The 56,184-nt window shown below is 67.0% G+C and carries 55 protein-coding genes and 4 tRNA genes (2 of these 59 running past the window's edge); 18 read left to right on the forward strand and 41 right to left on the reverse strand.

The window, feature by feature from the left end:
- Positions 1-1,151: the 5' portion of a bacteriohopanetetrol glucosamine biosynthesis glycosyltransferase HpnI gene (hpnI, locus tag U5798_RS28000; protein ID WP_124456539.1), read on the reverse strand. Its footprint begins 25 nt before the window's first position; only the first 1,151 of its 1,176 coding nucleotides appear in the window; its start codon is at positions 1,149-1,151; its stop codon lies off the left edge, out of view.
- A 641-nt stretch (positions 1,152-1,792) separates the two neighbouring features.
- Between hpnI and U5798_RS28005 the strand changes: the two genes are divergently transcribed.
- The gene (locus tag U5798_RS28005) at positions 1,793-2,791 is read left to right on the forward strand and encodes an LLM class flavin-dependent oxidoreductase (RefSeq protein WP_322083848.1); all 999 of its coding nucleotides are present in this window, start codon (positions 1,793-1,795) and stop codon (positions 2,789-2,791) included.
- Between the two features lie 36 nt (positions 2,792-2,827).
- On the opposite strand, the gene U5798_RS28010 is transcribed toward U5798_RS28005, so the two are convergent.
- A complete protein-coding gene (locus tag U5798_RS28010) occupies positions 2,828-3,889 on the reverse strand; it encodes an alpha/beta fold hydrolase (RefSeq protein ID WP_124456541.1) in 1,062 nt (353 codons plus the stop codon).
- Between the two features lie 174 nt (positions 3,890-4,063).
- Here U5798_RS28010 and pdxY point away from each other — a divergent pair, with 174 nt between their 5' ends.
- The 3 genes from pdxY to U5798_RS28025 all read left to right on the forward strand — a co-directional run bounded on the left by pdxY (position 4,064) and on the right by U5798_RS28025 (position 8,897).
- On the forward strand, positions 4,064-4,924 hold the full coding sequence (gene pdxY, locus U5798_RS28015; RefSeq protein ID WP_124456542.1) for a pyridoxal kinase PdxY: 861 nt from the start codon (positions 4,064-4,066) through the stop codon (positions 4,922-4,924).
- A 309-nt stretch (positions 4,925-5,233) separates the two neighbouring features.
- Positions 5,234-7,378 (forward strand): phosphocholine-specific phospholipase C, encoded by a 2,145-nt coding sequence (locus U5798_RS28020; protein ID WP_322083849.1) that lies wholly within the window; start codon positions 5,234-5,236, stop codon positions 7,376-7,378.
- A gap of 370 nt (positions 7,379-7,748) precedes the next feature.
- On the forward strand, positions 7,749-8,897 hold the full coding sequence (locus U5798_RS28025; protein WP_322083850.1) for a branched-chain amino acid ABC transporter substrate-binding protein: 1,149 nt from the start codon (positions 7,749-7,751) through the stop codon (positions 8,895-8,897).
- Between the two features lie 137 nt (positions 8,898-9,034).
- On the opposite strand, the gene U5798_RS28030 is transcribed toward U5798_RS28025, so the two are convergent.
- Positions 9,035-9,784, reverse strand: a complete 750-nt coding sequence (locus tag U5798_RS28030; RefSeq protein WP_124455989.1) for a FadR/GntR family transcriptional regulator — start codon at positions 9,782-9,784, stop codon at positions 9,035-9,037.
- A 359-nt stretch (positions 9,785-10,143) separates the two neighbouring features.
- On the opposite strand from U5798_RS28030, the gene gudD reads away from it, so the two are divergent.
- Complete coding sequence (gene gudD, locus U5798_RS28035) at positions 10,144-11,496, forward strand: glucarate dehydratase (RefSeq protein WP_124455990.1); 1,353 nt, start codon at positions 10,144-10,146, stop codon at positions 11,494-11,496.
- 84 nt (positions 11,497-11,580) lie between these two features.
- Here gudD and U5798_RS28040 read toward each other — a convergent pair whose 3' ends face one another.
- Both U5798_RS28040 and U5798_RS28045 read right to left on the reverse strand, forming a co-directional pair.
- Positions 11,581-12,390: a hypothetical protein gene (locus tag U5798_RS28040; RefSeq protein WP_124455991.1), complete on the reverse strand. Its 810-nt coding sequence runs from the start codon at positions 12,388-12,390 to the stop codon at positions 11,581-11,583.
- A 238-nt stretch (positions 12,391-12,628) separates the two neighbouring features.
- On the reverse strand, positions 12,629-13,693 hold the full coding sequence (locus U5798_RS28045) for a glycosyltransferase family 4 protein (protein WP_124455992.1): 1,065 nt from the start codon (positions 13,691-13,693) through the stop codon (positions 12,629-12,631).
- Between the two features lie 565 nt (positions 13,694-14,258).
- On the opposite strand from U5798_RS28045, the gene U5798_RS28050 reads away from it, so the two are divergent.
- Positions 14,259-16,091, forward strand: a complete 1,833-nt coding sequence (locus U5798_RS28050) for an ABC transporter ATP-binding protein (protein ID WP_124455994.1) — start codon at positions 14,259-14,261, stop codon at positions 16,089-16,091.
- A 79-nt stretch (positions 16,092-16,170) separates the two neighbouring features.
- Here the strand turns inward: U5798_RS28050 and otsA are convergent, their stop codons facing one another.
- Together otsA and otsB are read right to left on the reverse strand one after the other, a co-directional pair.
- Positions 16,171-17,559: an alpha,alpha-trehalose-phosphate synthase (UDP-forming) gene (gene otsA, locus U5798_RS28055; protein WP_124455995.1), complete on the reverse strand. Its 1,389-nt coding sequence runs from the start codon at positions 17,557-17,559 to the stop codon at positions 16,171-16,173.
- Positions 17,556-18,308: a trehalose-phosphatase gene (otsB, locus tag U5798_RS28060; protein ID WP_124455996.1), complete on the reverse strand. Its 753-nt coding sequence runs from the start codon at positions 18,306-18,308 to the stop codon at positions 17,556-17,558. Before otsB ends, otsA begins: the two co-directional genes overlap by 4 nt.
- Before the next feature lie 280 nt (positions 18,309-18,588).
- On the opposite strand from otsB, the gene U5798_RS28065 reads away from it, so the two are divergent.
- From U5798_RS28065 to U5798_RS28075, 3 genes are read left to right on the forward strand one after another with little or no spacing between them, the layout of a single operon-like run.
- Positions 18,589-19,224, forward strand: coding sequence for an SCO family protein (locus U5798_RS28065; protein ID WP_322083851.1), 636 nt, complete (start codon positions 18,589-18,591; stop codon positions 19,222-19,224).
- 8 nt (positions 19,225-19,232) lie between these two features.
- On the forward strand, positions 19,233-19,679 hold the full coding sequence (locus U5798_RS28070; RefSeq protein ID WP_124455998.1) for a copper chaperone PCu(A)C: 447 nt from the start codon (positions 19,233-19,235) through the stop codon (positions 19,677-19,679).
- A gap of 10 nt (positions 19,680-19,689) precedes the next feature.
- Positions 19,690-20,559: a cytochrome c oxidase assembly protein gene (locus tag U5798_RS28075; protein WP_124455999.1), complete on the forward strand. Its 870-nt coding sequence runs from the start codon at positions 19,690-19,692 to the stop codon at positions 20,557-20,559.
- A gap of 27 nt (positions 20,560-20,586) precedes the next feature.
- On the opposite strand, the gene U5798_RS28080 is transcribed toward U5798_RS28075, so the two are convergent.
- Both U5798_RS28080 and U5798_RS28085 read right to left on the reverse strand, forming a co-directional pair.
- Complete coding sequence (locus U5798_RS28080) at positions 20,587-21,072, reverse strand: GNAT family N-acetyltransferase (protein ID WP_322083852.1); 486 nt, start codon at positions 21,070-21,072, stop codon at positions 20,587-20,589.
- A 144-nt stretch (positions 21,073-21,216) separates the two neighbouring features.
- Entirely contained in the window at positions 21,217-22,083 is an 867-nt protein-coding gene (locus U5798_RS28085; RefSeq protein ID WP_124456001.1) for a pirin family protein, read from the reverse strand.
- Positions 22,084-22,193: 110 nt separating this feature from the next.
- Between U5798_RS28085 and U5798_RS28090 the strand changes: the two genes are divergently transcribed.
- Positions 22,194-23,111 carry a LysR family transcriptional regulator gene (locus U5798_RS28090; RefSeq protein ID WP_124456002.1) on the forward strand — a complete coding sequence of 306 codons (918 nt, stop codon included), beginning with the start codon at positions 22,194-22,196 and terminating at the stop codon, positions 23,109-23,111.
- Positions 23,112-23,190: 79 nt separating this feature from the next.
- Positions 23,191-23,694 carry a GAF domain-containing protein gene (locus U5798_RS28095; RefSeq protein ID WP_322083853.1) on the forward strand — a complete coding sequence of 168 codons (504 nt, stop codon included), beginning with the start codon at positions 23,191-23,193 and terminating at the stop codon, positions 23,692-23,694.
- A gap of 94 nt (positions 23,695-23,788) precedes the next feature.
- On the opposite strand, the gene map is transcribed toward U5798_RS28095, so the two are convergent.
- The gene (gene map / locus U5798_RS28100) at positions 23,789-24,595 is read right to left on the reverse strand and encodes a type I methionyl aminopeptidase (RefSeq protein ID WP_322083854.1); all 807 of its coding nucleotides are present in this window, start codon (positions 24,593-24,595) and stop codon (positions 23,789-23,791) included.
- Positions 24,595-24,831, reverse strand: coding sequence for a ParD-like family protein (locus U5798_RS28105; protein ID WP_027783949.1), 237 nt, complete (start codon positions 24,829-24,831; stop codon positions 24,595-24,597). Before U5798_RS28105 ends, map begins: the two co-directional genes overlap by 1 nt.
- Positions 24,832-24,981: 150 nt before the next feature.
- Here U5798_RS28105 and U5798_RS28110 point away from each other — a divergent pair, with 150 nt between their 5' ends.
- Positions 24,982-25,605, forward strand: coding sequence for a helix-turn-helix domain-containing protein (locus tag U5798_RS28110; RefSeq protein ID WP_322083855.1), 624 nt, complete (start codon positions 24,982-24,984; stop codon positions 25,603-25,605).
- 46 nt (positions 25,606-25,651) lie between these two features.
- The gene (locus U5798_RS28115) at positions 25,652-26,200 is read left to right on the forward strand and encodes a GNAT family N-acetyltransferase (RefSeq protein WP_124456006.1); all 549 of its coding nucleotides are present in this window, start codon (positions 25,652-25,654) and stop codon (positions 26,198-26,200) included.
- A gap of 87 nt (positions 26,201-26,287) precedes the next feature.
- Here the strand turns inward: U5798_RS28115 and U5798_RS28120 are convergent.
- From U5798_RS28120 to uvrC, 6 genes are all read right to left on the reverse strand, one after another.
- A tRNA-Cys gene (locus tag U5798_RS28120) sits at positions 26,288-26,361 on the reverse strand.
- Between the two features lie 99 nt (positions 26,362-26,460).
- Positions 26,461-26,536: transfer RNA gene (locus U5798_RS28125), tRNA-Gly, on the reverse strand.
- 51 nt (positions 26,537-26,587) lie between these two features.
- A tRNA-Gly gene (locus U5798_RS28130) sits at positions 26,588-26,663 on the reverse strand.
- 52 nt (positions 26,664-26,715) lie between these two features.
- Positions 26,716-26,791 (reverse strand) — tRNA-Gly (locus U5798_RS28135).
- Positions 26,792-26,938: 147 nt separating this feature from the next.
- Positions 26,939-27,526 carry a CDP-diacylglycerol--glycerol-3-phosphate 3-phosphatidyltransferase gene (gene pgsA / locus U5798_RS28140; protein WP_034186518.1) on the reverse strand — a complete coding sequence of 196 codons (588 nt, stop codon included), beginning with the start codon at positions 27,524-27,526 and terminating at the stop codon, positions 26,939-26,941.
- Positions 27,527-27,634: 108 nt separating this feature from the next.
- Positions 27,635-29,677, reverse strand: coding sequence for an excinuclease ABC subunit UvrC (gene uvrC, locus U5798_RS28145; protein WP_322083856.1), 2,043 nt, complete (start codon positions 29,675-29,677; stop codon positions 27,635-27,637).
- Between the two features lie 76 nt (positions 29,678-29,753).
- Here uvrC and earP point away from each other — a divergent pair, with 76 nt between their 5' ends.
- The 3 genes from earP (at position 29,754) to U5798_RS28160 (ending at position 33,288) form a co-directional block, all read left to right on the forward strand.
- On the forward strand, positions 29,754-30,947 hold the full coding sequence (gene earP, locus U5798_RS28150) for an elongation factor P maturation arginine rhamnosyltransferase EarP (protein WP_322083857.1): 1,194 nt from the start codon (positions 29,754-29,756) through the stop codon (positions 30,945-30,947).
- A 128-nt stretch (positions 30,948-31,075) separates the two neighbouring features.
- A complete protein-coding gene (gene efp / locus U5798_RS28155) occupies positions 31,076-31,633 on the forward strand; it encodes an elongation factor P (RefSeq protein WP_124456009.1) in 558 nt (185 codons plus the stop codon).
- Between the two features lie 269 nt (positions 31,634-31,902).
- Positions 31,903-33,288 (forward strand): sigma-54-dependent transcriptional regulator, encoded by a 1,386-nt coding sequence (locus U5798_RS28160; protein WP_124456010.1) that lies wholly within the window; start codon positions 31,903-31,905, stop codon positions 33,286-33,288.
- A gap of 171 nt (positions 33,289-33,459) precedes the next feature.
- Here U5798_RS28160 and nagZ read toward each other — a convergent pair whose 3' ends face one another.
- The 22 genes from nagZ to U5798_RS28270 all read right to left on the reverse strand — a co-directional run bounded on the left by nagZ (position 33,460) and on the right by U5798_RS28270 (position 53,181).
- Positions 33,460-34,488: a beta-N-acetylhexosaminidase gene (gene nagZ / locus U5798_RS28165; protein WP_322083858.1), complete on the reverse strand. Its 1,029-nt coding sequence runs from the start codon at positions 34,486-34,488 to the stop codon at positions 33,460-33,462.
- A 16-nt stretch (positions 34,489-34,504) separates the two neighbouring features.
- Complete coding sequence (gene acpS, locus U5798_RS28170; RefSeq protein ID WP_021159685.1) at positions 34,505-34,933, reverse strand: holo-ACP synthase; 429 nt, start codon at positions 34,931-34,933, stop codon at positions 34,505-34,507.
- 10 nt (positions 34,934-34,943) lie between these two features.
- On the reverse strand, positions 34,944-35,720 hold the full coding sequence (pdxJ, locus tag U5798_RS28175; RefSeq protein ID WP_322083859.1) for a pyridoxine 5'-phosphate synthase: 777 nt from the start codon (positions 35,718-35,720) through the stop codon (positions 34,944-34,946).
- Positions 35,717-36,553, reverse strand: coding sequence for a DNA repair protein RecO (gene recO, locus U5798_RS28180; RefSeq protein ID WP_124456013.1), 837 nt, complete (start codon positions 36,551-36,553; stop codon positions 35,717-35,719). The genes pdxJ and recO overlap by 4 nt, the downstream gene beginning before the upstream one ends.
- The gene (era, locus tag U5798_RS28185) at positions 36,540-37,439 is read right to left on the reverse strand and encodes a GTPase Era (protein WP_124456014.1); all 900 of its coding nucleotides are present in this window, start codon (positions 37,437-37,439) and stop codon (positions 36,540-36,542) included. Before era ends, recO begins: the two co-directional genes overlap by 14 nt.
- Positions 37,440-37,499: 60 nt before the next feature.
- Positions 37,500-38,723: a ribonuclease III gene (gene rnc, locus U5798_RS28190; RefSeq protein WP_322083866.1), complete on the reverse strand. Its 1,224-nt coding sequence runs from the start codon at positions 38,721-38,723 to the stop codon at positions 37,500-37,502.
- 154 nt (positions 38,724-38,877) lie between these two features.
- Positions 38,878-39,771 carry a signal peptidase I gene (lepB, locus tag U5798_RS28195; protein WP_124456015.1) on the reverse strand — a complete coding sequence of 298 codons (894 nt, stop codon included), beginning with the start codon at positions 39,769-39,771 and terminating at the stop codon, positions 38,878-38,880.
- A 16-nt stretch (positions 39,772-39,787) separates the two neighbouring features.
- The gene (lepA, locus tag U5798_RS28200) at positions 39,788-41,581 is read right to left on the reverse strand and encodes a translation elongation factor 4 (protein WP_124456016.1); all 1,794 of its coding nucleotides are present in this window, start codon (positions 41,579-41,581) and stop codon (positions 39,788-39,790) included.
- A gap of 185 nt (positions 41,582-41,766) precedes the next feature.
- Positions 41,767-42,003: a glutaredoxin family protein gene (locus U5798_RS28205; RefSeq protein WP_124456017.1), complete on the reverse strand. Its 237-nt coding sequence runs from the start codon at positions 42,001-42,003 to the stop codon at positions 41,767-41,769.
- 7 nt (positions 42,004-42,010) lie between these two features.
- Entirely contained in the window at positions 42,011-43,513 is a 1,503-nt protein-coding gene (locus tag U5798_RS28210) for a DegQ family serine endoprotease (RefSeq protein ID WP_322083860.1), read from the reverse strand.
- 16 nt (positions 43,514-43,529) lie between these two features.
- On the reverse strand, positions 43,530-44,582 hold the full coding sequence (locus U5798_RS28215) for a MucB/RseB C-terminal domain-containing protein (RefSeq protein ID WP_124456019.1): 1,053 nt from the start codon (positions 44,580-44,582) through the stop codon (positions 43,530-43,532).
- Positions 44,583-44,587: 5 nt separating this feature from the next.
- The gene (locus U5798_RS28220) at positions 44,588-45,205 is read right to left on the reverse strand and encodes a sigma-E factor negative regulatory protein (RefSeq protein WP_124456020.1); all 618 of its coding nucleotides are present in this window, start codon (positions 45,203-45,205) and stop codon (positions 44,588-44,590) included.
- Between the two features lie 86 nt (positions 45,206-45,291).
- Positions 45,292-45,891: an RNA polymerase sigma factor RpoE gene (gene rpoE / locus U5798_RS28225; protein WP_006490873.1), complete on the reverse strand. Its 600-nt coding sequence runs from the start codon at positions 45,889-45,891 to the stop codon at positions 45,292-45,294.
- A gap of 91 nt (positions 45,892-45,982) precedes the next feature.
- Positions 45,983-46,447, reverse strand: coding sequence for a hypothetical protein (locus U5798_RS28230; protein ID WP_124456021.1), 465 nt, complete (start codon positions 46,445-46,447; stop codon positions 45,983-45,985).
- 11 nt (positions 46,448-46,458) lie between these two features.
- Positions 46,459-47,691, reverse strand: coding sequence for a beta-ketoacyl-ACP synthase II (gene fabF / locus U5798_RS28235; protein ID WP_124456022.1), 1,233 nt, complete (start codon positions 47,689-47,691; stop codon positions 46,459-46,461).
- Positions 47,692-47,855: 164 nt separating this feature from the next.
- The gene (acpP, locus tag U5798_RS28240) at positions 47,856-48,095 is read right to left on the reverse strand and encodes an acyl carrier protein (protein ID WP_004197638.1); all 240 of its coding nucleotides are present in this window, start codon (positions 48,093-48,095) and stop codon (positions 47,856-47,858) included.
- A 144-nt stretch (positions 48,096-48,239) separates the two neighbouring features.
- Complete coding sequence (gene fabG / locus U5798_RS28245) at positions 48,240-48,989, reverse strand: 3-oxoacyl-ACP reductase FabG (protein ID WP_124456023.1); 750 nt, start codon at positions 48,987-48,989, stop codon at positions 48,240-48,242.
- A gap of 36 nt (positions 48,990-49,025) precedes the next feature.
- Positions 49,026-49,958 (reverse strand): ACP S-malonyltransferase, encoded by a 933-nt coding sequence (gene fabD, locus U5798_RS28250; RefSeq protein ID WP_124456024.1) that lies wholly within the window; start codon positions 49,956-49,958, stop codon positions 49,026-49,028.
- Positions 49,959-50,041: 83 nt separating this feature from the next.
- On the reverse strand, positions 50,042-51,031 hold the full coding sequence (locus U5798_RS28255) for a beta-ketoacyl-ACP synthase III (RefSeq protein WP_124456025.1): 990 nt from the start codon (positions 51,029-51,031) through the stop codon (positions 50,042-50,044).
- Positions 51,032-52,138 carry a phosphate acyltransferase PlsX gene (plsX, locus tag U5798_RS28260; RefSeq protein ID WP_124456026.1) on the reverse strand — a complete coding sequence of 369 codons (1,107 nt, stop codon included), beginning with the start codon at positions 52,136-52,138 and terminating at the stop codon, positions 51,032-51,034.
- Between the two features lie 129 nt (positions 52,139-52,267).
- Positions 52,268-52,447, reverse strand: a complete 180-nt coding sequence (rpmF, locus tag U5798_RS28265; protein WP_006051932.1) for a 50S ribosomal protein L32 — start codon at positions 52,445-52,447, stop codon at positions 52,268-52,270.
- A gap of 98 nt (positions 52,448-52,545) precedes the next feature.
- Positions 52,546-53,181, reverse strand: a complete 636-nt coding sequence (locus U5798_RS28270) for a YceD family protein (protein ID WP_069620558.1) — start codon at positions 53,179-53,181, stop codon at positions 52,546-52,548.
- A gap of 230 nt (positions 53,182-53,411) precedes the next feature.
- Between U5798_RS28270 and U5798_RS28275 the strand changes: the two genes are divergently transcribed.
- Complete coding sequence (locus tag U5798_RS28275; RefSeq protein ID WP_124456027.1) at positions 53,412-54,044, forward strand: Maf-like protein; 633 nt, start codon at positions 53,412-53,414, stop codon at positions 54,042-54,044.
- Positions 54,041-54,763, forward strand: a complete 723-nt coding sequence (locus U5798_RS28280; protein WP_043181959.1) for an SAM-dependent methyltransferase — start codon at positions 54,041-54,043, stop codon at positions 54,761-54,763. The genes U5798_RS28275 and U5798_RS28280 overlap by 4 nt, the downstream gene beginning before the upstream one ends.
- A gap of 72 nt (positions 54,764-54,835) precedes the next feature.
- Here the strand turns inward: U5798_RS28280 and U5798_RS28285 are convergent, their stop codons facing one another.
- Together U5798_RS28285 and U5798_RS28290 are read right to left on the reverse strand one after the other, a co-directional pair.
- Positions 54,836-55,828 carry a S49 family peptidase gene (locus U5798_RS28285; RefSeq protein ID WP_124456028.1) on the reverse strand — a complete coding sequence of 331 codons (993 nt, stop codon included), beginning with the start codon at positions 55,826-55,828 and terminating at the stop codon, positions 54,836-54,838.
- Positions 55,829-55,840: 12 nt separating this feature from the next.
- Positions 55,841-56,184: the 3' portion of a Rieske (2Fe-2S) protein gene (locus U5798_RS28290; protein ID WP_124456029.1), read on the reverse strand. Its footprint extends 58 nt past the window's final position; only the last 344 of its 402 coding nucleotides appear in the window; the start codon falls outside the window, past its right edge; its stop codon occupies positions 55,841-55,843.

Below are 56,184 nucleotides of genomic sequence, written 5' to 3' on the forward strand. Positions count from 1 at the left end.
GCAGCCGTCGCGCGTTCGCCGCCGACGACCGTCATCCTCGCGCCGCGCCACACGACGTGCGTGCCGAACGCGGCCGCGAGCCACTCGAGCGCGAGCAGCGTGTCGCGCACCGCGACGAGCGGCAGGTCGCGCCAGAACGCGCGCCAGCCATCTTCGCCGCGCGCATGCAGCACGAGCCGCCCGAATGCGCCGACCACGGCCGCCCCGCCCGCCAGCGTGCCGGCGAAGGTGCCGTCGAGACGCAGTGCGAGCGCCGCGCCGATCGCGAGCCACGGCACCGTAAACGTAATGAACAGGAACGCGAAGCCGGCCGGGTTCAGCGAACGGATCGTGCGCAGCCAGCGCGTCTCGCGGTGCCACAGCGGCCCGAACGACGGCTCGATCACGTCGGTCGCGACCTCGACCTCCGACAGCACGGTGCGCCGCCCGAGGCGTCGCGGCAATTCGGCCAGCCAGAAATCGTCGGCCAGCTCGTCCTTCAGCGCGAAAAAGCCGCCGATCCGGTCGAGCGTGTCGCGCGTCAGCGCGAGCGTCGCGCCGAAGCCGAAGCGGCTCGAGCGGCCGAGGTGCGTGATCCGCACCGACGGTGCGAACCACGCGTCGACGAACTGTGCGCCGATCCGCGTCCAGAACCCGCCGACGCTGCGCGCATGATACAGGCACGTGACGACACCGACCGACACGTCGGCGAGCGGCGCCGTCACGCGCTCCAGATAGTCGGGCTGCACCGCGATGTCGCTGTCCGCGATCACGATGCGGCCGTATTTCGCGCGTGCGGCGAGATTGATCAGGTTGCTGACCTTCAGGTTCTTGCCGTGCACGCGCGCGTCGATCACCAGCGTGATGTCGCACTCGGGATAGTCGGCGCGCAGCCGCTCGACGACGGCGATCGCCGGATCGGCCGGCGACGCGACGCCGAACAGCACTTCGTAGCGCGGATGGCGCTGCTCGCAGAACGTCGCGAGGTTTTCGTACAGGTGCGGCTCCGCGCCGCACAGCGGCTTGAGCACGCTGACCGGCTCGAAACCATCGCGCGCAGCGGTGCGCGGCGTACGCGGCCGCGGGGCAAACGCGGCGACGAGCGCATAGCCGGCCGCGGCCAGCGTGAATGCGATCAGCAACCAGTCGAGCAGCGTGGCGGTTGGCGTCATGCGCAACGCCTCCCGGCGACCTGAACGCCGTGGAGAACGCTCGAGCGTGATTGAGCGTGATGCGGTATTCCGACTACGACGAACGCGGGCACGACCCGACTCCTTGTTCCAGCAGCGTCTGTAATGGGGGAAGCACGACCCTTCGTTCGGGTACGGCCAAGCCCGGCTTCGCGTGGCTTCTCTCCGCACAATGCCCGGAGGACGGGATGCGGGAAGACTCGAATGGCTACCATCGGCACAACATGGGCAGGCGCCGGATTTTAGCAGTCCGCGGCACCCCGCGCTCGGCACTACGCGAAACGGACTGGTGCAATTCCGGCAAAGCTGAGTCGTCGACGAACCTTATCGGCACAGCCACGTTCACATTAGCGTAAGCAGTTTGCAGGCGTATTGCAGTCTTGAAAATCAAACGTTTCGTGCAAATTTGTATGTCGATGCGGATTCACGTCCAATCGCCGTAAAGATTGGTAATTAATCAGCGATTGGATTGATTTTTGCAACAATCGAGGTATTCGACCCTGCGCCCCTGTAAGGCGCATGGGTATCGGCGCGTCGCCAGCACGTTCCGGAACCCTTTGGCAAAATCCTTGGCATTTGTTGCGTACGCGCATCACCGCGCTCCCCCATTCGAAGGCCACCCGATGACACCGTTTTCCGTACTCGATCTCGCCCCCATTCCGGCCGGCGCCGACGCCTCGCAGGCGTTCCGCAACACCGTCGATCTCGCCCGGCACGCGGAACGCTGGGGCTACCGGCGCTACTGGCTGGCCGAGCATCACAACATGCCGGGCATCGCGAGCGCGGCCACCGCCGTCGTGATCGGTCATGTCGCGGGCGCGACGCAGACGATCCGCGTCGGCTCGGGCGGCATCATGCTGCCGAACCACGCGCCGCTCGTGATCGCCGAGCAGTTCGGCACGCTGGCCTCGCTGTATCCGGGGCGCATCGACCTCGGCCTCGGCCGCGCGCCCGGCACCGACCAGACCACATCGCGCGCGCTGCGCCGCGACCTGATCGGCAGCGCCGACTCGTTTCCGGACGACGTCGCCGAACTGCAGCGCTATTTCGCGGAGCCGGTGCCCGGCCAGCGCGTGCGCGCGGTGCCCGGCGCGGGGCTCGACGTTCCGGTGTGGCTGCTGGGCTCGAGTTTGTTCAGTGCCCAGCTCGCCGCGATGCTCGGGCTGCCGTTCGCATTCGCGTCGCACTTCGCACCGGACTACCTGATGCGCGCGCTCGAGATCTATCGCGCGCAGTACCGGCCGTCGGCCGCGTGGCCGAAGCCGCACGCGATGGTCGGCGTCAACGTGTTCGCGGCGGATACCGACGACGAGGCACGGCGCCTGTTCACGTCGCTGCAGCAGCAGTTCATCAACCTGCGGCGCGGCACGCCGGGCAAGCTGCCACCGCCCGTCGACGTGCTCGAGGCGAACGAGCTCGAACTCGCGACCGTCGCGCATTCGCTGTCGTTCGCGGCCGTCGGCTCGCGCGACACGGTGCGCGACAAGCTGCGCGACCGCATCGCGCAGACGGGCGCCGACGAGTTGATCGTCACCGCGCAGATCTACGATCACGCCGCGCGGCTGCGCTCGTTCGAACTGACCGCGCAGATTCGCGACGAGCTCGCGAACGAGACGCGCTGACGGCACGGCCGCGCGCCGCCGGCGGCCTGCCCCGCGTTACTGCGGGTGCACGGCGTCCAGCCCGTCGAGCAGCGCCTTGTGGAACGCGTCCGGGTCCTGGATCTGCGGCGCGTGCCCGAGCGCCGGGAATTCGACGAGCTGCGCACCGGGGATCGCCGCCTGCGTGCGCTTCGCGAGTTCCGGATAGCGGCCGAGCTTCGCGTGCACGTCGGGCGGTGCGACGTCCTTGCCGATCGCGGTCGTGTCCTTGTCGCCGATCATCAGCAGCGTCGGCACGCGGATCGCGCCGAGTTCGTAGACCACCGGCTGCGTGAGGATCATGTCGTAGATCAGCGCGGAATTCCACGCGACCGCGTCACGGCCGGCGCCGCGATACATGCCGGCCAGCATCTGCACCCAGCGCTCGTACGACGGCGACCACTTGCCCGCGTAGTACGTGGCCTGCTCATAGCGGCGGATGCCGTCGGCCGTCGTCTTCTGCTCGCGCGCATACCAGTAGTCGACCGACAGCGGCGGCACGCCGAGCGCCTTCCAGTCCTCGAGGCCGATCGGGTTCACGAGCACGAGCTGGTCGGTCGCCTTCGGATACATCAGCGCATAGCGGATCGCGAGCATCCCGCCGGTCGAATGGCCGACGATCGTCGCCGACTTCACACCAATCGATTCGAGCAGCGCATGCGTGTTGCGCGCGAGTTGCTGGAACGTGTATTGATAGCGCTCGGGCTTCGACGACTTGCAGAAACCGATCTGGTCCGGTGCGATCACGCGGTAGCCGGCCCGGCTCAACACACCGATCGTGTCATCCCAGGTGGCCGCGCAAAAGTTCTTCCCGTGCAGCAGCACGACGGTGCGGCCGTTCGGATGCGCAGGCTGCACGTCGAGAAACGCCATCTCGAGCGTCTCGCGCTGCGACACGAACGTGTACAGGTGCACGGGCGCCGGATAGGTGAACCCTTCCAGGCGCGGGCCGTACGCGGGCCCGTCGTTGCCGGCGGGCGGCGCGCCTACGGCCGCGGCAGGCAGCGCGCACACGGCGGCGGCAGCCACGCCGAGCACGACAGCGCGTGCAACACACAACATCTTGCAAATCGAAAGCATGGCGATCAGGGTGATTGGGGACGCACGCGGGCAAGCGTGGCCGCCTCGCGCCCCGCGATTCTACGCGGTCGGGCTGACGACGGCGCGCAACACTCCGGGGCCGCGCGACTTCCGCGCGTGCGACGAACTCGGGTATCGTGTGACGTGACCCTGAAACGCGTGCAGGCGCTTCCCATGAAAAACGTCCTCAGCATTCAGTCGCACGTCATCTACGGCCATGCCGGCAACAGTGCGGCCGTATTCCCGATGCAGCGCCTCGGCGTCAACGTCTGGCCGCTCAACACCGTCCAATTGTCGAATCACATGCAGTACGGCCATTGGGCCGGCAGCGCGATCGATGCCGCGAAGATGGAACAGCTCGTCGACGGCATTGCCGCGATCGGTGCGCTCAAGCGCTGCGACGCCGTGCTGTCCGGCTTCCTCGGGTCGCCGCCGCAGGCGCGCGCGGCCGTCGAGATCGTCCGCTCGGTGAAGGCAATGAATCCGGACGCGTGGTACTTCTGCGATCCCGCGATGGGCCAGACGGGCGGCATCCGGCCCGAGCCCGGCGTCGAGGAATTCATCGTGCAGGAGGTGCCGGCGCTCGCGGACGGCATGTCGCCGAACCACACCGAGCTGCAGAAGCTCGTCGGGCGGCGCATCGAAACCGTCGCCGAAGCCGTCGACGCGTGCCGCGCGCTGATCCGTCGCGGCCCGCAGATCATCCTCGTCAAGCACCTGCACGACCGCAACAGTCCGGCCGACCGTTTCAACATGCTCGCCGTCACCGAAACCGAAGCGTGGATCGGCCAGCGCCCGCTGTACGCGTTTCCTCGGCATCCGGTCGGCGTCGGCGACCTCACCAGCGCGATCTTCGTCGCACGCCGGCTGCGCGGCGACTCCGTGCGCGCCGCGTTCGAGCACACGCTCGCGGCCGTGCATGCGGTCGTGAAGGCCACCTACGATGCGCGCCGCTACGAACTCGAACTCATCGCCGCGCAGGACGAGATCGCCCGCCCGAGCGAGTGGTTCGGCGCGTGGGTGACCGACGCCTGAGGCACTGGTACCGCTGTCCTGCTTTCCTGCTTTCCTGCTTTCCTGCTTTCCCTGCTTTCCCTGCTTTCCCTGCTTTCCCTGCTTTCCCTGCTTTCCCTGCTTTCCCTGTTGCTCCATGACCGCAGGCGCCCTGCGTCCCGCCGCCGCTTCGCCGCACATGCAAACGTTTCCGGACTTCACATGAATGACACCGATTCCTCGCTATGCTCGCGGCGGCACGAACCGGCGCAGCCGCATCCTGCGACCCGGAGCGCGCCCTTCCCGTAGGTCCCGCCAATCGGCTCCCCCCTTTACCGCACGATAACGACCATGACCCGATCGAACCGTCGTGACTTCCTGCGCGTCGCCGCCGGCACTGCCGGCGCCGCCGCGCTGAACCTGTTTCCGCCCGTGATCCGCGATGCGCTCGCGATTCCCGCGAACCGCCGCACCGGCACGATCCGTGACATCGAACACATCGTGATCCTGATGCAGGAGAACCGTTCGTTCGACCACTACTTCGGCACGATGCGCGGTGTCCGCGGCTTCGGTGACCCGCGCCCGCTGCGCCTCGCAAACGGCAAGTCGGTGTTCCACCAGCCGGTCGGCCCGGCCGAACTGCTGCCGTTCCATCCCGGCGCCGACAAGCTCGGCCTGCAGTTCCTGCAGGACCTGCCGCATGGCTGGCAGGACATGCACGCCGCGTGGAACAAGGGCCGTTACGACCAGTGGGTGCCGAACAAGGGCACCACGACGATGGCGTACCTGAAGCGCGACGACATCCCGTTCCATTACCAGCTCGCCGATGCGTTCACGATCTGCGACGCGTATCACTGCGCGATCCCGAGCTCGACCGACCCGAACCGCTACTACATGTGGACAGGCTATGTCGGCAACGACGGCACGGGCGGCGGCCCGGTGCTCGGCAACGAGGAAAAGGGCTACGGCTGGACGACCTACCCCGAAGTACTCGAACAGGCCGGCGTGTCGTGGAAGATCTACCAGGACGTCGGCACGGGGCTCGACGCGAACGGCTCGTGGGGCTGGACGCAGAACCCGTACATCGGCAACTACGGCGACAACGCGCTGCTCTACTTCAACCAGTACCGCACCGCGCTGCCCGGCACGCCGCTGTACGACAAGGCGCGCACCGGCACCAACATCAGCACCGGCGGCACGCTGTTCGACGTGCTGCAGCAGGACGTGAAGAACGGCACGCTGCCGCAGGTGTCGTGGATCTGCGCGCCGGAAGCGTATTCCGAGCACCCGAACTGGCCCGCGAACTACGGCGCGTGGTACATCGAGCAGGTGCTGAAGGCGCTCGTGTCGAATCCGGAGGTATGGAGCAAGACCGCGCTGTTCATCACGTACGACGAAAACGACGGCTTCTTCGATCACGTGCAGCCGCCGTTCGCGCCGCAGTCGCGCGACAACGGGCTGTCGACGGTCGCGACGACCAACGAGGTGTTCGCCGGCGACGCATCCCACATGGCCGGCCCGTACGGGCTCGGGCCGCGCGTGCCGATGCTCGTCGTGTCGCCGTGGACCAAGGGCGGGTGGGTCTGCTCGCAGACCTTCGATCACACGTCGCTGCTGCAATTCATCGAGGCGCGGTTCGGCGCGCAATATCCGGTCGCGGCCGCCAACGTGTCGCCGTGGCGTCGCGCGGTGTGCGGCGACCTGACCGCCGCGTTCGACTTCGCGACGTCCGATGCCGCGTGGCCGACGCTGCCCGACACGAGCAGCTACGCGCCGCCCGACCGCAACCGGCATCCCGACTACATCCCGGTGCCGCCGGCCCTGCAGAAGCTGCCGAAACAGGAAGCCGGGCTGCGTCCGGCGCGCGCGCTGCCGTACGAGCTGTTCGTCCACGGCCGCGTCGAATCCGTGAACGGCCAGTTCCGGCTGACCTTCGCGAACACGGGCCGCGCGGGCGCCGCGTTCCAGGTCCAGTCGCGCAACCGCCTCGACGGTCCGTGGACGTACACGGTCGAAGCCGGCAAGCGGATCGCCGATACATGGAGCGCGGCGGCATCGCTCGGCCTGTACGACCTCGACGTGTACGGCCCGAACGGCTTCTACTGCCATTTCCGCGGCCCGTTCGCGACCGGCGTCGGCAGCGCGAACGTGAACCCCGAGGTGATCTACGGCTATGACGTCGCGAACGGCAACATCACGCTGCGCCTGATGAACCGCGGCCACAAGGCCGTGCGGCTCAAGGTCACGAACGCGTACGGCCACGGCCGCTCGCGCACGTTCGACCTCGCGCCGGGCGCGCACGTCGACGACTACTGGGACCTGCGCGGCAGCCACGGCTGGTACGACCTGACCGTCAGCGACGGCCGGCTGCTCGGCTTCCTGCGCCGCTTCGCGGGCCACGTCGAAACGGGCCGCCCGAGCACCAGCGACCCGCTGATCCGCACGCACGCGTCGCACGACGACGCCGAAGCCGCATCGGACGCCCTGTCCGACTGACGCCGACCCACGCGCGGCGCGGCCCCTCGCGGGCCGCGCCGCGTTTTTGTCCCGCACCGCCTCCCATCTCTGCTCCCGTTCCGTTCGCGACGGGAAACTCCCGATACCGGCCGGACCCGCCCGCGCGGAAGCTATGCGCAAATCCGCATCGAATGCGCGACAAATTTCCAAGACCCGCGCATATCGGCGACCTATATATCGAAGCAATCGGGGCTCTTCGCGGAGCCTGACGGGAGATGTTTCCGAGGATCACGCTGCCGACCTCCCCGCCCGATTCCGAGAAGCGGTCGAACCGCCCGCCCGTCGCACGCGCCCGGCCCGCCCGGACGCGCGCGGTACCCACTCGCCGGTGTCGAACAAGAGGAACAACATGAAATTCCGTCATTCCCTGCTGTCGGTGTCCATTGCATCCGCGCTTGCCCTCCTCTCGCAACAGGCCGCCCAGGCTGCCGACGCAACCGACGTGAAGGTCGGCTTCGCCGCGCCGCTCACGGGCGTGAACGCCGGCTACGGCAAGGATCTGCAGAACGGCGTGCAGCTCGCGCTCGACGATGCGGCCGCGCAGAAGGTGCAGATCGCCGGCAAGCCGGCCCACTTCAATCTCGTCGTGCAGGACGACCAGGCCGACCCGCGCATCGGCGTGCAGGCCGCGCAGGCGCTGGTCGACCAGAACGTGTCGGTCGTGGTCGGTCACTTCAACTCGGGGACGACGATCCCGGCGTCGGTGGTCTACGACAAGGCCGGCATTCCGGTGATCGACCCGGCCGCGACCAACCCGACGCTCACGTCGCGCGGGCTCGCGAACATGTTCATGGTGATCGCGACCGACGGCCAGAATGCCGGCAACGCCGGCAAGTACGCGGTCGAGATGACGAAGGCGAAGCGCATCGCGATCATCGACGACCGCACCGCGTTCGGCCAGGGCGAGGCCGACGAATTCGAGAAGGCCGTGAAGGCCGCGGGCGGCACGATCATCGGCCGCGAGTTCACCAACAACCAGGCGGTCGACTTCCGCGCGCAGATCACGAGCCTGAAGGGCAAGAACCCCGACCTGATCTTCTTCGGCGGCCTCGATTCGCTCGCCGCGAACTTCATCAAGCAGATGCGCCAGCTCGGGCTGAACGCGCAGTTCGTCGGCGGCGGCGGCGTGAAGGACAACGAGTTCATCAAGATCGCGGGCCCGGCCGCCGAAGGCGCGATGGCATGGGAATACGGCCAGCCGCTCGACGAGCTGCCGCAGGGGAAGGATTTCGAGGCGCGCTTCAAGAAGCGCTTCGGCGTCGACGTGCTGTCGTATGCGCAGTTCGGCTATGACGCGGCGTGGGCCGCGATCAAGGCGATGCAGGCGGCCGGCTCGACCGATCCGAAGGTCTATCGCCCGGCGCTGAAGAAGATCGACTTCGAAGGCGTGACCGGCCGCATCTCGTTCGCGAACGACGGTTCGCTGAAGAGCGGGATGTCGACGCTGTACCAGGTGAAGAGCGGCGCGTGGAAGACGATCGTGACGAAGGGAGGCTGATCGGCGGGTTCGGCGGCCGGCGGCGGATGCGCCGCCTGGCCGCGCAGATCGATGCGGCGATATCGATCTCGTATGACGACTGATGTTAAAGCGATTCGGCACGGACCCGCGGCAACGCGGGCCGCGCCGCACGGCGGTCAGCTGGCCTCGGCCTCGGCCGCTTCGTGCGCACGACGCAGCCGCTCGCGGCTGTTCGTGAGGTGCGTGCGCATCGCGGCGCGCGCCGCTTCAGGGTCGTGGCGTGCGATCGCCTCGTAGATATCCTCGTGCTCGTGGTTCAGCCGGCCCACGTAGCGCTCGAGATCGTCGCCGGCAAAGCGCGCCGAATTCACGCGCGTGCGCGGGATGATCGACGTGCCGAGCTGCGTCATGATGTCGACGAAATAGCGGTTGCCGGTCGACTGCGCGATCTGCAGGTGGAACTGGAAGTCGAGCTGCGCGGTGTCACGGCCACCGCCCGCCCCCGTCGCGATCGCGTCGAGCGCGCGCCGCAGCGCGGCGAGGTCGGTATCGTTCGCGCGCTGCGCGGCCAGGCTCGCGCACTCGCTCTCGAGGCTGATGCGCAGTTCCAGCACCGCGAGCACATCGCGCAGCGTCGTGATCGTCGCGGGATCGATGCCGAGCGCCTGGCGGCGCGACGGCTCCAGCACGAAGCTGCCGATGCCGTGGCGCGTCTCGACGAGGCCGCTCGCCTGCATCCGCGAGATCGCCTCGCGCACGACCGTACGGCTGACGCCCTGCGCCGCCATGACTTCGGTTTCGGTCGGCAGCTTGTCGCCGGGACGCAGCGTGCCGTTTTCGATCTGCGCGGTCAGCGCGTCGACGACATCTTGTGCGAGGCTGCGTGCGCGACGGCGCGGCGCTGCGGGAAGCGTAGGCACGGACATGAGGCCGGTTCCTTTTTGAATGATCGTAATGTGAGCCGAGGGTTTACGCGGGGTTTGAGCGAAAGCCGATGATTCATTATACTGCGTCACAAGTCATCCGACGACTGATGATCGATGCACGGATCTCCTGTCGACTCGAGCCGGCATACCAGCGCCGCCCGGTCCCATGCCTGACGATCAGCCAGCGTTCGCGTTCTGCGCGCTGCTGGTCTCGTTGTCGCGCCCACCCCGTTCCGGGTTGCTGTCGACCTGCGGGCCTTGCGCGCCGCGCACGTCGGTTGTCGAATGATCGCACCTCCCGCCGCGCGCGGCAAAGCTTTTGCCGCACGGCATTGCCCACTCTTCTGCCATCGCCGCCCATGAACGCCGTCACTGCCTCGCCTTCCCACGACACGCCGCGCATCGTCGACCTGCAAGCGATTCCGGTCGCCGGCCACGACAGCATGCTGCTCAACCTGAGCGGTGCGCACGGTCCGTTCTTCACCCGCAACCTCGTGATCCTGAAGGACAGCGCGGGCCGGACAGGCGTCGGCGAGGTGCCGGGCGGCGAAAGCATCCGCCGCACGCTCGACGACGCGCGCGCACTCGTCGTCGGCCAGCCGGTCGGCAACTACCATGCGGTGCTCAACGACGTGCGGCGCACCTTCGCCGACCGCGACGCGAGCGGCCGCGGGCTGCAGACCTTCGACCTGCGCACGACGATCCACGCGGTCACCGCGCTCGAGGCCGCGCTGCTCGACCTGCTTGGCCAGCACCTCGGCGTGCCGGTCGCCGCGCTGCTCGGCGAAGGCCAGCAACGCGACCGCGTCGAAATGCTCGGCTACCTGTTCTACATTGGCGACCGCACGAAAACCGCGCTCGCGTATCGCGACGGCAGCGGCGCGACCGACGACTGGACCCGCGTGCGCGACGAGGCCGCGCTGACGCCCGAGGCCGTCGTGCGGCTCGCCGAGGCGGCGCATGCGCGCTACGGCTTCAACGACTTCAAGCTGAAGGGTGGCGTGTTCGAAGGCGCAAGCGAGATCGAGGCCGTGACGGCGCTCGCCGAACGCTTCCCCGACGCACGCGTGACGCTCGACCCGAACGGCGCATGGTCGCTCGACGAAGCCGTGCGGCTGTGCCGCGATCAGCATCACGTGCTCGCGTATGCGGAAGATCCGTGCGGCGCGGAGAACGGTTACTCGGGCCGCGAGGTGATGGCCGAATTCCGCCGCGCGACGGGGCTGCCGACGGCGACCAACATGATCGCGACCGACTGGCGGCAGATGGGCCACGCGGTGCAATTGCAGGCCGTCGACATCCCGCTCGCCGACCCGCATTTCTGGACGATGCAGGGTTCGGTGCGCGTCGCGCAGATGTGCCGCGATTGGGGTCTCACGTGGGGTTCGCATTCGAACAACCACTTCGACGTATCGCTCGCGATGTTCACGCATGTCGCGGCCGCCGCGCCCGGCCAGGTCACCGCGATCGACACGCACTGGATCTGGCAGGACGGCGAACGGCTGACGCGCGAGCCGTTGACGATCGAGAACGGGCTGGTGGAAGTGCCGAAGCGGCCGGGTCTCGGCGTCGACATCGACATGGATGCGGTCGCGGTCGCGCACGAGCTGTACAAGCAGCACGGCCTCGGCGCCCGCGACGATGCGGCGGCCATGCAGTATCTGATTCCGGGGTGGACGTTCAACAACAAGCGCCCCTGCCTCGTGCGCTGAGCGCGGGACCGACCGGGCGGCCGGCTCGCCCGGTTGCCGGTGACCAGCCGGTCCTTGTCGCCCGCGCCGGGTGCGCGAGCCGTGTCAGACGATCTGCTTGAGCGCCGCGTCGAGCGCGAGCACCGCGACGCGGTCGCCTTCGGTCGCGAGCGGCGCGCGCATCACGATCTGCCGGTTATGGCCGACGGCCGCCGGCGAATCCCACAGCAGCTCGACCTTCGGCCGATTGAACAGGCTGCCGCGACGCGGCGGCACGATTGCCGGCTGCGCGTCCGCCGCACCCTGCTCGCTCGGCGCAGCAGCCTTGCGGCCAGGCCAGCGCACCGACAGCTCACGCGCGTCGTACTGGCCGACCTTGCGGCTTTCCATCCAGACGATCGCGGTGCGCGTCAGCACGTCGAGTGAAATTGCATACCGGCCGACCGCGAAGCGGCGAGCGGCCACGTTGGTGCGCCACAGCGGCCGCGGGCGGCAGATCCAGACGATCGCCGCGTAGAGCGCCGGCGCGGCGACGAGCCAGCCGTTGGTCGCCGTCACCGCATGCAGCGCGTGGCGCCAGCCGGCCACCCACGCGTACATGCCGATCGACCAGACCGCGAACAGGAAGCCGATCAGCGCGAAGACGCGCAGCGCCTGGCGCAGCCACTGCGGCAGCGGATGGAACGGCCGCTCGGCACGCGCGACGGCGCCCGGCAGCGCGAGCAGCAGGAAGATCAGCACGAGGTAGACGAACGCCCACGGCGACGACACCATCGCGGACAGCGACGAGCGATAGCCCATCTGCGACATCGAGAACAGCCAGCGCGCGAGCAGCACGAGACCGATCGCGCGCAACGCGAAGATCACACCGGCGCCGGGGGCCGGCGCTGCGCGCGTGGTTTTCGTTCTCGCCAAGACTGCTCTCCTCTTGATATTCGTACAGGGCCGGATTTCACGGCACGGCCATTATAGGGACATTACCGTCTGGACAGACGGCCGGATGGCGTGCCGGGCCGCTTCGGGAGCCGTTCGCGGCGCCGGGCGCGGCGAGAATACAACACATCCGCGCCGCGGATGTGACAACGCCCCGCCGGAAAACCCGGACGGGGCGTCGATGACGGCCGCGCGCCGCAGCGCGGCAGCGGCCGGCGAATCAGCCTGCGTTGACTTCGCGGAGCACCGTACGGTGCTTCTGGCGCAGCAGTTCCTCGTAGCCCTTCACGTAGTTCTGCGCCATCACCTTCGACGAGAAACGTGCTTCGAACGCGGCGCGGACCTTCTCGCGCGGCAGCGTATCGAGGCGCTTGAGCGCCGCGACGGCCGACAGTTCGTCTTCGACGACGAAGCCCGACACGCCGTTGTCGATCACTTCCGGCACCGAACCGCGCTTGAACGCGATCACCGGCGTGCCGCAGGCCATCGCCTCGATCATCACCAGGCCGAAGGGCTCCGGCCAGTCGATCGGGAACAGCAGCGCGTGCGCGTTGCCGAGGAATTCGGTCTTTTCCGACTCGCTGATTTCGCCGATGTACTCGACGTGCGGCAGCGCGAACAGCGGCTTGATCTTCTCTTCGTAGTACGCGCGGTCAGCCTTGTCGAGCTTCGCGGCAATCTTGATCGGCAGGCCGGCCTGTTCGGCGATGCGGATCGCCGTGTCGACGCGCTTCTCCGGCGAGATGCGGCCCAGGAACGCCAGGTAGCTCGGCTTCACGTTCGGGATCGGCGTCAGCAGGTTTTCCGGCAGGCCGTGGTACACGGTCGACAGCCAGTTCGCCTGCGGCAGCGGGATACGCTGGTTGTCGGAGATCGACACGACCGGCACGTCGCTGAATGCATTGAAGATCGGCTGCAGTTCCGGCAGGTCGAGACGGCCGTGCATCGTCGTCAGATGCGGGACCGGCTGGCGCGAGAACAGCGAGAACGGGTAGTAGTCGATGTGGCAGTGCAGGACATCGAACTCTTCCGCGCGGCGGCGCACCTGCTCGAGGAGCAGCATGTGCGGGGCCATCACGTCGCGGATCGTCGGGTCGAGGCGCAGCGCCTGCGGCCAGCATGCCTCGAGCTTCGCGGAAGTTTGCGAATCGCCGCTCGCGAAGAGCGTCACGTCATGCCCCATCTCGACAAGCGCTTCGGTGAGATAGGACACCACTCGCTCGGTACCACCGTACAGTTTCGGGGGCACCGCTTCATGCAACGGAGCGATTTGGGCGATTCGCATGCGTAACTCCTAAAAAATCGGCTAAAAACCAGGTATGGGTCGGCAACCTGCCGGCGGTCCGGGCTGGATGCATTTCATCCGAAAATCGGACGAATCAGCCTGCCGGGGGCGTCGAACCCGCGCTGCTCAAGGAGCGTCGGCGACGCGACAGGCATAGAACGTTTGAAACGAAGACCCGTTGACAGGGGTTCGTAAAAAAACCTGGAATCGAACCCGGAGCCGATTATCTAGGGTTAATCCCGATACGGCGCACAACATTTCAAACACTTTACTTTGTTACAAAGGTGCAACACTTTGCAACCCGCGGACTTGGGTGTCCGTTCTAGAGTGGAAGGCCGTTTTGGCGATCCCTGTTAACCCGAGGCTGCCGGCACGTGATTCCGGCACACGAGGCAGGACGGGATGCCGGATTTTATCTCAAAATCGATCGCGAGCCCCTGGCCAAGGCAAGATTCGCGCAGCGCGACGCACGGCCTTGTTTACAATGCCGGATTATTCAGTCCGGGCGAACGTCGGCATGCGATCCAGCCGCCACGCTCAATCACCGAATCACCGCACGCATATTTTGGAATCTCTCACCCCTGCCCAGCGCAACGCCCACAACGCGAAGCTGTCGAGCTACGCGCACCGGCCGATCGCGTTCCTGTTCCGCTACATCCGCCTCCATCCCGCCGCGCACCTCATCGTGCTCTGCAGCGTGCTGGCCGCCGTCGGCTGCGCGCTCGGCTCGCAGTACGCGATCAAGCACCTGATCGACGTACTCGCGACCGGGCGCCATCACCCGGGCCCGCTGTGGAGCGCGTTCGCGCTGCTCGTCGGGCTGATCGCGGCCGACAACCTGCTGTGGCGCGTCGGCGGCTGGGTCGCCGCGCACACGTTCGTCGCAGTGACCGGCGACCTGCGGCGCGACCTGTTCCAGTACCTGATCGGCCATTCGCCGACGTATTACTCGGAGAAGCAGCCGGGCACGCTCGCGAGCCGCATCACGGCCACGTCGAACGCGGTCTACACGTCCGAGAACACGATGGCGTGGAACGTGCTGCCGCCGTGCATCGCGGTGATGGGCGCGATCCTGATGATCATCGTCGTCAATCCGCTGATGGCCGCCGGCCTGCTCGGCTGTTCGGCCGTGCTGTCCGTCATCCTGTTCAAGCTCGCCGGGCGCGGCTCGGCCCGTCACCATGCGTTCGCGGCGAAGGCCGCGGCGGTCGACGGCGAGCTCGTCGACGTGATCGGCAACATGGGGCTCGTGCGTGCGTTCGGCATGACGCTGCGCGAGCAGAAGCGCTTCGGCGCGACGGTCAAGGCCGAGATGGACGCGCGCCAGCAAAGCCTGCTCTATCTCGAAAAGCTGCGCCTGCTGCACGCGGTGATCACCGCGATGCTGTCGGCCGGCCTGCTCGGCTGGGCGCTGTGGCTGTGGGACCAGGGCCGCGCGACGTCGGGCGACATCGTGCTCGTCAGCTCGCTCGGCTTCACGATCCTGCACGGCACGCGCGACCTCGCGGTCGCGCTCGTCGACGTCACGCAGCACGTCGCGCGCCTGTCCGAGGCCGTGAAGACGCTGCTCGAGCCGCACGGGATGCCGGACCGCTCCGACGCGCAGCCGCTGACGGCCACCGGCGGCCGCGTCGACTTCGAGCGCGTGACGTTCGCGTACCCGCACCGCCGCGCGATCCTCGACCACTTCGATCTCCATATCGAACCGGGACAGCGCGTCGGCCTGATCGGCAAGTCGGGCGCCGGCAAGTCGACCGTGCTCGCGCTGCTGCAGCGCTTCTACGACACGCAGGACGGCGTCGTGAAGGTCGACGGCCAGGACGTGAAGACGATCACGCAGGACAGCCTGCGCCATGCGATCGCGCTCGTGCCGCAGGACATCTCGCTGCTGCACCGGACGATCTACGACAACATCGCGTACGGCCGCCCCGAGGCGACCCGCGACGAAGTGCTCGCCGCCGCGCGCGACGCACGCTGCGCGGAGTTCATCGAGGCGATGCCGGAAGGCTATGACACGATCGTCGGCGACCGCGGCGTCAAGCTGTCGGGCGGCCAGCGCCAGCGCATCGCGATTGCGCGCGCGATCCTGAAGGATGCGCCGATCCTGCTGCTCGACGAAGCGACGTCGGCACTCGACAGCGCGTCCGAGGAAGCCATCCAGAGCGCGCTCGACCGCCTGATGGTCGGTCGCACGGTGATCGCGATCGCGCACCGCCTGTCGACGCTGCGCAACTTCGACCGGATCATCGTGATGAGCAACGGCAAGGTGATCGACGACGGCCCGCCCGACGTGCTGCGCAACCGCCCCGGCCTGTACCGCGACCTGCTCGCGAAACAGCACGGCCGCCATCACGCGGCCCCCGACGGCAACACGCCGACCGGCGAGCGCGTGGCCTGACGCCGCCCGCATACGGCCGACAAAAAAAGCCGCAGTGCGTCACGCACTGCGGCTTTTTCATTGCGCCGGGAGCAGCCGGTCAGACGTGCTGCAAATCGCGCAGGAAGTTGTCGCGCCACACCGACACGTTGTTCTCGCGCAGTTGCGCGATCATGTCCGCGTAGCGCGCGCGCCGCTCGGCGAGCGGCATCGTCAGCGCCTGCGACAGCGCATCGGCCATCCCGTCGATGTCGATCGGATTGACGATCAGTGCGCCCGTCAGCTCGCGTGCAGCGCCCGCGAAACGCGACAGCACCAGCACGCCCGGATCGTCCGGGTTCTGCGCGGACACGTATTCCTTCGCGACGAGGTTCATCCCGTCGCGCAGCGGCGTCACGAAGCCCACGCGCGCAAGCCGGTACAGCGCGGCCAGCACCTGGCGGTCGTACTGGCGGTGAATGTAGAGGATCGGCGCCCAGTCGAGCTCCGCGTAGCGCCCGTTGATGCGCCCCGACTCCGCCTCCAGCTGCAGCCGGATGTCCTGGTACGCGCGCAGGTCCGCGCGCGTCGACGGTGCGATCTGCAGGAACGACACGCGGTTGCGGATCGACGCCTGGTGCTCGAGCAGCTTCTCGAATGCACGGAAACGCTCGACGAGCCCCTTCGAATAATCGAGCCGGTCGACGCTCATGATCAGCTGCCGCCCGCGCAGCGACGTCGCGAGCGTGCGCACGGCCTTTCCCTGCTCACCGGCCTGCGCGAGCGACGCGATCTCGTCCGGATACACGCCGATCGGATAGGCGGCCGCACGCAGCGTCTGGCCGAATGCGCGCACGCGCACCGTGTTGTACCCGTTGCGCTCGACCTCGCCGCCCGCTTCGAATTCGACGTAGTCGCAGAATGCGCGCAAGTCGGGTTCGGTCTGGAAGCCGAGCAGGTCGAACGCGCACAGCGACTCGACGAGCTCGCGGTGCGGCGGCACGTTGACGAGCACCTGAGCGGCCGGAAACGGGATGTGCAGGAAGAAGCCGATCCGGTTCTTCACGCCGGCATCGCGCAGCGCGCGCGCGAACGGGATCAGGTGATAGTCGTGCACCCAGATCACGTCGTCGTCCTGCAGCAGCGGCACGAGCTGCTGCGCGAGCCACACGTTGACGCGGCGGTAGCCGTCGAATTCGTGGCGGTCGTACTGGATCAGGTCCGCGCGGTAATGGAACGCGGGCCACAGCGTCGCGTTCGAGAAGCCACGGTAGTACTGGTCGTAATCGCGGCGCGCCAGCCCGACGGTCGCGAACGTCACGGGCCCGCGCTCCTCGACGTGGATCTGCGGCTGCGGCGCGCCGGACGCGACGACCTCGCCGCTCCAGCCGAACCACATGCCGCCCGTCTCCTTCAGTGCGTCATAGACGCCGATCGCCAGGCCGCCCGCCGCCGGTTCGCCTTCCGAAATCGGTGCGACGCGGTTTGAAACGATGATGAGCCGGCTCATGCGTGCGGCTGCCCCGCGCCGAGCCAGCGCGCGATCTGCTCATGCAGCGCGTCGACCGAGTCGAGCCGCATGCGGGCCGACGTCTCGCCCGCGCCGACCTTGATCGACAGGCCGCCGCGCGCATTGACCACCGCGAAGCCCTTCTCGTCGGTCAGGTCGTCGCCCGCGAACAGCGGCACGCGCCCCGCGAACGGCGGTTCGTCGAGGAACGCGGCCAGTGCGCGCCCCTTGTCGACGCCCTTCGGCTTGATCTCGAACACCATCTTGCCGGGCTGCAGCACGTACGCATCGGCATAGTCGGCCACGAGACGCTCGGCCGCTTCGCGCGCCGCCGCCTCGCGCTCGGGCGCGTTGCGGAAGTGCAGCGCGACGGCCGCGCCCTTGATTTCGAGCAGCATGCCCGGATGGCGGTCGACGACGCCCGCCAGCTCGCGCTCGATGCGCAGCAGGCGTTCGTCGTTGAAGCCGATGCGCTGCGTGTCGCCGTTCGCATCGCGGCGCTCCGCGCCGTGCAGGCCCGCGATCGGCAGGTCGGGCATCTTCAGGAACGTGTCGAGGTTGTCGATGCCGCGCCCCGACACGACCGCGACCGCGCCGTGCGTGCGGCGGCGCAGCTCGTCGAGCAGCGTCAGCAGCGACGGCGGAACGTGAATGCTGTCGGGAGTCGGCGCGAGTTCGACGAGCGTGCCGTCGAAATCGAAGAAGAACGCGGTATCGGTCAGGGACAGGGAAGCCGGAACGGATTGCATCGATTCGATAGTCTGAGGGCCGGCCGGCAAACGCAGGCCGCCACTGCGCGAATGGGTTTGTGCGCATCTTACCGCGCCTGCGCACCGAGATGGGCGAAACCGGTACGTCGCCGGCCTCGCGCTGCCGCCCGCGTCAACTGCGACATATTGCCCCGCTCGCCCGCCCCGTACGGGTTTCGAAAGGACGCGGGCGCGCGAATTGCGCTACAGTCGCAACCGCCTGCCGCGCGACGCATGGCATCGCGCCGGCCGGTATCTTTCCGACCGATCGAGCCCCAGGATGTCGTCTGCCCGTCCCGCGCCGCACCGGCGCTTCTCCCGCCTCATCCGCACGGCTGCGGCCCTCGCCGCCGCCGTGGCGCTCGCCGCGTGCACGCACGACGAGCCGCGCTGGAACCTGACCAACGTCACCGGCCACCTGCCCGACCTGTCGTTCACGCTCACGGGCGGCGACGGCCGCCCCGTCGGCGCCGATGCGTTCCACGGCCGCGTCGCGCTCGTCTACTTCGGCTACACGCACTGCCCCGATGTCTGCCCCGAAACGATGGCGCGGCTGATGGACGTGCTCGGCAAGCTCGGCCCGCAGGCCAACGACGTGCGCATCCTGTTCGTGTCGGTCGATCCCGCGCGCGACACGCCGCAGCTGATGCAGTCGTACGTCGCCGCGTTCGACGCCACGCACGCGCGCGGCCTGACCGGCACCGACGGCCAGATCGAATCGCTCGCGAAACGCTATCGCGTCGCGTACCAGATGGAAAAACGCGATCCGTCCGGCGGCTACGAAGTCACGCACAGCTCGGCCGTCTACATCTTCGACGCAACCGGACGCGCGCGCCTGCTCGCGACCGATCGCGATTCGCCCGACGCCATCGCCGCCGATGTGCGCCGGATCATCGACACCGCCTCACCGACCTGAATTCCGACATGAAGACGAAGACGACCCTCAAGACGTTCGCCCTCCTCGCCGCGCTGTGCGCCGGCGCCCAAGCGTATGCCGCCGGTGCGATCACCGCGCAGGGCGCATGGGTGCGCTGGCTGCCGAACAAGCTGCCGGCGGGCGGCTACGTGACGCTCGTGAACACTGGCGACAAGCCCGTCGATCTCGTCGACGTCGACAGTCCCGACTACGGGATGGCGATGCTGCACCAGACCGTGTCGAACGGCTCGACGCAGAAGATGGAAATGGTCGACAAGCTGACGATCCCCGCACGCGGCAAGGTCGACATCGCGCCAGGCAGCTATCACTTCATGCTCGAGGAGCCGAAGCACGCGATCAAGCCGGGCGACACCGTGCACCTGCGCCTGAAATTCTCCGACGGCGAAACCGTCGACGCACCGTTCGCCGTGAAGTCGCCGGCCCAGACGAAGTAAGCCGCGCGCGATGAACCTCCTGTACTGGCTCGATCCGTGGGAACCGTCGCCGACCGTCGTCATCGCGGTACTGGCGGCGGCCGTGCTGTTCGCGCGCGGCGCGAAGAAGGCGAAGGTGACGCCGCTGCGGCAGTTCTCGTTCTGGTTCGGGCTGACGGCGCTCTATATCGCGCTGCATACGCGGCTCGACTATTTCTTCGAGCACGAGTTCTTCCTGCACCGCGCGCAGCACCTCGTGCTGCACCACCTCGGGCCGTTCTTCATCGCGCTGTCGTATCCGGGCGCCGCGATCCGCGCGGGCATCCCGTTCAGCTGGCGGCAGCGCTTCGTGCGCCCCGCGCTCGCGTGGGCGCCCGTGCGCGCGACGCTCGACGTGGTGTTTCATCCGGTCGTCGCGGTCGTGCTGTTCGTCGGGCTGATCTATTTCTGGCTGCTGTCGCCGATCCACTTCATCGCGATGCTCGACTGGCGCCTCTATCGCGTGATGAACTGGAGCATGGTGATCGACGGGCTGCTGTTCTGGTGGCTGGTGGTCGATCCGCGGCCCGCGCCGCCCGCGCGGCTGTCGCCGGGCCGCCGGATCCTGATCGTCGTCGCGGCGATTCCGCCGCAGATCGCGCTCGGCGCGCTGATCTTCTTCACGCCGCACGAGCTGTATCCGATCTACTCGATCTGCGGCCGCGCGTTCACGTGGCTGAGCCCGCTGCGCGATCAGCAGATCGGCGGGCTGCTGCTGTGGATTCCGGGCTCGATGATGAGCGTGATCGGCGCGCTGATCGCGCTGCGGCACTGGCTGCGGCTGTCCGCGCGCGGCCGCCTGATCGGCGAACGCGCGGTGCGGCACGCGGACAAGCCGCCGGTGCCGCGCGCCGCGCACTGACCGCTGCGCGGCGCGGTGCGTCGCGCATCACGCGCGCGCGCTGCTCATCCACACGTGCGGGATGCCGTCCTCGTCGTGCACGTCCGAACTCGGCGTGAAGCCGAACGCCCCGTAGAAACGCTGCAAGTGAGCCTGCGCATGCAGGCTCACCGGCGTATCCGGCCACTGCGCGCGGATATGCTCGAGCGCGCGCGACAGCAGCCCGTTGCCGAGGCCCGCGCCACGAAACGCGGCGGTCGTCAGCACGCGGCCGATCCGCACGTCGGTGTGTTGCGCATCGGGCAGCAGCACGCGCAGATAGCCGGCCAGGCGGCCGGCCGGATCGAATGCGGCGAGGTGCCACGCGGCCTGGTCCGCGTCGTCGATGTCGCGATACACGCAGTTCTGCTCGACGACGAAAACGGCGCTGCGCGCCTCGAGGATCGAATAGACTTCGCGCGCCGTCAGCGCGTCGAAGGATTTCCAGCGCCAGTCGAGATCGGCGGCGTTCGGGGATGCGGCGGATGCGTTCATGTACGGCCCTGATTCAGGCGCGCCGGCCGGCGCGCGACAATCAACGATTATGCCTCCAAGCGCACATCGTGCGCGACCGCTTGCTCGCGCACGAAAAAAAGGCCCCGCATGGCGCGGGGCCTGTTCGTCATGCCGTCATGACCGTCATGCCGGCATCTGGCCGAAGCGGCCGCCGTTGAAGTCCTCGATCGCGGTACGGATCTCCGCTTGCGAGTTCATCACGAACGGCCCGTAGCCGACGACCGGCTCGTCGATCGGCTCGCCGCTCAGGATCAGCAGCTTCGCGTCGCCGTTTGCCTCGATCTCGACATCGCTGCCGTCGCGACCGAGTTGCACGAACTGCGCTTCGCGAGCGACCGTCTCGCCGTTCACCTGCACGGTGCCGCTCAGCACGACCACCGCGAGCGTGCGCCCTTCGGCGACCGGGAACCGCGCATGACCGCCTGCCACGAGCCGCACGTCCCACACGTCGATCGGCGTGTGCGTGCGGGCCGGGCCGCGTCGCCCGTCGAGTTCACCGGCGATGATCCGCGCACGCCCTGCCCCCTCCGGCAGCTCGACCACGGGGATGTCCGCGTTCAGCAGCGTCTGATAGCCGGGCGCGCCCATCTTGTCGGCGGCGGGCAGGTTCACCCACAGCTGGACCATCTCGAGCGCACCACCGCGCTTCGTAAACGCTTCCGAGTGGAATTCCTCATGGAGGATCCCGCTCGCGGCCGTCATCCATTGCACGTCGCCCGGGCCGATCACGCCGCCTGCGCCGGTCGAGTCGCGGTGTGCGACTTCGCCGTCATAGACGATCGTCACCGTTTCGAACCCGCGGTGCGGATGCTGGCCGACGCCGCGCGGCGCCGTGGCCGGCTCGAACGTTGCGGGGCCTGCGTAATCGAGCAGCAGGAACGGGCTCAGGTGCGTGCCGTGAGACTGGTAGCTGAACATCGAACGCACCGGGAAACCGTCGCCGACCCAATGGCCGCGCGGCGCACTGTACACACCCTGGATCTTCTTCATTGCCTTCTCCGAATTGCGGCGAAACACGTGTTTCGCATCCATGAGTAGCAATATAGAGGTGGAACGATCGATCCGGTAGACTGCCGAAATCGCACTCAGCGTTCTATTTCATGAACGATAAAGCACGGGATCTGAACGATCTCTACTACTTCGTGCAGGTCGTCGAACACGGCGGCTTCGCGCCGGCGGGGCGTGCGCTGGACATGCCGAAATCGAAGCTCAGCCGCCGCATCGCGCTGCTCGAGGCGCGGCTCGGCATGCGGCTGATCCAGCGTTCGACACGCCGTTTCACGGTCACCGACGTCGGCCAGACCTACTACGCGCACTGCCGCGCGATGCTCGTCGAGGCCGATGCGGCCGACGAGGCGATCGCGCTGCTGCACGAGGAGCCGCGCGGCATCGTGCGCGTCAGCTGCCCGATCGTGCTGCTCGATTCGCTGGTCGGTGCGATGATTGCCGCGTTCATGGCCGCGTGCCCGCGTGTCGAGATTCATCTGGAAGCGACCAACCGGCGTGTCGACGTGGTCGGCGAAGGCATCGACGTCGCGATCCGCGTGCGCCCGCCGCCGCTCGAAGACAGCGATCTCGCGCTGCGCGTGCTGGCCGAGCGCGGCCAGTGCCTCGTCGCGAGCCCTGCACTGCTGCGCGAGCACGGCGCGCCGGCCGTTCCCGCCGATCTCACGCGCCTGCCGAGCCTCGATCACGGCGTGCCGCAGTCCACCCACGTGTGGCGGCTGCGCGGGCCCGATGGCGCGCACGCGGAAATCCATCACCAGCCGCGCTTCGTGACGGGCGGCATGCTCGCGCTGCGCGCGGCGGCCGTCGCCGGTGTCGGCGTCGTGCAGTTGCCGACGATGATGGTGCGCGACGAGGTCGCGCGCGGCGAACTGGTCACCGTGCTGCCGGACTGGGCGCCGCGCCGCGAGATCGTGCACGCGGTGTTCGCGTCGCGCCGGGGGTTGCTGCCTGCGGTGCGCGCGCTGCTCGACTTCCTCGCGGAACGGTTTGCCGAACTCGAACCCGACTGAGCACTGCAGACCGCGCGCGCGTGCCGTAGACTGCGGTACGCGCCACGCGCATTTTCACAACCCTTATCGCTTTCCCGCCATGTTCACGCTGTCCAACGACCCCAACGCCTCCAAGGCCGATCAATACGCGACGCTCGTCGAGCAGGCGCGCGCGCTCGTCGAGTCGGAACGCGACCTGACGGCAAACGCGGCGAATTTCTCCGCGCTCGTCTATCACTCGCTCGATCGCCTCAACTGGGCCGGTTTCTACTTCTTCGACGGCACCGAGCTCGTCGTCGGCCCGTTCCAGGGCAAGCCCGCCTGCGTGCGCATCGCGCTCGGCAGGGGCGTGTGCGGCACGGCCGCGCGGACGCGCGAGACGCAGGTCGTGCGCGACGTGCATGAATTTCCCGGCCATATCGCGTGCGACGCGGCCTCGGAATCGGAGATCGTCGTCCCGCTGGTGGCCGGCGACGGCACGCTGATCGGCGTGTGGGACGTCGACAGCCCGGTCGCCGCGCGCTTCGACGACGAGGACCGCAAAGGCATGGAAGCGCTGTGCCGGGTGTTCGTCGAACACGCGTGGCAGAAGGCGCGCGGCTGAGCCTCCCCGCACCGTTCGCCGCACACGACACGGGCCCCGCGAAGGGGCCCGTTTCATTGCAGCGCTGCGCCGCCGCGTGCGGCGGCTGCCGGCGTCAGGCCGCGTGCGTGCCCGACAGCGCAGTGAACGCCTGCGGCTTCGCGTCCTCGGTCAGCACCTCGAAGCCCGTTTCCGTCACCACGACCATGTGCTCCCATTGCGCGGACAGCGAATGGTCCTTCGTGACGACCGTCCAGCCGTCGGCCAGCACGCGCGTGTCGCGCTTGCCCGCGTTGAGCATCGGCTCGATCGTGAAGATCATCCCCGGCCGTAGCGGCACGCCGGTATCCGGCCGGCCGTAGTGCAGCACTTGCGGCTCGTCGTGATAGACGTCGCCGATGCCGTGCCCGCAATACTCGCGCACCACACTGAACCCTTCTCGATGCGCGACCTGCTGGATCGCATAGCCGACGTCGCCGAGCGTCGCACCCGGACGCACCGCGCGGATGCCCGCGTGCATCGCCTCGTAGGTCGCCGCGACGAGGCGCCGCGCGAGTTCGTTCGGTTCGCCGACGAAATACATGCGGCTCGTGTCGCCGAACCAGCCGTCCTTGATCACCGCGATGTCGAGGTTCACGATGTCGCCGTCGCGCATCGGCCGCGACGTCGGAATGCCGTGACAGACCACGTGGTTGACCGACGTGCACAGCGTCTTCGGATAGCCGTGGTAACCGATGTTCGCGGGAATCGCGCCGAGTTCGTCGACGATGTATTCGCGGCAGCGCGCATCCAGCTCGTCGGTGGTCACGCCCGGCTTCACGTGCTCGGTGATCATCGTCAGCACCTGCGACGCGAGCTTCGCGGCTTCGCGCGACTTGGCGATTTCCGCGGCGCCGCGGATCGGGATGTCTCGCCTCGCCATTACGCCACCTGCTCGATGTGCTGCGCGACCGGCTCCGCCGGCCCCACGTCGCCGCCCCGCGCTTCTGCCTCGATCAACATCTTGCAGATGTCGCCGTAGGACAGCGCCGGGTTGAGTTCCGCCAGCATCCCGACGCGCAGCCAGTGTTCGGCCTGCGCGTTGATCGAACGGCTCAGCGCCGTGCTCGTCGAGCGCAGCCGTTCATGCATGTGCTCGGAAATCTTGATGATGCCCATATATCCCCAATTAAACGAAACGTAGCTGTTTCGTATATTACGCCGCGTGCGCCGGTCGGGCAAGCCGTCCGCGTCCCGCCTCCCCCCTTCGGCCAGCCGCCTCGAATGCCGTTGACATCGAATTCCAGTTTGCTGGAAAATAAATCCATCATGAAAGAATTAACGATCACCGCGGCCGACGACACCGGTATCAACGAGCGCATCGCGCGGCGCGTGCGCGACCTGCGCACCGTTCGAGGCTACACGCTCGATGCGCTGGCCGCGCGCTCCGGCGTCAGCCGTTCGATGATCTCGCTCATCGAACGTGCATCGGCCAGCCCGACGGCCGTCGTGCTCGACAAGCTCGCGGCCGGCCTTGGCGTGTCGCTGGCCGGACTGTTCGGCGGCGACCAGGCCGACACACCCGTGCAGCCGCTGTCCCGGCGTGCGCAGCAGGCCGAGTGGCGCGATCCGGCGTCCGGCTATGTGCGGCGCAACCTCTCCCCGGCCGGCTGGCCGTCGCCGATCCAGCTCGTCGAAGTCGATTTCCCGCCCGGCGCGCGCGTCGCGTACGACAGCGGTGGGCGCGAAAGCGCGCTGCATCAGCAGGTGTGGGTCGTCAGCGGCCGCGTCGACGTCACGTTCGGCGATGCGCTTCACGAACTTCACGAAGGCGACTGCCTGGCCATGCGGCTCGACCAGCCGCTGATCTTCAGCAATCCGTCACCGCATCCCGCACGCTATGTCGTCGTGATCTGCGATGCGTCCGCCGCTGCCGGCGTGCGGAGCGCGTAATGCACGCGTCGTGCGCATGCCCCGTTCAACATCACCAGGAACCCGTATGAATTCCCCGAAACAGCACGACGACGTGCGCCTGATCGATTGCAGCGAGGCCGAGCACGCAGCGGCCATCCTCGCGATCCTGAACGACGCGATCGCGAACTCGACCGCGCTGTACGACTACCGGCCGCGTCCGCCGGAAGCAATGGTCACGTGGTTCGCGACGAAGCGCGCGGGCGGGTTTCCGGTCGTCGGCGCCGTCGACGAAGCGGGCACGCTGCTCGGTTTCGCGAGCTGGGGCACGTTCCGCGCGTTCCCCGCGTTCAAGTACACGGTCGAACACAGCGTCTATGTGCGCAGCGACCAGCGCGGTCGCGGGCTCGGCGAGCTGCTGCTGCGCGAAGTCGTCCGGCGTGCGCGCGACGCGCAGGTGCACGTGCTGGTCGGCTGCATCGACGCGACCAATGCCGGGAGCATCGCACTGCATACGAAACTGGGATTCGTGCACGCGGGCACGATCACGGAGGCGGGATTCAAGTTCGGCCGCTGGCTCGATGCGGCGTTCTATCAGTTGAAGCTCGAGACGCCGGCGCAGCCGGTGGATGGCTGATCGACCGGAGGCCGTCGCATGCGCGATGCACGGCGGCCGCAAAGCAACGCTGAAAAAAGAAAAGCCCCGCCGAAGCGGGGCTTTTTCTGGAGGCGCGAGCCGGAGTCGAACCGGCCTAAACGGCTTTGCAGGCCGCTGCATAACCGCTTTGCTATCGCGCCAAAAGCGGACTGTCCGGATGCCGTGAGGCAAGCGACAGATTCTTATTCGAGGACGGGAGGTCCATCAAATAAAAAGGGAAGCTTGGCTTCCCCATTACTTGGAGCGGGAGACGAGTCTCGAACTCGCGACCTCAACCTTGGCAAGGTTGCGCTCTACCAACTGAGCTACTCCCGCATTGTCCTGCATCTGCAGCGCTTCGCCGACCAACACGCTGCCAGAAAAATCTGGAGCGGGAGACGAGTCTCGAACTCGCGACCTCAACCTTGGCAAGGTTGCGCTCTACCAACTGAGCTACTCCCGCATGTGTCCTGCATCTGCAGCGCTTTGCCGACCAACACGCTGCCAGAAAAATCTGGAGCGGGAGACGAGTCTCGAACTCGCGACCTCAACCTTGGCAAGGTTGCGCTCTACCAACTGAGCTACTCCCGCGTATTGCTGCGCCACTGCTTCCCCGTCACACACTTACTTCGTCGTGCAGCGGAGAAGCGAGATTATGTCGAAGGCACATTCGTGTGTCAAGGGCTTTTCCAGCCCTTTTTACAAAAACTGCGTCGACCGATCGCGAGACGCCCTCCCTCACGCACCGCCGCGCTCACGAATCTGCGGCCATGCGAGCTTCATGTAGTACAGCATCGACCAGATCGTCAGCACCGCCGCGAGATACATCAGCCACTCGCCCCACACGCGCGTGTCGATCGTCACGACGCCGAGCGGCAGCGGCCCGTAGAACAGCAACATCGGGATCGCGACCATCTGGCACGCGGTCTTGAACTTGCCGAGCTGGTTCACCGCGACGCTCTTCGACGCGCCGATCTGCGCCATCCACTCACGCAGCGCCGAAATCGCGATCTCGCGACCGACGATCACGAGCGCGATTGCCGCGTCGACCCGCGAAATCTGCACGAGGATCAGCAGCGCGGCCGTCACCATCAGCTTGTCCGCCACCGGATCGAGAAAGGCGCCGAACGACGACGTCTGGTTCCACTTGCGTGCGAGATAGCCGTCGAACCAGTCGGTCAGCGCCGCGAGGATGAAGATCGCCGCCGCCGCGAGATTGCGGTGCGCGCCGCCCATCACCGTGTCCGGCAGATAGAACACGCCGACGACGAGCGGAATCAGCACGATCCGTACCCACGTCAGGAAAATCGGGAAATTGAACGGCATGGCATGCGGGACAGTAAAGGATTCGCAATTGTGCCGTGTCGACCGGCCTGCCACAAGAACGCGACAAAGCGCTCACGGCAGCTGGCCGCACGGCCATGTCAGTGAAGCTCAGTGAAGCTGCCTGTAGATCTGTTCGGCGAGTGCGTGCGAGATGCCTTCGACGCTCGCGAGCTCCTCGACGCTCGCGGCCACCACGCCGCGCAATCCGCCGAACCGCGCGAGCAGCCGCTGCCGGCGCTTCGCGCCCACGCCTTCGAGCTCCTCGAGCCGCGACGTCTGGCGCGCCTTCGCCCGCTTCGCCCGCATGCCGGTGATCGCGAAGCGGTGCGCCTCGTCGCGGATCTGCGCGACGAGCATCAGCGCGGCGCTTTCCTTGCCGAGTTCGAGCGGCGCGCGGCCGTCCGCGAACACGAGCGTCTCGAGGCCGACCTTGCGCCCCTCGCCTTTCGCGACGCCGACCAGCATCGACGTGTCGAGCCCCAGCTCGGTGAACACCTGGCGCGCGATTTCGACCTGACCCTTGCCGCCGTCGATCAGCACGATGTTCGGCAACAGGCTCGACGCCTCGGCCTGGCGCGTCGACTCGCCGTCGATACCGGCCGCTTCGTCCACCGCGGCCGCCTGCGCGGCCTGCTCGACCATCTTCTCGTAGCGGCGCGTGAGCACCTGCCGCATCGCCGCGTAGTCGTCGCCCGGCGTGATGCCCGTGATGTTGTAGCGGCGGTACTCGCCCGACTGCATCTTGTGATGGTGGTAGACGACGCACGACGCCTGCGTCGCCTCGCCCATCGTATGGCTGATGTCGAAGCACTCGATCCGCAGCGTCGCGAGGTCGTCGCAGTCGTAGCCGAGCGTTTCCGCCAGCGCGCGCGTACGCGCCTGCTGCGAGCCCTGTTCGGACAGCAGCCGCATGAGCGCGATCTGCGCATTCTGTTCGGCCATCGACAGCCACGCACGCCGCTGCCCCTGCGGCTGCCGCACCAGCGACACCTTGTGGCCGGCCTGCTCCGACAGCAGTTCGAGCAGGTCGCGGCTCGCGGGCGCATGGCTGACGACGAGCACCGACGGCACGCGGTTGCCGAGATAGTGCTGCGCGATGAACGCGTCGAGCACCTCGGCCTCGACCGACGCCGCCGCGCCGCCTCGCGCGCTGCCGGCTTCTTCCGCAGGCTGGTCGGGCACCGCCGCGACAGTCACGCCGGTTGCATCGGCCGCTTCCGACGCTTCGGCCTCGTCGCCCAGACCGCCTTCGGCCAGCGTCAGCGCACTTTCGACGTGCGTCGGGAAATACGCCTTGTCGCCGAGATGCCGGCCGCCGCGCACCATCGCGAGATTCACGCACACGCGCCCGCCCTGCGCGACGACGGCGAGAATGTCGACGTCGCTGTCGCTGCCGACCTCGATCGCCTGCTGGTGCAGCACCGTCGCGAGCGAACTCATCTGGTTGCGCACGGCCGCCGCCTGCTCGAATTTCAGCTCGGCCGCGAATGCGTGCATCTTCTGCTCGAGCTCCTTCATCACTTCGGACTGCCGGCCGAGCAGGAACCGCGCGGCGTTCGACACGTCGACCGCGTAATCCTCGGCGGAGATCGCGCCGACGCACGGCGCCGTGCAGCGCCCGATCTGGTGCAGCAGGCACGGCCGCGTGCGGTTGTTGAAGACCGAATCCTCGCAGGTCCGCAACTGGAACACGCGCTGCAGGATCTGGATGCTCTCGCGCACGGCCCACGCGCTCGGGAACGGCCCGAAATACTGGTTCTGCTTGTCGACCGACCCGCGGTAGTAGGCCATCCGCGGAAAGCGGTGCGCGGTGAGCTTCAGGTACGGGTACGACTTGTCGTCGCGAAACAGGATGTTGTAGCGCGGCGCGAGCGCCTTGATCAGGTTGTTCTCGAGCAGCAGCGCCTCGGCTTCCGAGCGCGTGACGGTCGTCTCGATGCGCGCGATGCGCGTGACCATCATCGCGATGCGCGGCGACAGCTGGGTCTTCGTGAAATAGCTCGATACGCGCTTCTTCAGGTCGCGCGCCTTGCCGACATACAGCACGGCACCCGCCGCATCGTAATAACGATAGACACCGGGCATGTGCGGCAACTGCGCGAGGATCTTCTTCGGTTCGAACGGGGTATCGGAGGCTTCTGGGGCTGTCATGCGTGATCCGGGCGCCTTGTAACGCGGAACGGGTCCATTAGAATCGCCAGTTTAGAGCATTCACCGGCCCGCTTCGATGCCACGCACCACCGCTGCCCCACTCTCCACCGCGCCGCTCGCGCCGGGCGAACCGATCGCCTGCGACCTCTTCTGCACCGTCATCGACAATTTCGGCGACATCGGCGTGTGCTGGCGCGTCGCGCGCCAGCTCGCACACGAGCACGGCTGGCAGGTTCGACTGTTCGTCGACGACCTGCGCACGTTCGCCCGCCTGCTGCCGGCGGTCGACCCCGACGCCGGGCGGCAGACGGTCGACACGATCGTGATCGAGCACTGGCATGCGGAAGTCGGCGACGCGCTGGAGATCGCCGATGTCGTGATCGAGGCGTTCGCGTGCGAGCTGCCCGGCGCGTATCTCGCGGCGATGGCGCGCCGCGAGCGCCGCCCCGTATGGATCAACCTCGAATACCTGAGCGCCGAGGACTGGGTCGCCGATTTCCACCTGCGGCCGTCGCCCCATCCGCGCTACCCGCTGCTGAAGACGTTCTTTTTCCCGGGCCTGTCGGCCGGCACGGGCGGCGTGCCGAAGGAGCACGACCTCGACGCGCGCCGGACGGCCTTCGATACCGACACCGCGGCGCGCGCCGCGTGGTGGCAGCGCGCGACCGGCGGCGCGCCGCCGGCGCCCGGCACGACGGTCGTCAGCCTGTTCGCGTACGAGAACCCGGCCGTCGACGCGCTGCTCGCGCAATGGCGCGACGGCCCGTCGCCGGTCGTCGCGCTCGTGCCGGCCGGCCGCCTGTCGCCGGCCGTCGCGCGCTTTTTCGGGGTCGAGTCGTTCGCGGCGGGCACCCACGCGCGCGCCGGCAATCTGGTCGCCCACGGGCTCGCATTCGTCCCGCAGGCCGACTACGATCCACTGCTGTGGGCGGCCGACATCAATTTCGTGCGCGGCGAGGATTCGTTCGTCCGCGCGCAGTGGGCGCGCAAGCCGTTCGTATGGCACATCTACCCGCAGGCCGACGACGTGCACCTGCCGAAGCTCGATGCCGCGCTCGCACACCTGTCGGCCGGCCTCGCCGACGCGCCGCGCGCCGCGCTCGAGCGGTTCTGGCATGCGTGGAACGGCGCCGGCACGCCCGACTGGGCCGATTTCTGGCAACACCGCGCCGCACTGGACGCGAATGCGGCCCGCTGGGCCGATGCGCTCGCGGCCGTCGGCGATCTCGCCGGAAAGCTGGCGGAATACGCAAAATCTCAGTTAAAATAAGCGGTTATCCGACGGCCGACCACGCAAGCGCTCGCTTTTGGCGCCCAACGGAACGCGTCTGCTTGCGCCGTCAGCCGTTGTGCAACGCTCAGGCACCTATTTATTTGATTTGATCAGGACAGTTTTTTATGAAAACCGCACAGGAACTCCGCGTAGGCAACGTCGTGCAGATCGGCAACGATGCCTGGGTCATCGCCAAGGCCGAATACAACAAGTCGGGCCGTAACTCCGCCGTCGTCAAGATGAAGATGAAGAACCTGCTGACGAACGCAGGTCAGGAATCGGTCTACAAGGCCGACGACAAGTTCGACGTCGTCGTGCTCGACCGCAAAGAAGTGACGTACTCGTACTTCGCCGATCCGATGTACGTGTTCATGGACGCCGACTACAACCAGTTCGAAGTCGAAGCCGAAATGATGGGCGAAGCGCTGAACTACCTCGAAGACGGCATGGCTTGCGAAGTCGTGTTCTACAACGAGAAGGCGATCTCGGTCGAACTGCCGACGGTCCTCGTTCGCGAAATCACCTACACGGAACCGGCCGTCAAGGGCGACACGTCGTCGGGCAAGGTGCTGAAGAACGCCAAGCTCGCAACGGGCTTCGAACTGCAAGTGCCGCTGTTCTGCAACACCGGCGACAAGATCGAAATCGATACGCGTACGAACGAATACCGCAGCCGCGCGTAATCGTCAGCGATACCCGCATCGAACAAAGCGCCCTTCGGGGCGCTTTTTGTTTGTCTGGCGCCAACAGCGGGCTGGGATCGAGCCGCATAAGAAGCACAAAATCCACCGGTAAAGATATTCAATTTGTATCATCGGTAACTGTTTTATAGCGCCGGAGAAATAATGAGCGTTCCGCGTTCGGCGGGGCATAAAATCAGTTTTTAATCTGACATGCGGCTGCGGCTCCGAAGGCCGACAGCCCGCCTCTCTTGACTCGACTCGCGTCCACCATGCCACACGCCCTGATTGTCGAAGACGATCCCAACAGTCTCTCCGGCCTCACCGCGCTGCTTGCCGCAGACGGCTTCTCGGTCGACACGGCCACGTCGCTCGCCGAAGCGCGCACGGCGCTTGGCCGCTCGATTCCCGATGTCGTCCTCGTCGACCTGAACCTGCCGGACGGCAGCGGCTTCGACCTGCTCCAGCACCTGCCGCAGCAACAGCCGAACGGCTCGTTGCCCGTCATCGTGCTGACGGGCAACGCAACGGTCGAGAGCGCCATCGAGGGCCTGCGTCACGGCATCTGGGACTACCTGCTGAAGCCGATCAACATCCCGCGCCTGCGCAGCCTGCTCGCGCGGATCCCGCGCCCGTACGAACTGATCGACGAAGTGCAGTCGCTGCGCGCGTCGCTGCGCCATCTCGGCCGCTTCGGCGCACTGGTCGGCCGCAGCGACGCGATGCAGCACGTGTACGACATGATCGAGCACAACGCGCGCACCGAAACCGCCGTGCTGTTCTCCGGCGAAGCCGGGACCGGCAAGAAGCTGGCTGCGCGCACGCTGCACGACCTGAGCCGGCGCCGCAAGGGGCCGTTCGTGTCGTTCGATTGCCGGACAATCGCGCAGGCCGGCCGGCACGGCGCGTCGCTCGACAGCGTGCTGTTCGGCCACGAGCGCGGCGCATTCGACGGCGCCGAGCGCCGCGAATCGGGCCTGTTCGAACAGGCCGGCGGCGGCACGCTGTTCCTCGACGAGATCACCGCGCTGCCGCTCGTGTTGCAGGAAGCACTGCTGCACGCGCTCGATTCACAGAACTTCATGCGGATCGGCGGCACGAGCTCGATCACGAGCGATTTCCGGCTGATCGCAACGACGCGCCGCCCGGCGCGCGAAGCGGTCGCGAACGGCACGCTGCGCGAGGATCTGTGGTTGCGCCTCGATGCGGCGTCGATCACGATGCCGCCGCTGCGCGAGCGCGACGGCGACGCGCTCGCGATCGCGGACGCGCAGATCGACGAACTGAACCGCGAAGCGCGCGCCACCGGCCGCAGCACGACCGACAAGCGCGCGGCGCCGGGCTTCGTGCGCGAATGCCTGTCCTACGAATGGCCCGGCAACGTGCGCGAACTGCAGGAGCGCGTGCGCTTCGCGTACGACGCGTCCGGCGATTTCATCGAGACGCTGCGCGCAGGCGAGCCGAGCTTCTCCGCCGGCGCTGCGCTGAACGGCAGCAGCGTGCAGATCAAGGTCGGCACGCCGCTGTCCGACGTCGAGGACCTGCTGATCCGTGCAACGCTCGACGCGGTCGGCGGCACGCGTCACCGTGCGGCCACGCTGCTCGGCATCAGCCCGAAGACGCTGTACAACAAGCTGCAGCGGATGAAGGTGAACTGAGCGGGCGCCCGTGAATGCGGGCACTGGTCGGGTTTGACCGTTAGTTGCGTAATGACCCAACGCGCCGACTGTCCGCTTCGCCGCTGTCGCAACCCATGAAAAAGCCGCGCAATCGCGCGGCTTCTTGTTTTGGTGCGCGGTACGACGCGCACCGCGCCATGCCCTACCCGCTTACGCCAGTGCGCTTTTCAGCAGCGCCTGCGCCTGCAGATACTCGGGCTGCGCGATCAGCTTGTCCCACTTGAGCGCCTTGCCGCGTGCACGCATCCGCTTGATGCGCCGCGCCGACTCGGCCGACTGCTGCGCCTTCAGCCCGTTCAGTACGACCTCGGCCGCCTCCGGCTGGTTGCAGACGAGCACCATGTCGCAACCGGCGGCGAGTGCCGCATCGGCTGCCTGCGTGAGCGTGCCGCCTTCGCGGGCGGCCTCCATCGACAGGTCGTCGCTGAAGATCGCACCCGCGAAGCCGAGCTTGCCGCGCAGGATGTCCTGCAGCCACACGCGCGAGAATCCGGCCGGCCGCTTGTCGACCTGCGTATAGATCACGTGCGCGGGAATCACCGCGGACAGCGACAGGCCGAGCCAGTCGTACGGCGCGACGTCCTGCTTGAGGATCGCGTCGAGCGTGCGGTCGTCGGTCGGCAGCGCGACGTGCGAATCGGCTTCCGCGAAACCATGCCCCGGGAAATGCTTGCCGCAGTTCGCCATGCCGGCGAGCGACAGCCCGTGGTTCAGGCTCTTCGCGAGCAGCGTGACGACGCGCGCATCGCGATGGAACGCGCGATCGCCGATCACCTTCGAGTGCCCGTAGTCGAGGTCGAGCACGGGCGTGAAGCTCATGTCGATCCCGCAGGCGCGCAATTCGGCCGCCAGGATATAGCCGACGGCGGTCGCGACTTTCGTCGCGAGCAGCACGTCGCGATCCCACAGCTCGCCGAGGCGGCGCATCGCGGGCAGCACCGTGAAGCCGTCCGTGCGGAACCGCTGCACGCGCCCGCCTTCATGATCGACGGCGATCAGGATGTCTTCGCGCACCGCGCGGATCGAGTCGGTCAGCGCGGTCAGCTGCGCGCGATTCTGGAAGTGCCGCGCGAACAGGATCACGCCGCCGGTATTCGGATGCGCAAGGCGCCGCGCATCGTCGCGCGACAGGGCCGTGCCGACGACGTCGAGCATGACCGGGCCGGGAGTCGTTTTCATCGAATCGGAAAATCCGTCAGGAGGAGGTTCGGGAAACAGGTGCGGGTGCGGCGTCCGTCTCGGCGATCACGAACGACACCGCGTAGTCGCGTTCGTCGCTGACCGTCACGCGCGCCGTGATGCCGCGCGCGGCCAGCCAGTCGGCCAGCTCGCCCGACGCGACCACATACGGCTCGCCGCTCGGGTGGTTGAGCGTCTGCAGTGCGCGCCACGTCATCGGCCAGTGCATGCCGAGCCCGATCGCCTTCGAGAACGCTTCCTTCGCGGAAAAGCGCGTCGCGAGAAACGCGATGCCGCGCGCCTCGGAGCGGGCGCGGCGCGCATGGAACACGCGCAGTTCGTCGGGGCCCAGCACTTTCTCGGCAAACCGGCCGCCCGTGCGTTCGAGCACGGCCGCGACGCGGCTCACCTGGGCGATGTCGGTGCCGATGCCGTAGATCGCCATGCCGGTACCTTCAGCGCGCGGCGCCGTGCAGCGCGGCGACGCGGGCGGCGACCATGATCGCCTTCATCTCGCGCACCGCGTTGTCCCAGCCCGCGAAGATCGCGTGCGCGACGATCGCGTGGCCGATGTTCAGCTCGACGATGCCGTCGATCGCGGCGATCTGCTGCACGTTCGTGTAATGCAGCCCGTGCCCCGCATTGACCTTCAGGCCAAGCTGCGCACCGGCCTGCACGCCCGCGACGATGCGCTCGTACTCGCGCTGCTGTTCGGCTTCGTCGTGCGCTTCGGCGTAGCGGCCCGTGTGCAGCTCGATCACCGGCGCGCCTGCTTCGTGCGCGGCGCGGATCTGCGTCTCGTCCGGATCGATGAACAGCGACACGCGCACGCCGACGTCGGCCAGCTGCTTGCACGCCGCACGCACGGACTCGAAGTGGCCGGCGACGTCGAGACCGCCTTCGGTCGTCAGTTCCTCGCGCTTCTCCGGCACGAGGCACGCGTCGTGCGGACGCACCTCGCATGCGATGTCGAGCATCTCGGCCGTCACTGCGCATTCGAGGTTCATGCGCGTCTTCAGCAGCGGGCGCAGCTCGCGCACGTCCGCGTCGACGATGTGGCGACGATCCTCGCGCAGGTGCAGCGTGATCGCATCCGCACCGGCCTCTTCGGCGGCGAGCGCCGCACGGATCGGATCGGGATAGGTCGTGCCGCGCACATTGCGCAGCGTCGCGACGTGGTCGATGTTCACGCCGAGGTCGATGGCGGTGGGCGTTGTCAGGAAGAAGCTCATAGGTTTTGCAGGTCGATCAGGATCTGACGCGTGGCAAGCGGCGTACCGCCGAGATAGGTGTTCAGCAGGAAGCGCATCAGCGTCTTGCTTTGCGCGACCGTCTGGGCTCGATGGTAATCGTCCTGCTCCATGTCGAGCAACGTCTGTCCGGCGATCACCGGCCAGTGCGACGGCACGTCGTCGTCCGCATTGCGCACGCCGCGCTCGGGATCGAACACGTAGCGGCGGTCGGGCTCGACCGCGCGGCGCGCGACCGTGCGGTTCAGCGCCATCGCATAGCCGGTCTCGCGCAACAGCACGCGCTCGAACGAGCGCAGCACCTGCACCGCCGGTTCGCCGTGCGCGAGGCGCGTGAGCGTCAGCACATAGTGATTGAACAGCGGCGGCTGGGGATCCTCGCGCGCGCAGAATTTCACGAGCAGCTCGTTCGCGTAGAAACCGCACAGCAACCCGTCGCCGCCGAGCGGCAGCATGCCGCCGACCCACTCGGCGCCCGTGAGCGTGCGCACTTCGGATTTGCCGGACCACGACAGCAGCAACGGCTGGAACGTCTGCAGCACGCCGCGCAGCGCGGAGTGCGGGCGCTTCGCACCCTTCGCGACGAGCGCGAGCCGGCCGTGATCGCGCGTCAGCACGTCGACGATCAGGCTCGTTTCGCGATACGGATAGCTGTGCAGCACGAACGCCGGCTGCTCGGCGACGCGGAAATCGGACGTGCGAGACGTCGCGCGCCGCGCCTTGCGCGGCGGTTCGGGCGGCGCCGGCAGCGGCGCGTCGTTCGCGCCGGCCGTCACCGCGTCTTCAGTCGACGTCAGCGCGTCATTCGTACCCATAGGCGCGCAGTCCGGCCTCGTTGTCGGCCCAGCCGCTCCTCACCTTCACGAAGGTCTCGAGGTACACGGGGCCGTCGAACAGCTTTTCCATGTCCATCCGCGCCTCGGTGCTGATCTGCTTGAGCTTCTCGCCCTTCTTGCCGATCACCATCGCCTTGTGCGAATCGCGTTCGACGAGGATCGTCGCGAAGATGCGCTTCAGCCGCCCTTCCTCCTCGAACTTGTCGATCACGACGGTGCTCGTGTACGGCAGCTCGTCGCCGGTCCAGCGGAACACTTTCTCGCGCAGGATTTCAGCCGCGAGGAAGCGCGAGCTGCGGTCGGTCAGCTCGTCCTCGCCGTAGATCGGCGCGCCTTCCGGCAGGTACGGCTTGATCGTCTCGAGCAGGCGCTTGATGTCGTCCGGCTGCTGCGCCGACAGCGGCACGAGCTCGGCGAATTCGCGCAGCGCGTTCATTTTCTGCATGAACGGATACAGCGTGGCCTTGTCGGCCACACGGTCGATCTTGTTCGTGATCAGCAGCGTCGGCATGCCGGGCGGGATCAGGTCGAGCACCTTCTGGTCGTCGGGCCCGAAGCGGCCGGCCTCGATCACGAACAGGATCACGTCGACCGACGTCAGCGTCGACGTGACCGCGCGGTTCAGCGAACGGTTCAGCGCGGTGCTGTGACGGGTCTGGAAGCCCGGCGTGTCGACGAACACGAATTGCGCGTCGTCGAACGTGTTGATGCCGGTGATGCGGTGGCGCGTCGTCTGCGCCTTGCGCGACGTGATGCTGATCTTCTGGCCGACGAGTGCGTTCATCAACGTCGACTTGCCGACGTTCGGGCGGCCCACGATCGCGATCATGCCGCAACGGAAACCGGTAGGAGCGGGAGTGTTCATATCGTTTGGGAGACAGGTTCGGAAACGGCCGCGCGGCGCGCGGCACGATCGCTGGGCAATTCAGTGGTCGGCATCGGCCACGCGCGCCTGCGCGGCAGCGAGGCTCGCGCCGCCCGGCGGCGTCTCGGCGTCCGGTGCCGCGGCGTCGCGCGCCCGCGCGGTCGGGCGCGCAGCGGGGTCGGATCCGGCGGAAGACTTGTCGGCGGACGAGGATGCCGGATCGGCGGCCTGGCCGGCCGGCTTGTCGGTTACACGCGGCGTGGCCTCGACGGGCTTTTCCGCGGCCTTGTCGGACCGCTCGGCCGGCTTGTCAGCTGCCTTGTCGGGCGCCGGCTTCGCCGCCCGTTCGCCCTTGTCGGCAGCCGTCTCGACATGCGCCGCGCGAATCGCGGCCATCGGCGCGACGGCCGGCTCGGCGCCGGTCGCAGCGGTTGCCGCGGGCGCCGCACCGGCGGCCGCCCTGGCCTCGCGTGCAGCCGCGCGTTCCTTCCGCTCGGGCGAGCGCAGATCGAGCGCTTCCTGCACGCCCTTCACGCCCGGCACGATTTCAGGTTCGACATGCTTCGACCCGCGCGCGTTTTTCGACCGTTTCGGCTTCGCGGCCAGCATCGGCGCGGCGGCCATCACCTCGTCGAGCGCCTTCTTCGCGGCGGCCTGCTCGGCCGCGCGCCGGCTCGCGCCGGAACCCGAGACCTTCACGTCCAGCTTCGGCACCGTGCATTCGACCTCGAACTGCTGATTGTGCGCTGCACCATGCGTCGCGACGACCGTGTAGGTCGGCAGGGCGATCTTGTGCCCCTGCAGGTACTCCTGCAGCAGCGTCTTCGCATCCTTGCCGAGCGTGCGCGGATCGATGTGGTCGAGAATCGGGATATAGAGGCGCTTGATGACCCCTTGGGCGGCTTCGAAGCCGCCATCGAGGAACACGGCCCCGATGATGGCTTCGAACGCGTCCGCGAGGATCGACGGGCGACGGAACCCGCCGCTGCGCAACTCGCCCTCGCCCAGCCGCAGGCCGTCCGAGATATTCAGGGCCTGAGCAATTTCGTACAGCGACTGCTGTTTGACGAGGTTGGCGCGTACGCGCGACAGGTCACCTTCGTCCAGCTTGCCGAAACGCTGGAACAAAAGGGCGGCCACCGCGCAATTCAGAACGGAATCGCCGAGAAACTCGAGCCGTTCGTTGTGCGTGGCACTGTGACTGCGATGGGTCAAAGCCTGGCGCAACAATTCCGCATTGCGAAATTCGTAGCGCAGCCGGCTTTCCAACTGGGATGAGGGCATGTGCAGGAGTATAACGCGGGCGCCCGGTCGGGCCGAAACGGCACGGCCGGACACGAAAAGGCGTGACGAGGCGGTGTTACCGCCGGTTCTTAAAGTAGTTCGGCAATACGCGACGCGGCCCGTGCGTCGCGTATTGCGTGCGAATCGACTGCGATCAGTTGAAGGAACCGATGCGCTTCAGGTCGCCGAAGTTCATCCAGATGAAGAACGCGCGGCCGACGATGTTCTGGTCCGGCACGAAACCCCAGTAGCGGCTGTCCGCACTGTTGTCGCGGTTGTCGCCCATCATGAAGTAGTGACCGGGCGGCACCTTGCAGATCACGCCGCGGCTGTTGTACGTGCAATTGTCGCGATACGGATAGTCGTAGGCACCCATCACGAACGGCGGCACGGCCGGGTTGTTGAGGATCGCGTTCTTCTTGTTGCCGATCGTTTCTTCGAACTGCTTCGCGTAATTCTGGCGCTCGTCGTCGAAGAAATCCGGCAGCGGCGTTTCGGGCACCGGCTGGCCGTTGATCGTGAGCTGCTTGTCCTGGTATGCAACCGTGTCGCCCGGCAGGCCGATCACGCGCTTGATGTAGTCGACCGACTCGTCCTTCGGATAACGGAACACGACGACGTCGCCGCGCGACAGCGGGCTGCCCTGCGTGATCTTCGTGTTCGTGACCGGCAGGCGCAGCCCGTATTCGAACTTGTTGACGAGGATGAAGTCGCCGACGAGCAGCGTCGGCACCATCGAGCCCGACGGAATCTTGAACGGCTCGACGACGAACGAGCGCACGACGAACACCGCGAGAATCACCGGGAAGAAGCTCGCGGTGTACTCGAGCCACCACGGCTGGCGCAGCTTTTCGTCACGCAGCTTCGAGCGCGTCTGCACCGCGTTTTCATCCGCGAAACGCTTGTCGATGCGCGACTGCTGGCGATCGAACTCCTCGATCGCCGAGTCGGCCGCCTTGCGTCGCCGCGGCAGGAACACCAGTTTGTCCAGCACCCACGCTACGCCCGTCACGATGACGAGCACAAAAAGAATCAGCGCAAAATTCATGAAAGGAACAGTCCTGTTATTTGTCTTCGACGCGCAAGATCGCAAGGAACGCTTCCTGCGGGATCTCGACCGAACCCACCTGCTTCATCCGTTTCTTGCCTTCTTTCTGCTTCTCGAGCAGTTTCTTCTTCCGCGTGATGTCGCCGCCGTAGCACTTCGCGAGCACGTTCTTGCGCAGCGCCTTGATGTTCTCGCGTGCGACGATGTGCGCGCCGATCGCGGCCTGGATCGCCACGTCGTACATCTGGCGCGGGATGATCTCGCGCATCTTCGCGGCCACCTCGCGGCCACGGTATTGCGACTGCGACCGGTGCACGATGATAGACAGCGCATCGACCTTGTCGCCGTTGATCAGCATGTCGACCTTCACGACGTCCGACGAACGGTATTCCTTGAACTCGTAGTCCATCGACGCATAGCCGCGCGACACCGACTTCAGGCGATCGAAGAAGTCGAGCACGATCTCGGCCATCGGGATCTCGTACGTGAGCTGCACCTGGCGGCCGTGATACTGCATGTTGATCTGCGAGCCGCGCTTCTGCTCGCACAGCGTGATCACCGAGCCGACGTAGTCCTGCGGCATGTACAGGTTCACGGTGACGATCGGCTCGCGGACTTCGCCGATGCGGCCGGGTTCCGGCATCTTCGCCGGGTTCTCGACCATGATCGTCGTGCCGTCGCTCTGCACGACCTCGTAGACGACCGTCGGCGCGGTCGTGATGAGGTCCATGTCGAACTCGCGCTCGAGCCGCTCCTGCACGATTTCCATGTGCAGCAGCCCGAGGAAGCCGCAGCGGAAACCGAAGCCGAGTGCCTGCGACACTTCCGGCTCGTACTGCAGCGACGCGTCGTTCAGCTTCAGCTTCTCGAGCGACTCGCGCAGCGCGTCGTACTGGTTCGCCTCGACCGGATACAGGCCCGCGAACACCTGCGGCTTCACTTCCTTGAAGCCCGGCAGCGGTTCGGCCGCGGCCTTGGTCGCGTGCGTGACGGTGTCGCCGACCTTCGCGGCCGTCAGTTCCTTGATGCCGGCGATGATGAAGCCCACCTGCCCGGCCGACAGCGAGTCGAGATTGCGCGACTTCGGCGTGAACACGCCGACGTGCTCGACCGGATACTGCGCGCCGGTCGCCATCATCTTGATCTTGTCCTTCGGACGCAGCGTGCCGTTGACGATACGCACGAGCATCACGACGCCGACGTAGTTGTCGAACCACGAATCGATGATCAGCGCCTGCAGCGGCGCGGCCGGATCGCCCTTCGGCGGCGGCACCTTCGCGATCAGCGACTCGAGCACGTCTTCGACGCCGAGCCCCGTCTTCGCGCTGCAGCGCGTCGCGTCGGTCGCGTCGATGCCGATCACGTCCTCGATCTCCTCGATCGCGTTCTCGGGGTTCGCGGCCGGCAGGTCGATCTTGTTCAGCACGGGCACGACCTCGACGCCGAGCTCGATCGCCGTGTAGCAGTTCGCGACCGTCTGCGCCTCGACGCCCTGGCTGGCATCGACCACCAGCAGCGCGCCTTCGCACGCGGACAGCGAACGGCTGACTTCGTACGAGAAGTCGACGTGCCCCGGCGTGTCGATCAGGTTCAGGTTGTAGACCTTGCCGTCGCGCGCGCGATAGGACAATGCCGCCGTCTGCGCCTTGATCGTGATGCCGCGCTCGCGCTCGATATCCATCGAGTCGAGCACCTGCGCTTCCATTTCACGGTCGGCGAGGCCGCCGCATACCTGGATGATGCGATCCGCGAGTGTCGACTTGCCATGGTCGATGTGCGCGATGATCGAGAAATTGCGAATATGATCCATTCAGTGCCGATCAAGCGAAAAAGGCGCGCTCGACGACTGCGGAGCACGCCTTGTGTAAGTCGGTGAAAAAACGGCTTATTTTAGCCGAAAAGGCTTACGACGGGCGGTATTTCGGACGCCGGGCCGCGCCACGGCCCGCCGGGCCGGCCCCGCGCAAGGCGACGCCGGCTGGCAGCTGGACGGGCTCAGCGCCGCGCCGCCAGCGCGTCGCGCACCCGCGCGTCGTCGAACCGGTGGCGGCACACTTCCGCGCCGTCCAGCATCAGCACGGGCACGTCCTCGTCGTAACGGGCGACCAGCGCCGCATCGGTATCGATGTCGACGTAATCGACCGCGACGCCGAATTCGGCCGCCACCGGCGCCAGTGCGTCGCGCATGTCGTCGCACAGGTGGCACCAGCCGCGGCCGTAGAGCGTGAACATCGGCGCGTTACTTCTGCTGGCGCGGCCGCACGGGCACGAACTGCGTGTTGTCGCCACGCCGCACGAGCACCGCGACCGCCTTCTGCGGATCGAGCTGTGCCGTCACGTCGGCGAACTGCTTCGCGCTCGTGATGTCGGTGTCGCCGACGCGCAGCACGATGTCGCCGCGCTGCAGGCCCGCACGGGCGGCCGGACCGTCGACGCCGTCGACCTGCACGCCGCCCTTCAGCTTCAGCGTCTTCAGCTGGTCGGCCGTCAGGTCGCTGACCGTCAGGCCGAGCGAATTGGTCTGGCGCGGCTTCTGCGGCGTGTTCTTGCGCTGCTCGGCCTTCGCCGTCGATTCGGCCGGCGTTTCGGCGATCGTGATCGGCAGATCGCGTGCCTGACCCTTGCGCCACACGCTGACCGTCGCCTTCGTGCCGGGCTTCGTGTCGCCGACCATGCGCGGCAGGTCCGACGCCGCGTCGACCGAACGGCCGTTGAACTTCAGGATAATGTCGCCCGGCTGGATGCCCGCCTTGTCGGCCGGCCCGCCCGGCTCGACGCTGCTGACGAGCGCGCCTTCGGCCTTCGGCAGCCCGATCGAATCGGCCACGTCCTTCGTCACCTCGCCGATCGCGACCGCGATCCGGCCGCGCGTGACCTTGCCGGTCGCCTTCAGCTGGTCGGCCACGCGCATCGCCTCGTCGATCGGAATCGCGAACGAGATGCCCATGAAGCCGCCGGTACGGCTGTAGATCTGCGAGTTGATGCCGATCACCTCGCCCTGCATGTTGATCAGCGGGCCGCCCGAGTTGCCGGGGTTCACGGCGACGTCGGTCTGGATGAACGGCAGGTAGTCGCCCGTGTTGCGGCTCTTCGAGCTGACGATGCCGGCCGTCACCGTGTTGTCGAGGCCGAACGGCGAACCGATCGCGACGACCCACTCGCCGACGCGCACCTTGTTCGAATCGCCGACCGCGACGACCGGCAGGTTCGATGCCTGGATCTTGACGACCGCGACGTCCGTGCGATCGTCGACGCCGATCAGCTTCGCCTTGAATTCGCGCTTGTCGGTCAGCGTCACGTAGATGGTGTCCGCATCGTCGACGACGTGCGCATTGGTCATCACGTAGCCGTCGGCCGACACGATGAAGCCCGAGCCCACGCCGCGGTTCTGCTCGGTGTCGGGCGGATTGTCCGGCGCCGGCGCGTTCTTCGGGTTACTGCCGTTGCCGCCGCCGTTGCCGGGCGCCTGCGGCAGCGGAATGCCGAAGAAGCGCCGGAAGAATTCCGACATGTCGCCGTTGTCGAACCCCGGCGGGAGCATGCCGCGCGGGCCGCTGCTCGTCGGCACGTTGGCGGTGGTCCGGATGTTCACGACGGCCGGTCCGACCTTTTCGACGAGGTCGGCGAAATCGGGCAGGCTGGCGGCGGGAGCCGTCACTGCGAACGCGGTATGCGGCACGAGCGGCAGGCAGGCAGACAACGCCGCCGCCGCGAGCCATTTGCGCAGCGTGAGTTTCATCATGTCGGAAGCCGTAGCGTTACTTGGAAGCCTTGTATTCTATGGCAGACGCAAACTGCTGCAACGTCGCCGGCGGCACTTCGCCGAGCACGGTGATCCAGTAGTCGCCGCGGCGCTTCACGAGAACGTTCGTTGCACCGGTGCTGCCCGCGCCTTCCTTGCGCGTATTCTTTTCGGCCGGCTCGATGAAAACCGAGATCGTCGCGAGGCCATCGGTGAAGACGGCCTGATCGACCGCGATCGGCGGCTCGCCCGCGTCGCGCGCAGCCATCGGCCGGCGCACTTCACGAATCTTCTGGAAGCCGGCCACACTCGGTGCGAGCTGCCAGCCCTGCGCTTCCATGTCGACCGTCGCGACCGGCGGGCGCACGACCGTCCAGCCGCTCAGGTTGCGCATGCCGGCCGCGATCGCGGCCTTGTCGCCGCTCGCGCCGCCCGCCTGCAGCTGGGAGAACGCAATCTGCTCGAGCACGTGATCGTTCGCATCGAGCGTCTGCGAACGCAGCAGCAGCCCGGTGCGCGCGTCGGCCCACAGCTTGTACGTGAAGCGGTATGCATCCTTCGGCACGAGCTCGACGACCTGCGCGTCGATCCCGGCCACGCGGTCCTTGCCGAGCGACTTCGCGTCGTAGACGGACATCACGTGCTCGCCGCTCGCGCCGAGCAGCGCGGGGAACGAGTCGCGCGTCTGACGGCGCTCGACCACGCACAGCTTGCGCTCGGGCACGAACGTGTACAGCTCGTCGTTGTGCCGCAGCAGCTTGCGCGGCTTGCCGTCGAGCGTCTCGATCCGCTCGAATTCACCGTCGCGGGACGCGACGTGCGCGATGCGCGACGACTGGACATACCCGCCGCGCTGGTAGACGAACGTGCCTTCGTAGCTCTGCTGCTGCGCCGCCTGCTGGACGCGGTCGAGCCAGTCTGCCGCGCCCTTGCGGGTCGCGACGGGATCGTCCGGTTGCTGGGCGCTGGCAGGAAGGGATTGAACGGACAACAGGGCGGCTGCGCAAAGCAGGAGGGCCGGCAGCCGCTTCCATCCGGAGATGGCGTGATTCAACTGCAATGTCCGCATCGGGTTTATTGGCCTGGCGTGGTGGTCACGGCTGCGCGGATCAGCGGCATCGAACCCGTGACGACGGGCTGCTGCGCGAATTGCTGGTGCGCTTCAAGATATTGGTCGAGGCTCGCGTCGCGAATGATGTTGACGTCCTGCAGGCCCGGCTGGGCCGATGCCTGCGCCACCGTCACGCGCTGCAGGTTGCCGCCCTGCTGCGCACCGGCCGACGCGACCTGGACGGCGCCCGGGGCACCGGCCGTCTGCATCTGCGGGACGACGATCCACGTCAGCGTGGCCGCCGCGGCCGCGACCGCGAACGCAGGCACGACGCGCCGGCGCAGCGACAGCAGCTTGCGCGCGACCGGCGCGGCCGCCGGCGCGAGCAGGTGCGGCTCGCTTTCGAGCGCAGCCGACATGCGCGCGGTGAACGCGACGCTCAGTGCGGGCGACAGCGCGAGCTCGTCCGAGCGCAGCGCATCGCCGATCAGGTGGTAATGGGCCCACGCAGCGCGATCCGCGCGGTCGAGCTCAGCCAGAAACTGCCCGTGTTCCGGGCCATCGAACATTTCGCCGTCGACCAGCGCGGAAAGGCGCTCGCCGCGCGAGCACGCTTGCGATTGCGTATTGACCGACCCCATGATGCTCCCCATCTTGCACACCCCGTCGTGACTTCACGACTCTAACCGTAACTAGACCCCGACCCGCGTCGTTCCACCCTTGGCGCTTACCAGCGCTTGCCTTCGGGCGTATCGAGCAGCGGACGCAATTTGGCAGCGATTGCTTCGCGCGCACGGAAGATCCGCGACCGGACCGTCCCGATCGGACAGCCCATCATTTCCGCGATCTCTTCGTAGCTCAGGCCCTCGATCTCGCGCAGCGTGATTGCCTGGCGCAGTTCTTCGGGCAGCAGAGCCATTGCAGCGTTGACCGTCTCGGCAATCTGCTTGCTCATCAACATCGACTCAGGCGTGTTGATATCCCTTAGTTGGTCTGCATCGGAGAAAGTTTCCGCTTCCTCCGCATCGGCCTCGGTCGAAGTCGGCGCCCGGCGGCCTTGCGTCGCAAGGTAGTTCTTCGCCGTGTTGACGGCAATTCGGTACAACCACGTATAGAACGCCGATTCGCCGCGAAATTGCGGCAGCGCACGATACGCCTTGATGAACGCGTCCTGGGCCACATCCTCGACCTCGGCGGGATCCCGCACGAGGCGCGAGATCAGCCGAATGATCTTCCGGTGGTATTTGGAGACCAGGAGTTCGAACGCCGCCTTGTCGCCCTTCTGTACGCGCTCGACCAGAGCCTGATCGATTTCTTTTTCACTCACCTGACAAATCCGTTAACTAGGGATGCAACGCGGAGCGTTATTGTAGCGTTCCGGCGCCGGCCGCTGGTTACGGTCGGTAACCATGCCGCCGTCATGCCCGCCCCGCCGCGCCCGCGGTTCTCGCCAGCACGGACAGCGCGCTGAACGATGCCGCGTCGAGCGCATCGGCCGGAATCAGCAGCGGCCGGGCCCGCCGGGCGCCCTGCCCGACCGACAGCACCAGCAGCAGGCTGCTCCAGTGCGCATGGCCCGTCACGCGGCCGCGGGCCAGCAACCGCCCGGTGCGGCCAAACGCCGCAATCTCCCCGAACGCATCGATCCGCAGCTCGGCCGGCAACCGGCGGGCACAAGCCCGCGCCGCGCATACGGCCAGCAGGGCGGCCGTCACGGCCGACACGCCTGCGCCGGCGGCAGCGCCCGCGCGCGGCGCCCAAAACAGGTATGCCGACGCGGCAGCCGACGCGACGAATGCGGCCAGCAGGAGATACGACACGGCCGAGGCCCGCAACGCAAAGCGCTGCGGACGCCCGGCCGGAGCATCGAATGGACTCGTCAAGCGATTCGACGTCAGACGCGCTTGAACACCAGCGTGCCGTTGGTCCCGCCGAAGCCGAAGTTGTTCTTCACGGCGACGTCGATCTTCATGTCACGCGCGGTGTTCGCGCAGTAATCGAGATCGCACTCGGGGTCCTGGTTGAAGATGTTGATGGTCGGCGGCGACACGTTGTTGTGCAGCGCCAGCACCGTGAACACCGATTCGAGGCCGCCCGCGCCACCCAGGAGGTGGCCCGTCATCGACTTCGTGGAGTTGACCACCATCTTGTACGCGTGCTCGCCGAAGGCCGCCTTCACCGCGTCGGACTCGTTCTTGTCGCCCAGCGGCGTCGACGTGCCATGCGCGTTCAGGTACTGGACCTCGTCGGGGTTCACGCCGGCGTCGCGCAGTGCCGCGACCATGCAGCGGCGCGGGCCGTCCATGTTCGGCGCGGTCATGTGGTACGCGTCGCCCGTCATGCCGAAGCCCGAGACTTCCGCGTAGATCTTCGCGCCGCGCGCCTTCGCCGCCTCGTACTCCTCGAGCACCATCACGCCGGAACCCTCGCCCAGCACGAAGCCGTCGCGGTCCTTGTCCCACGGACGCGACGCGGTAGCCGGATCGTCGTTGCGGGTCGACAGCGCGCGTGCTGCCGCGAAACCGCCGATGCCGAGCGGCGACACCGTCGATTCGGCGCCGCCCGCGACCATCACGTCGGCGTCGCCGGCCTGGATCAGGCGCGCGGCGAGGCCGATGCTGTGCAGGCCGGTCGTGCAGGCCGTCACGGCCGCGAGGTTCGGGCCCTTCAGGCCGAACATGATGCTCAGGTGGCCCGAGATCATGTTGATGATCGAACCCGGCACGAAGAACGGCGAAATCCGGCGCGCGCCGCGATCGACGTAGGTCTGGTGCGTATCTTCGATCATCGGCAGGCCGCCGATGCCGGAACCGACCAGCACGCCGATGCGTTCCGCATTGGCTTCAGTCACTTCCAGCCCGCTGTCCCGGAAGGCCTGGACGCCGGCGGCGATGCCGTAATGGATGAACGTATCCATGTTCCGGGCTTCCTTCGCCGGGATGTACTCCTCGGCGCTGAAACCCTTCACTTCGCCCGCGAAATGGCAGGCGAGGTTCGACGCATCGAACTTCGTGACGGTGGCGATGCCGGACTTGCCGGCGACGAGATTGGCCCAGCCGTCGGCAACACTATTGCCAACAGGCGAAATCAGCCCCAGGCCTGTAACGACAACACGACGGCGGCTCACGGTAACCTCTTTTCCATTATTGGATGACAAAAACAAAAGCCACAGTGGCCACAGGAACCAGCCCTGCGAGCCCTGTGGCTGTTAGTCCGTCCGGCGCGAAGCCGGCAGGATGGCGCGTCAATCGCGAAGATCGCGGCGACGTGGCGGACAAGCGCGAAAGGCGCTTACGCCTTGACGTTTGCGCGAGCGTAGTCGATCGCTTGCTGAACGGTCGTGATCTTCTCTGCTTCTTCGTCCGGGATTTCCATGCCGAACTCGTCTTCCAGAGCCATCACCAGCTCGACCGTATCGAGCGAGTCGGCGCCCAGATCGTTCACGAACGAAGCTTCGTTCTTGATCTCGGCTTCCGCGACGCCCAGTTGTTCAGCGACGATCTTCTTGACACGTTGTTCGATGTTGTCCATTACCCCTCCGAGGGAAAGTTCAGATTTACAAGTGCGCGCATTTTATCAGGTTTGCTGACGCCAAAACGCGCGTTGGCTTGATGGTCGATCAAGCGCCGATCCGCCTGAAAATCGGGATACGGCGCGGATGGTAAACGAAAACCGTTACGACATGTACATGCCGCCGTTCACGTGCAGCGTCGTGCCGGTGATATAACCGGCCTGCGGCGATGCGAGGAACGCGACGGCATGGGCGATGTCTTCCGGGCTGCCGAGGCGGCCGAGCGGAATCTGGGTCTTGAGCGCGGCCTGCTGTTCTTCCGGCAGCGTCTTCGTCATGTCGGTATCGATGAAGCCCGGCGCGACGCAGTTCACGGTGATGCCGCGGCTGCCGATCTCGCGCGCGAGCGCACGCGTCATGCCCGCCACGCCGGCCTTCGCGGCCGCGTAGTTGACCTGACCCGGGTTGCCGGCCGAACCGACCACCGACGTGATGTTGATGATACGGCCGCCGCGCGCCTTCATCATCGGGCGCAGCACCGCGCGCGACAGGCGGAACACCGACTTCAGGTTGGTGTCGATCACCGCGTCCCAGTCCTCGTCCTTCATCCGCATCGCGAGCTGGTCCTGCGTGATGCCCGCGTTGTTGACAAGCACGTTCAGCGCGCCGAATTCCTTCACGGTCGCATCGATCAGCGCCTCGGCGGCGGCTGCGTCGTTGACGTTCAGCACCGCGCCGCGGCCCGTGACGCCCGCTTCCGCGAATGCCGCGGTGATCGCGGCGGCGCCCGCTTCGCTCGTCGCCGTGCCGATCACCGTCGCGCCCAGGCGCGCGAGTTCGAGCGCGATCGAACGGCCGATGCCGCGCGACGCGCCGGTCACGATCGCGACCTGTTTATCGAGAGTCTTGTCCATGAATCGAATATCCGTTTCTTGGGAAAAGGCGCCGCGTCAGGCGGTCACCAGCTTGAGCGCTTCGTCGAGCGACGCCGGATCGAACACCGACGCACCCGTCAGGTTGCCGTCGATGCGCTTCGTCAGGCCGGTGAGCACCTTGCCCGGACCGCATTCGATCACGTGCGTGACGCCGGTACCGGCGATGTGCTGCACGCACTCGACCCAGCGCACCGGGCCGGCGGCCTGGCGCACCAGCGCGTCCTTGATCGCGGCCGGATCGCTGATCACGGCCACGTCGATGTTGTTCACGACCGGAATCTGCGGCGCCTTCACGTCGACGTTCGCGAGATAGTCGCGCAGCTGGTCCGACGCCGGCTTGAGCAGCGACGAATGGAACGGCGCCGACACCGGCAGCGGCAGCGCGCGCTTCGCGCCCTTCGCCTTCGCGATCTCGCATGCCTTTTCGACCGCGGCCTTGCTGCCTGCGATCACGACCTGCGCGGGCGCATTGAAGTTCACCGCTTCGACGACGCCCGCTTCCGCAGCCTCGGCGCACACCGCGCGCACCGTATCGTCGTCGAGGCCCAGGATCGCGGCCATGCCGCCCTGGCCGACCGGCACGGCCGTCTGCATCGCCTGCGCACGGAAGCGCACGAGCGGCACGGCGTCCTTGAACGCGAGCGCACCCGCGGCGACGAGCGCCGTATATTCGCCGAGGCTGTGGCCGGCGACGATCGACGGCGCCGGACCGCCTGCCTGCTGCCACGCGCGGTAGCATGCATAGGCGGCCGTCAGCATCACGGGCTGCGTATTGGTGGTCAGGTTCAGCTCTTCGGCCGGGCCTTCGGCGATCAGCTTGCCGAGATCCTGATTGAGTGCATCGGACGCTTCCTGAAGCGTCTCGCGCACGACGGCCAGATCGGCGAATGCGTTGAGCATGCCGATTGCCTGCGAGCCCTGCCCCGGAAAAACGAATGCAAATTTCATATCGTCCCCAATTGAATCGATTCGGACGGCGCGCACGAACGGCGCGCCGATGGGATCCGCGCGCAGCGGTCGCGCGCCGCGGATCAGAAGCGGAAGACCGACGCGCCCCAGGTGAAGCCGCCGCCGACGCCTTCGATCAGCACGTGCTGGCCACGCTGGATGCGACCGTCGCGCACCGCGGTATCGAGCGCCAGCGGGATCGACGCGGCCGACGTGTTGCCGTGCTGGTCGACCGTCACGACCATGCGCTCCTGCGGCAGGCCGAGCTTGCGGCAGGTACTGGTCATGATGCGGATGTTGGCCTGGTGCGGAATCAGCCAGTCGATCTGCTCGGGCGCGAGATTCGCCTTCGCGAGCGCCTCGATCGCGACCTTTTCGAGCACGTTGACCGCGAGCTTGAACACGGCCTGCCCGTCCATGTACAGGAACGCGCTGCCCTCGATCACGCCGCGGTTGACGTTACCCGGCGTGCAGAGGATGTGCGAATAGCTGCCGTCCGCATGCAGCGCGCTGCCGAGCACGCCCGGCTCTTCCGATGCGGACAGGATCACCGCGCCCGCGCCGTCGCCGAACAGCACGCAGGTCGTGCGGTCCTTGAAGTCGAGAATGCGCGAGAACGTCTCCGCACCGACCACGAGCGCCGTACGGTGCTGGCCGCTGCGGATGAAGCTGTCGGCCGTCGCCATGGCATATGCGAAGCCCGAACACACGGCCTGCACGTCGAATGCCGCGCCGCCGTTCTTGATGCCGAGCTTGTTCTGCAGCAGGCACGCGGTGCTCGGGAACACGAAATCGGGGGTCGAAGTCGCGACGATGATCAGGTCGATCGACTGCGGATCGACACCGGCCGCCTCGATCGCACGACGCGACGCCTCGAGCGCGAGATCGCTCGTCGTGACGTCCGGTGCGGCGAAATGGCGCGCATGGATGCCCGTGCGCGCAACGATCCACTCATCGCTCGTCTCGATGCCTTCCTTCGCAAGACGATCGGCCAGCTGCTGGTTCGTGACGCGGTCGGGCGGCAGGTAGCTGCCCGTGCCGAGCACGCGGGAATAGAGAGTCGATTGGGCCATTTATGCTTTAGAGGATTGCGCAGCGGAAGGTTCGGCGTGATGGCCTGCGGCCGGGCTTGCCTGGCCCGCGCCGCCCGCGTCGTGTTCGCCGTCGCCGAGCGACACCGAATTATCCGCCATCGCGCGCGCGAGGCGCTCCAGCACGCCGTTTTTGACGGCATCATACCCGCGTTTGATCGCCCACTCAAACGCGTAGGCGTCGGCCGAACCGTGGCTCTTGATCACGAGGCTCTTCAGCCCCAGCAGCGCCGCGCCGTTGTACTGGCGATGGTCGACGCGCTTCTTGAAACGCATCAGCACCGGCAGCGCGAGCAGCGCCATCAGCTTCGACATCAGCGAACGGCCGAACTCCTCGCGGATGATGTCGGACAGCATCTGCGCGAGCCCTTCCGACGTCTTCAGCGCGACGTTGCCGACGAAGCCGTCGCACACGATCACGTCGACGGTGCCCTTGTAGATGTCGTTGCCTTCCACGTTGCCGCGGAAATTGAGCGTACTGGCGCGCAGCAGTTCGCCTGCGCGCTTGATCGTCTCGTTGCCCTTGATGACCTCTTCGCCGATGTTCAGCAGGCCGATCGTCGGGCGATCCTTGCCTTCGAGCGCGGCCACCAGCGCGTGCCCCATCTCCGCGAACTGCAGCAGGTGCTGCGGCTCGCAGTCGACGTTCGCGCCGAGGTCCAGCATCATCGTATAGCCGGTCGGGTTCGGCAGCGCGAACGCGATCGCAGGCCGCTCGATGCCGGGCAGCGTCTTGAGTACGTAACGGGAAACCGCCATCAGCGCGCCGGTATTGCCGGCGGAGATACAGGCCTGCGCCGCGCCATCCTTGACGTGGTTGAGCGCGACACGCATCGAAGAATCCTTCTTCTTGCGCAGCGCCACTTCGACAGGGTCGTCCATCGCCACGACTTCGGTGGCGGGAACGATGGTCAGCGCGGGATCGTCGAGGGCTTTCAGCTTCTTCAACTGAGCGCGGATCGCGCTTTCGATGCCGACGAGCATCAGGTGCGCATCGGGATGCGCGCGGACGAACTTGACTGCCGCGGGAACGGTCACGGACGGGCCGTGGTCGCCTCCCATGCAATCGATAGTGAGCTTTACGGTCATGGAATGCGACGAATTTCAGGCACAAAAAAGCGGCAGTTGAATGCCGCCTTTTTGTTGCGCCAGGAAAGTGTCAAGCGAACCAGTTGTCACGCGAACGGCGAGCGTAGCGCGCAACGCGTGACTTGACGCTTAGTCGTTCTTCGTCTTGACGACTTTCTTGCCGCGATAGTAGCCGTTCGGGCTGACGTGGTGACGCAGATGCACTTCACCCGTGCTCGGCTCGACTGCCAGCGGCGCTGCCGTCAGGAAATCGTGCGAACGATGCATGCCGCGCTTCGACGGCGACTTCTTGTTTTGCTGGACTGCCATGACTAACTCCTAAATAATTTTCCGGATTCTAACACAGCCCGATCCGGCGCTTAACTACCCTGGCCCAAAGCCCTTACGCCTTCCCGCGCCACAACTGCTTAGTGTTTCTTGGTGCCGTCACCGTCCTTCTTCAACGCTTGCAGCGCTGCGAACGGATTCGGCCGTTTGCCTTCGTCCCCGGCTTCGTCGGACTCCTCGTCCGTCTCTTCCGCGGGACCGCTCGCACCCGACACGAGGCTTTCGTGGACTGCCGGGCAAACCTCGTGCTTGGGCACGAGCGGCAACGAAAGCAGCAATTCCTCTTCGATCAAGTCGACGAGATCGAACTGGCGTGAGCCCACGATCACATCGGCTTCATCGTCGTCGAGCGGAAATTCTTCAGCCTCTTCTTCGGTCGCGACGACCCGGTACGTCATGTCGACGTCGAACGTCTGGTCGTACGGGGTCATGCAGCGCTGGCACGTGAGCCAAGCATGGCCATGCACCGCGAGGCGCAGGTACGGCTGCTGCCCATCGGCGCCATCGTCCTGCAATTCCTTCTGCGTGAACCCTTCCGCCTGCCAGGTGAAGACCGTGTCGCGATCTGGCGCGTCCGCCGGCACTTCGTTTAACATGCGCGGCAGTTGCGAGAGGCGCACCGCTCCTGCTGCCTGCCGCCCGCTGCGGGCGAACTCGAACAGGTCGACCGCGTGCGGGTCAAGCGCCGCCGCAGGTTTGCCAGAAGAAGTGTTCATGTGCGCTCCTGCCTACAGGCTGACTTGCGAATCCGGCTTGCTACCGCTCGCGTACGGCTCATCCGCGGATGACGTACTTTACTTCCGAAGACCCGGCAGGCGCCATCACAACGAAAGCCTGCCGACGAAAAGCGGGAAAGCATACCTGTTTTACCTTTTGCGGTCAATCACTTAAGCTTGCGTCCGCGCAACGCCGCGCCACACCTGAAGACTCACCGATCCAACCGACCATGCCGGATACCGTTTGCCGCCCGCCGCGGCTGATTCTCGCCTCCAGTTCCCGTTACCGCCGCGCGCTCCTCGAGCGCCTCGGCGTGCCGTTCGACGTCGTGTCGCCCGATCTCGACGAAACCCCGCTCGACGGCGAAACGCCGGCCGCGACCGCGCTGCGCCTCGCCGGCGCGAAAGCGCGCGCCGTCGCCGCGACGATCGACGCGCCGGACGGCGTGCTCGTGATCGGGTCGGACCAGGTCGCGACTTTCGACGGCCTGCAGATCGGCAAGCCCGGCACGCACGAGCGCGCCCTCGCGCAACTCGTGTCGATGCAGGGTCGCGCCGTCGAATTCCACAGCGCGCTTTGCCTGTACGACAGCCGCACGGGCGAAGCGCAGGTCGAGGACGTCGTCACGCACGTGCGCTTCCGTTCGCTGCCCGAAGCCGAACTCGACGCGTACCTGCGCGCGGAAACGCCGTACGACGTCGCCGGCAGCGCGAAATCCGAAGGGCTCGGCATCGCGCTGCTCGACGCGATCGACTCCGACGACCCGACCGCGCTTGTCGGCCTGCCGCTGATCGCGCTCACGCGGATGCTGCGCGCCGCCGAATACCCGCTGTTTGCAACCACCCGTGGAGACCGCGCATGACCGCCGGCACGCTTTACCTCGTCCCGAACACGCTCGGCGAAGGCGACGAATCGATGCTCGCGGCCGTGCTGCCCGCTGCCGTCCAGGCACGCGCCGGCACGCTCGGCTATTACATCGGCGAGAACGCGAAAACGACGCGCGCGTTCCTGAAGAAGATCGGCACGACGCGCCCGATCCAGGAAATCGAGATCAGCGAACTGAACGTCAATACGCCGGCCGGCGCCATCGACCGGCTGCTCGCGCCCATCCTGGCCGGCGCGGACGCCGGCCTCGTGTCGGAGGCCGGCTGCCCCGCCGTCGCCGATCCCGGTGCGCTGCTGGTGCGCCGCGCGCACGAGCGCGGCGTGAAGGTCGTGCCGCTCGTCGGGCCGAGTTCGATCCTGCTCGCATTGATGGCGTCGGGCCTGAACGGCCAGAGCTTCGCGTTCAACGGCTACCTGCCGGTCGATGCGGCCGCGCGTGCGAAGCGCCTGCGCGAACTTGAACAACTGTCACGCAAAGCGCGCCAGACGCAGATCTTCATCGAAACGCCGTACCGGAATCACGCGATGCTCGACACGCTGGTCGCGACCTGCGCGCCGTCGACGCAGATCTGCGTCGCGGCCGACCTGACCCTCGCGACCGAGACGATCGCGAGCCGCACCGTGGCCGACTGGAAAAAGGCGCCTGCGCCGAATCTGCACAAGCGCCCGGCGATCTTCCTGCTGCTCGCCAACTGACGCCGCGCCCGGCGATCGGTCAACTGGAAGGCGGGCCATCGCGGCCCGCCGCCAGCGGTCAGCGGTCAGCGGTCAGCGCAGGCTGACCGATGCACCGCCGGCCGTCAGCGCCTTCATCGCGGCACCACCGACGGCCGCGCCGAACTTGCGCGCGACACGGTTCGTCAGGCTTTCCTTCACCGTGTAATCGACGAGATCCGGTGCCTTCAGCACGTCGCGCGCGACCGTGTCGGTCGTGCCGTAGCCGTCGGCGAGCCCGAGCTCGACGCTCTTCTCGCCCGTCCAGAACAGGCCCGAGAACATGTCGGGAGTTTCGTGCAGCCGCTTGCCGCGGCCGTCCTTCACGGCCTTGATGAACTGCGCGTGCACCTGGTCGAGCAGCGCCTGCGCGTGCGTGTCCATCTTCGGCGTCTCCGGCGAGAACGGATCGTAGAAGCCCTTGTTTTCACCTGACGTATGCAGGCGGCGCTCGACGCCGAGCTTGCCCATCAGCCCGGTGAAACCGAAACCGTCCATCAGCACGCCGATCGACCCGACGATGCTCGCCTTGTCGACGAAGATCTTGTCGGCCGCGGCCGCGATGTAATAGCCGCCCGACGCACACATGTCGGTCACGACGACGTACAGCGGCTTGTCCGGATGCTTCGCGCGCAGCCGCCGGATCTCGTCGTAAACCATGCCGGCCTGCACGGGGCTGCCGCCCGGGCTGTTGATCCGCAGCACGACGCCGACCGTGCCATCGTCGTCGAACGCGGCGTCGAGCGCCGTGTTGATGTCGTCGGCGTTCGCGTTGACGCCGGCCGCGATCTCGCCGTCGATCGTCACGAGCGCCGTATGCCGCCCGCTCGACGAAAACTTCGAATCGCTCGAGAAATCGATCAGCGCGAACGCGAACAGCACGAACACGCCGAGGAACGCGAAGCGGAAGAAGATTTTCCAGCGCCGCGCCGCACGCTGCTCCTTGACGGCCGCGAGCGCGATCCGCTCGAGCGCCGCGCGCTCCCAGCTCGGTTCACGGTTGTCGGGACGGGAGGAGGAATCCGGGGAATTCGGTTGGTCGGCCATGCAGTAGTGTCGTCAGTCGGTCGTGGCGGGAGTGGCCGGATACAGGTCGGCATCCGGTACCCAGAATACCGCACGGCCGTCGGGCGTGTCGCGTTCGTCGACCTCGACCGGCCGCAGGCGGCCGCCGCGGCACGGCCCGCCGACGCACTTGCCGGTGTCCGGCGCGTAGATCGCGCCGTGCGTCGCGCACATCAGGTAAAGGCCCGACGACTCGAAGAACTGCCCTTCGGCCCAGTCGAGCTCCATCGGCACGTGCGCGCAGCGGTTCAGGTAGCCGTAGGCGCGCCCTTCGTAGCGCACGAAGAACACGACGGCCTGCTCGCCGCGCAGCGTCGCGTCGACGCGCACGCCGGCAC

Source organism: Burkholderia sp. BCC1972 (assembly GCF_905339605.1).
In the GTDB taxonomy this organism is placed as follows: Bacteria; Pseudomonadota; Gammaproteobacteria; order Burkholderiales; family Burkholderiaceae; genus Burkholderia.

Coding starts and splice junctions, on each gene's coding strand:
- U5798_RS28005 (WP_322083848.1), top strand. CDS start 1,793: ATGACACCGTTTTCCGTACTCGATCTCGCCCCCATTCCGGCCGGCGCC.
- U5798_RS28010 (WP_124456541.1), bottom strand. CDS start 3,889: ATGCTTTCGATTTGCAAGATGTTGTGTGTTGCACGCGCTGTCGTGCTC.
- pdxY (WP_124456542.1), top strand. CDS start 4,064: ATGAAAAACGTCCTCAGCATTCAGTCGCACGTCATCTACGGCCATGCC.
- U5798_RS28020 (WP_322083849.1), top strand. CDS start 5,234: ATGACCCGATCGAACCGTCGTGACTTCCTGCGCGTCGCCGCCGGCACT.
- U5798_RS28025 (WP_322083850.1), top strand. CDS start 7,749: ATGAAATTCCGTCATTCCCTGCTGTCGGTGTCCATTGCATCCGCGCTT.
- U5798_RS28030 (WP_124455989.1), bottom strand. CDS start 9,784: ATGTCCGTGCCTACGCTTCCCGCAGCGCCGCGCCGTCGCGCACGCAGC.
- gudD (WP_124455990.1), top strand. CDS start 10,144: ATGAACGCCGTCACTGCCTCGCCTTCCCACGACACGCCGCGCATCGTC.
- U5798_RS28045 (WP_124455992.1), bottom strand. CDS start 13,693: ATGCGAATCGCCCAAATCGCTCCGTTGCATGAAGCGGTGCCCCCGAAA.
- otsA (WP_124455995.1), bottom strand. CDS start 17,559: ATGAGCCGGCTCATCATCGTTTCAAACCGCGTCGCACCGATTTCGGAA.
- otsB (WP_124455996.1), bottom strand. CDS start 18,308: ATGCAATCCGTTCCGGCTTCCCTGTCCCTGACCGATACCGCGTTCTTC.
- U5798_RS28065 (WP_322083851.1), top strand. CDS start 18,589: ATGTCGTCTGCCCGTCCCGCGCCGCACCGGCGCTTCTCCCGCCTCATC.
- U5798_RS28070 (WP_124455998.1), top strand. CDS start 19,233: ATGAAGACGAAGACGACCCTCAAGACGTTCGCCCTCCTCGCCGCGCTG.
- U5798_RS28075 (WP_124455999.1), top strand. CDS start 19,690: ATGAACCTCCTGTACTGGCTCGATCCGTGGGAACCGTCGCCGACCGTC.
- U5798_RS28080 (WP_322083852.1), bottom strand. CDS start 21,072: ATGAACGCATCCGCCGCATCCCCGAACGCCGCCGATCTCGACTGGCGC.
- U5798_RS28085 (WP_124456001.1), bottom strand. CDS start 22,083: ATGAAGAAGATCCAGGGTGTGTACAGTGCGCCGCGCGGCCATTGGGTC.
- U5798_RS28090 (WP_124456002.1), top strand. CDS start 22,194: ATGAACGATAAAGCACGGGATCTGAACGATCTCTACTACTTCGTGCAG.
- U5798_RS28095 (WP_322083853.1), top strand. CDS start 23,191: ATGTTCACGCTGTCCAACGACCCCAACGCCTCCAAGGCCGATCAATAC.
- map (WP_322083854.1), bottom strand. CDS start 24,595: ATGGCGAGGCGAGACATCCCGATCCGCGGCGCCGCGGAAATCGCCAAG.
- U5798_RS28105 (WP_027783949.1), bottom strand. CDS start 24,831: ATGGGCATCATCAAGATTTCCGAGCACATGCATGAACGGCTGCGCTCG.
- U5798_RS28110 (WP_322083855.1), top strand. CDS start 24,982: ATGAAAGAATTAACGATCACCGCGGCCGACGACACCGGTATCAACGAG.
- U5798_RS28115 (WP_124456006.1), top strand. CDS start 25,652: ATGAATTCCCCGAAACAGCACGACGACGTGCGCCTGATCGATTGCAGC.
- pgsA (WP_034186518.1), bottom strand. CDS start 27,526: ATGCCGTTCAATTTCCCGATTTTCCTGACGTGGGTACGGATCGTGCTG.
- uvrC (WP_322083856.1), bottom strand. CDS start 29,677: ATGACAGCCCCAGAAGCCTCCGATACCCCGTTCGAACCGAAGAAGATC.
- earP (WP_322083857.1), top strand. CDS start 29,754: ATGCCACGCACCACCGCTGCCCCACTCTCCACCGCGCCGCTCGCGCCG.
- efp (WP_124456009.1), top strand. CDS start 31,076: ATGAAAACCGCACAGGAACTCCGCGTAGGCAACGTCGTGCAGATCGGC.
- U5798_RS28160 (WP_124456010.1), top strand. CDS start 31,903: ATGCCACACGCCCTGATTGTCGAAGACGATCCCAACAGTCTCTCCGGC.
- nagZ (WP_322083858.1), bottom strand. CDS start 34,488: ATGAAAACGACTCCCGGCCCGGTCATGCTCGACGTCGTCGGCACGGCC.
- acpS (WP_021159685.1), bottom strand. CDS start 34,933: ATGGCGATCTACGGCATCGGCACCGACATCGCCCAGGTGAGCCGCGTC.
- pdxJ (WP_322083859.1), bottom strand. CDS start 35,720: ATGAGCTTCTTCCTGACAACGCCCACCGCCATCGACCTCGGCGTGAAC.
- recO (WP_124456013.1), bottom strand. CDS start 36,553: ATGGGTACGAATGACGCGCTGACGTCGACTGAAGACGCGGTGACGGCC.
- era (WP_124456014.1), bottom strand. CDS start 37,439: ATGAACACTCCCGCTCCTACCGGTTTCCGTTGCGGCATGATCGCGATC.
- rnc (WP_322083866.1), bottom strand. CDS start 38,723: ATGCCCTCATCCCAGTTGGAAAGCCGGCTGCGCTACGAATTTCGCAAT.
- lepB (WP_124456015.1), bottom strand. CDS start 39,771: ATGAATTTTGCGCTGATTCTTTTTGTGCTCGTCATCGTGACGGGCGTA.
- lepA (WP_124456016.1), bottom strand. CDS start 41,581: ATGGATCATATTCGCAATTTCTCGATCATCGCGCACATCGACCATGGC.
- U5798_RS28205 (WP_124456017.1), bottom strand. CDS start 42,003: ATGTTCACGCTCTACGGCCGCGGCTGGTGCCACCTGTGCGACGACATG.
- U5798_RS28210 (WP_322083860.1), bottom strand. CDS start 43,513: ATGATGAAACTCACGCTGCGCAAATGGCTCGCGGCGGCGGCGTTGTCT.
- U5798_RS28215 (WP_124456019.1), bottom strand. CDS start 44,582: ATGCGGACATTGCAGTTGAATCACGCCATCTCCGGATGGAAGCGGCTG.
- U5798_RS28220 (WP_124456020.1), bottom strand. CDS start 45,205: ATGGGGTCGGTCAATACGCAATCGCAAGCGTGCTCGCGCGGCGAGCGC.
- acpP (WP_004197638.1), bottom strand. CDS start 48,095: ATGGACAACATCGAACAACGTGTCAAGAAGATCGTCGCTGAACAACTG.
- fabG (WP_124456023.1), bottom strand. CDS start 48,989: ATGGACAAGACTCTCGATAAACAGGTCGCGATCGTGACCGGCGCGTCG.
- fabD (WP_124456024.1), bottom strand. CDS start 49,958: ATGAAATTTGCATTCGTTTTTCCGGGGCAGGGCTCGCAGGCAATCGGC.
- U5798_RS28255 (WP_124456025.1), bottom strand. CDS start 51,031: ATGGCCCAATCGACTCTCTATTCCCGCGTGCTCGGCACGGGCAGCTAC.
- plsX (WP_124456026.1), bottom strand. CDS start 52,138: ATGACCGTAAAGCTCACTATCGATTGCATGGGAGGCGACCACGGCCCG.
- rpmF (WP_006051932.1), bottom strand. CDS start 52,447: ATGGCAGTCCAGCAAAACAAGAAGTCGCCGTCGAAGCGCGGCATGCAT.
- U5798_RS28270 (WP_069620558.1), bottom strand. CDS start 53,181: ATGAACACTTCTTCTGGCAAACCTGCGGCGGCGCTTGACCCGCACGCG.
- U5798_RS28275 (WP_124456027.1), top strand. CDS start 53,412: ATGCCGGATACCGTTTGCCGCCCGCCGCGGCTGATTCTCGCCTCCAGT.
- U5798_RS28280 (WP_043181959.1), top strand. CDS start 54,041: ATGACCGCCGGCACGCTTTACCTCGTCCCGAACACGCTCGGCGAAGGC.
- U5798_RS28285 (WP_124456028.1), bottom strand. CDS start 55,828: ATGGCCGACCAACCGAATTCCCCGGATTCCTCCTCCCGTCCCGACAAC.